Source organism: Marinomonas communis (genome assembly GCF_004363305.1).
GTDB lineage: Bacteria > Pseudomonadota > Gammaproteobacteria > Pseudomonadales > Marinomonadaceae > Marinomonas > Marinomonas communis.
In genome coordinates this window covers 108,838-156,463 of record NZ_SNZA01000007.1, presented here as the reverse complement: position 1 = coordinate 156,463, position 47,626 = coordinate 108,838, and the positions used below count along the sequence as shown (strand labels likewise).

Genomic DNA, 47,626 nt, shown 5'->3' with positions numbered 1-47,626 from the left:
AACCACCTGATCCCATCCCGAACTCAGAAGTGAAAAGCGCCATCGCCGATGGTAGTGTGGGAGATCCCATGTGAGAGTAGGTCGTCGTCAAGCTTTTAATTAAGAAGCCCTGATCGCTAACGCGGTCAGGGCTTTTTTACGTCTGTTGAAAATGAAACTAGCTTAGTAAAGGGGTCAGATCCCTAGGCCGACTGCAGTGATCGGAAACTGATGGACGAGCAGGGATCTGACCCCTGAGGTGATATTTAGTCTTTACTAGAGCACCTTTCAGAATCTCTCTTTATATTTTTAACTCCCCTTACTCTATGGTTGTGTTAATTAAACCGAAGTTCATATCACCTTATTAAAACCAAATAACTTTGATTGCATATCGCTCACCAGCTTATGTGGTTATTGATAGAAAGCTGGTTTCAGTTTTGAAGGGTTTTTGTATCTTTTGAAAATGTTTTGGCTGCGTTCTCACTAGTATGAGCTGTTTTGAGCTTTTAATTTGTACAGCAGTGAACTTTTTTAAATCAATATCACTGTCATTAATAGTCTTTATGAAATTTTATTTCAGAATTTAGTCGTTAATGAGTAGGAGACATGAATAAACGGGTATAAAATTCCAAAATCAAAATTTTGGGCTTTTAAATTAATCAATTGAGGTTGTTATCATGTCAGAGGTACTACAAATAGTACTGATAAGCTTGGCTGTATTAGCTTTGCTGGGAGTCGTGTTAGAGGATATTATCCATGTTAATAAAGCTAAGATAACGTTGTTTTTAGGAACGTTTTCTTGGTTTTTATTGTATGTTTTTCACTCTGGCTCTCCGGAGGAAGCCGAAGCTGTTGCGATCGGATTTGAGGAAAACGTTGCGGAGATTGCGTCACTTTGGTTGTTTCTTGTGGCTGCGATGACTTTTGTCGCGTATTTAAATAAAAAGGGGATGATTGAGAATGTTATCCACCTTTTCTTACCGCGGCAGATTAAAGAGCGGTCACTGCTGTTTCTAACAGCGATCTTTTGTTTTATTTTCTCTTCTTTAGCGGACAATATTACTGCGACACTTGTTTCAGTAACATTAATTCTGTCTTTGAATCTATCGACTAAGAAAACAATTCGTTTTGCGACATTAGTGGTATTTGCGGTTAACTCTGGTGGTGTATCGTTGATAACCGGTGATGTCACGACCTTGATGATTTTCCTCGATGGCAAGGTCAACATTTTAGATCTCTTGATGCTTTCTTTGCCTGCCTTCACGGCTGTAATGGTATTGGCTTTATTACTAAGCCGAGGACTAAACGATACCGTTGAGATTAACATTCGTCATAATGAAGTAAGACCTGTTGATCTTATGATTGCGGGGGCCTTTCTTTGTACGATCGTGACGACGATAGTTGCCAATGTATTATTTGGCATTCCACCTGTACTGATGTTCTTACTGGGTATGGCAACGATGTTTCTCATTGCACGTTTCTTTGACTCAGATGAAAAGGAAGAGCAACAGATTTTAGAATACATCCGAGTAATAGAGTTCGAGACATTACTGTTCTTCTTGGGCATTCTTTTGCTAGTCGGTATGTTGAAAGAGATTGAAGTGCTGGATGCGATTGTTCGCATGTATGAAATTCTTCCTCCAACCCTCGCTAACTTTTTAATGGGCGTATTATCGTCTGCGATTGATAACGTACCTTTAACAGCTGCTTTGTTAAAAGCTGGGATTGTTATGACTGAAGCGGAATGGTTAGGCCTGACTTATGCTGTTGGTGTGGGTGGTTCACTGCTTGTAATTGGTTCTGCCGCTGGGATTGTGGCGATGAGTAAGGTAGACGGTTTGACGTTTGGCTCTTACGCTCGATACTCATTTGTCCTGCTTCTGGTATATGCGATAGGCTATGCTGCCTCCATAGGGTTAGCTCAGTTGGTGCTAGGAAATTAACTAAGATCGAAAAACAGACGCTGAGGCGTCTGTTTTTATTTGTACTATTGCTTTTGATAGTTGGCCTAACAATTGTATGTTTATAAAACAAATCTAATGTGTACTGAATTTATAATCTAAGCACCTGAAAACGGCTAATTCGTGCTTAGTATTGGTGCGCTTTATAGGGATGATGGTAAGTGGAGTAGCTATGTTGGATGTTGTGTGGCTTTTGGTCTCGGCAAGCTTGGTATTTCTAATGCAAGCAGGTTTTCTATGTTTGGAAAGCGGTCGTATCAGGAGTAAGAACAGCATTAACGTGGCAGCGAAGAATATTTCTGATTTCATTATTTCTTCAGCGGTGTTCAATATTTTAGGGTTTGGCCTCATGTTTGGGGCTTCCTACCAAGGTTTTTTTGGCCTTTCTGATTTCATGTTTGGTGATGGAGCATCCTCTAAAGAAATCGCTTTTTTCCTTTTTCAAATGATGTTCTGTGGCACCGCAGCAACCCTTGTATCGGGAGCGGTTGCCGAGCGTATGTCATTCATTGGCTATGTCATTATTACCATCATTTTGAGTGCAGCGATTTATCCTATTGTCGGGCATTGGGCGTGGAATGGTATTTTTCAAAGTGAGTCTCAAGGTTGGTTAGAGTCTTTAGGGTTTGTTGATTTTGCAGGTTCGACTGTCGTGCACTCTGTGGGCGGCTGGGTTGCTTTGGTGGCGATCATATTGATCGGGCCAAGAATACGAAGGTTTGAACAAGGGATTCACTTGCCCCAGGGGAGTAACTTGCCCCTCTCTGGTCTTGGTGTATTACTGATTTGGCTAGGTTGGGTTGGCTTTAATGGCGGCAGTACACTCAGCTTAACCGAAGCGGTCCCTCATATATTGTTGAATACTTTCGTTTCTGCTGTCTGGGGAGGGATTGGTGCCAGTTTCCTATTCTTTATTCATAAGCGCTATGTTGACGTATCACAGCTATTAAATGGTGTGATTGCTGGTTTGGTTGGTATTACTGCTGGCTGTCATGTCGTATCCACGAGTGATGCAATCATAATTGGTTTTATCAGCGGCGTCATTACGGTGCTTGGTAGTTATATGATGGAGCGCTGCAAGCTAGACGATGCGTTAGATGTAGTGCCAGCGCACCTTTTTGCAGGTATTTGGGGAACCTTAGCGGTTGCCATTTTTGGAGATCTAGCGCTTATTGGAACGGGGTTAACACGCCTAGAGCAACTTCAAAGCCAAGTGATCGGTATTCTTTGTACTGGCTTATACTGTGTGGCGGTTTCATACCTACTGCTGAAAGTCGTTGGTCTATTTGTTTCGCTACGGGTATCTAAGGACTATGAAGAACAAGGTCTAAATATCGCAGAACACCGCGCCACGACAGAGCTTATCGACTTACTTAATTCCATGCAGTATCAGGAAAATAAAGCTGATTTCTCACAACACGTTCCTGAAGAGCCTTTTACAGAAGTGGGCCAAATAGCCAAACAATATAATCAAGTGATTGATCGAGTCACTCAAGAAATCACATCACGAGACGATGCCCTCAGTCGCTTCAAAGAAAGTGAGATGCGCAAATCGGCCATTCTTGATTCTTCAATGGATTGTATTGTTACGATTAATAGCGACGGGATAATCATGGAATATAATCCTGCTGCAGAGAGAACGTTTGGTGTCCTAAAACGTCAGGTTGAAGGTGAAAGCTTTATTGATTTATTCGTTCCAGAAAAAGATCAAGCGAGCATTTTGAATAGCCTAGACACAGGCTTTTCTACTTCTGGTGGTTGGCTCATTAATCGCCGTAACCACTTTCAGCTACAGCGAGGAGATCAACAGATTTTCCCTGTAGAAATAGCGATTACCAAAGCGGCTAATGAGCAGGGCGGCTTGCAAGAGTTTACGCTTCATATTCGAGATGTGACGAGGCACGTGAAGCTACAGCAAAAATTGCGCTTCCTTGCTTACAGTGATCCGCTGACCAGTTTGTTCAATCGTACCTATATGACAGAGCAGCTAGAGCGCGCTCTACATAATGCCAAAGAACGTCAAACGAGAGTTGCATTACTGTTTCTAGATTTGGACAAGTTCAAGATCATCAACGATACATTAGGGCATAAAGCTGGCGATGAATTGCTTTGTGAAGTGGCTGACCGTCTGACTCAGACAGTGCTGAAGAGTGACATTATTGCAAGGTGGGGCGGTGATGAGTTTCTGATTATGCTTACAGAGACAGTGACAGAAGCGCGAGTGAGTGCACTGTCAGAGGCCATCCTGGATATTATGCATGAGCCAGTTATGTTGTTGGAAAAACCAGTCAAAGTGGGTACGAGTATCGGTATTGCTTTGAGTAACGTGCATCATGACGCTGAAACACTGATTCAACAGGCTGATATGGCGATGTATTGGGCCAAGCAAAATGGTCGTGATAATGCAAAGTTCTTCCAGCCCCATATGGCGAAGGAAGTCACGAGCCACTTTCAGAAAGAGCAAGAGGTGCAAAAGGCATTAGACTGTGATCAGTTCTATTTAGTGTTCCAACCTCAAATAGACACTCGATCAGGGGCCGTGTTTGGTTTTGAAGCGCTAATCCGATGGCAGCACCCAGAAAAAGGTTTAATCGGCCCTATGGATTTTGTGCCTCTGGCGGAAGAGTCCAACTTGATTTGTCGAATTGGAGAGTGGGTCTTAGAGAAAACGCTGCAAACACAGGTGAATTGGCTGGAGTCTGGTATTACGGCGACGCCGATAGCAGTGAACATCTCAGGTAGACACTTTATTTCTGAAGGCTTTCTTGCGTTTATTACGGATCTGCTAAAACGTTATGAGGTGCCGGGTAATCTGATCAAGATTGAAATTACCGAGGGGGTTTTTATTCATGACATGGCGTTATGTATAGAAATCATGGCTGGCTTAAAAGCGCTGGGGGTTGAAATTTCAGTTGATGACTTTGGCACTGGTTATTCCTCATTGCACTATCTAAAACGACTGCCTTTAGATACGTTGAAGATTGATAAGTCGTTCGTGTGTGAAATTGGCGATCAGGCAGAAGGCGATAAAATCTGCGAAGCCGTAGTGCAATTGGCTCAAAACCTTGAGTTGAACGTTATTGCGGAAGGGGTGGAGACAAGTCAGCAGGCAGAGGTTTTAAACCAGCTAGGCTGCTACTTACATCAAGGGTATTACTACGACAGGCCCTTATCTGAGACTGCTGCGCGAGTGATTTTAAAAGCGCAGCAATCTCATACGGATATTAGGGTTAGTTAATCTTTATCTGTTGTCTCCAGTGCACTTTCGCGGTTACGGATCTTTGTTAGTAAAGATTGTCCTGAGGTGCGTGGGATAGCTGGATTTTCTCTGTGTAGCGCTGTCTTCGCAATCATATTGGCTGCCACTGGCGCTGTGATAAGTAAGAATAACGTGATCAAAAGCTCTGATACAGAGAAGGAGCCTTGGTTGATAGATTGATAGACCAGAGAAGCAAGCAGTACACCTGTAATACCAAGAGTTGTCGCTTTTGTTGGTCCGTGCAGACGCGTAAAAATATCCGGTAGTCGCGCAAGGCCGATGGATCCAATTAGGAGAAACACTCCTCCCACCACCAATAAAATGCTTATAACCAGTTCAACATAAAAAGACATGAAACTCTCCGTTTATTCGATGATATCGCCGCGTAGTAAGTACTTACACAAAGCGGAGGTGCTGACAAAACCAAGCATGGCAATCAACAAAGCTGCTTCAAAGTAAAGGCTCGTTTCCATATAAATGCCGTACAGCATAAGCAAAGCGATGGCATTAATGTACATAGTGTCCAGCGCCATAATACGGTCGGAAACATGAGGCCCTACTAACAAGCGCCATAAATTTAAAAATAGAGCCACACAGATACAGATGGTGACGAAAAATAAAGCCCAACTTAGCATCCTAGGATCTCCTTAATAGGTTGTTCGTAACGCTGTTTAACTTCGTCAATAAGGTCTTGCTCGTTATCCAGATGAAGAGCGTGAACATACAACCAGCATTTGTCCTCTGATACTTCTACACTCACGGTGCCAGGAGTTAAGGAAACCGTACTTGCCAAGACTGTGATACCAACATCTGATGTTAGATCAAGCGGGATTGCAACAAAACCAGGCTGCAACTTGCGAATCGGCCCAAGTACGAGTACTGCTACCTGCATATTCGCCACTAAGATGTCTTTTAGCACCATAAAGAAATAGCGTAGCGCGAGCCACGGCTTAAGTATCTTAGGTTGCTCATCTCGCATTGAGTTGACCAGCAACGGAATGCTGATCGCAAAGAAGGTTGCCAAGACAATGTGGCCCGGACTGATGGAGTTATTCATTAGTAACCAAACGCTAAACAGCAGTAAGCTGTGAAATGGCATTGGGAATAATTTCATGATTAAAAGCCTCCTTCAGCCAAAGGGCTGGTTAACAGGGCTTCTACTGATAGCCTAGGGTCATGCAAAAATGCTGCCGCATCATTTGCCAATTCGGATAGAGGCCCAGCAAATAGAGCTAACAATGGTGAAGCGGACAGTAGCAGTACGACACCTAGCCACTCACCAAGGTGAATAGGTTGAGCGGCTTCAGGCTGTTTGCCGGCCGAGTAGCGCCAAAAGAGCGTTGTCCCAGCGCGTGATAGTGCAATCAAGGCACCTAAGCTGCTAAGTAATAGAATCGGCCATACCCAGATTTGCTCAGCAGCGGACTGAACAGACTGTAGCACCATTACTTTGCCAATGAAGCCAGAAAAAGGTGGCATACCAATTACAGCAATCGCTGCAATAGCAAAGAATATTCCCAGGAAGACAGGGTTATCCATTTTCTTAGCAACCACAAAACGATCTTCTGCTTTACCCCGTTGTCGAGAGATCATATCCGCTAGAAGGAACATTCCCCCAGCAACTAAAGTACTGTGTACCATGTAGTAAAGAGCAGCGCTGGTTGCCGCTTCACTTTGAATGGCGGTACAAACCAATAACGTACCGGCTGATAGCACCACTAAATTAGCTGTTAATAGCTTTAAACTTGGACTTGCTAAAGCGCCAATGGTACCTACGGTGATCGTCAATAAAGCGAGTGGCCAAATCCAAGATTGGGCAATATTCGCTAACTCTCCCGCTTCATCTCCAAACACCACGCCATGGATGCGTAGAATGCTGTAAATACCCACTTTGGTCATCACCGCAAAAATAGCGGCTACGGGAGCACTGGCACTGGAGTAGGTTTTTGGCAGCCAAAAATGCAGAGGTAGCATGGCCGATTTAAGACCAAACACAGCTAATAGTAGCAAAGCACCGATCTTGGCCAGAATGGCAACACTGCCTTCGAGTTCAGAGACTTTCTGAGCCATATCAGCAATGTTCAATGTGCCTAACGTGCCATATAAAATTCCTAAGCCGAATAGGAATACACTTGAACCTGCTAAGTTTAAGACGACATAGTGAATCGTTGCCTGAGTTTTCTGCTTTCCGCCACCGTGAACCAGTAATGCGTAAGAAGCAATAAGCAGCACCTCAAAGAATACGAAGAGGTTAAATACATCGCCGGTTAGGAATGCACCATTGATACCCATTACTTGAAACATAAACAGCGGATAAAAGTAGCCGCCTGCTTTATCGTGAGAGCCTGTGGCATAACATAGAGCTGAGAACGCCAAGAAGTTGGTCACGGCGACCATGATGCTGGACATCGGATCAGCCACTAATACGATGCCAAAAGGTGGGCGCCAGTTACCAAGGATGTACTGTGTAATACCTTCTGTTTGAACCCATAAAACCAGAGCAAAACCAACAATTACCTGAAGTAGCATCGATACAATTGATAAAACTCGTTGGCGTTGCAATGTTTTAGAAAAAGGCGGTAGTAGCAATAACGCGCCAGTAAACAAAGGCAGTAAAATGGGAAGAATACTAAGGTGCTGCATTTAGCGCTGGCCTCCTGACTTCTGGCGAACTTCTTCTTTTGTCTGAGGTATGCGGCCATCAACATGGTCATTACCTAAATCCGCTCGTGCACGCATAGCCAAGATGACCGCAAATGCAGTCATTGCGAAGCCAATTACGATAGCAGTCAACACCAATGCTTGAGGAAGTGGATCACCGTAGTCTTCGGACATACCGAGTACCGCTGCTGCATCCAGTTTTAAACGGCCACTGGCAAATAGGAACAAGTTGACGGCATAGGAAAGCAACGTCAAACCAACGACGACGGAAAAGGTTCTTCCTCGTAGCGTCAGAAAAATTCCGCAGGCTGTCATTAGGCCCACACAAAAAGCGTAGATGCCTTCCATTACGACTCCTCCTCAAAAATAGCACGTTCACTGGTCGTTAACTGACCAAGGTTCGCTAGAATTAACATAGTGGCTCCGACAACCGTGAGGTAAACCCCTAGGTCAAAGAGCATGGCACTGGCAAGCTCAAACTTACCAATGACAGGTAGGTAGAAATAGTCAAACCATGACGTTAAGAACGGACGATCAAAGAACCAACTTCCTAAGCCTGTTAGTGCAGCAATACCGATGCCCGAGCCGATCATGATTTGATAATCCAGTTTTAAACGCTCTTTAATCCAGTCTACACCGTGAGCAACATATTGTTGGATGATTGCCACTGACGTAATAAGGCCTGCAATAAAGCCACCACCTGGCATGTTGTGTCCGCGCAAGAATATGTAAGCAGATACCAAAAGTGCTAGAGGTAGAAGGCTTTGCGAAACAACAGACAGCATCAGAGGGTGGCTATCAGTTGACCAAGGGCGTCCTTGTTCATTACTCGATGGCATGTAGAGACGCATACGAGCAATCAGCTTAAAGATACCCAGTGCCGCAATCCCCAATACAGTGATTTCACCCAGCGTATCGAAACCACGGAAGTCGACCAAGATCACGTTGACCACATTGGTACCACCGCCACCGGTTTTACTGTTTTCAGTAAAGAAGTCCGAAATGGTATCCAGCGGACGGGTCATTAAGGCGTAAATAACCGTACCGACGATACCACCGATCATGGCCGAAATACCTAAATCACGAACCACTCGTCGAGGACTAGACTCTTTCGGCGTCTTTTGCGGTAAAAAGAACAAGGCAAGCATCAGCAATATGATGGTGACCACTTCAACAGATAACTGAGTTAACGCCAAATCTGGTGCCGAGAATCGAGCAAACGCTAAGGTTACGATCAAACCGACCACTGATAAAGTCAGCAGAGCAACCATCCGGCGACGATGCCAAATAACGGTGGCTAGCGAAGCAATCGACAGTAGCGCTGCACCCGTAATGGATAGCGCGTCAACCGGGATCTCGGGGCGTCGCCCTGCGGTAGCGTTTAGGTCCAAAAGTGGGTAAGCACTCATGACAATCGTGAACATGAATAGGAAATACAAATAGCGCTGTAGTGAACCATTTTCAAAGAAGTTAATGAGCCACGTGGCCTTACCAACCAATTGTTGAATCGCACGCTCAAACAAGACCTTAGGGTCATTTGTCGGGAATTGTGCTTGGAACTTAAACAAATGCTGGCGGTTGTAATACACCAATAGACCACCTAAAAGAGCGATCACACTCATTAGCAGAGGTATATTAAAGCCGTGCCAAATCGCCAAGCTATACTCTGGCACAGGTCCATTCAAAGCCGATAGGGAAGCACTTTGCAATAAGTCGCCGACAATCCAGCTTGGGAATATACCGACCAAAAGACACAGGGCAACAAGAATTTCAACGGGGACACGCATGTAGCGTGGTGGCTCATGCGGTGTTTTAGGTAAGTTAATCGGCTCACCATTAAAGAACACATCGTGTACGAAGCGGGTAGAATACGCTACGGAAAACACGCCACCTAACGTTGCTAAAACTGGCACCATCCAAGAAAGAGAACCAAGAGAGTCTTGGTGCAATGCTTCGTTAAAGAACATCTCTTTCGACAAGAAACCGTTTAGTAGTGGAACACCTGCCATGGCAGAAGAGGCGACCATCGCGAGCGTTGCCGTATAAGGCATGTATTTCCATAAACCGTTTAATTGGCGCATGTCCCTTGAACCAGACTCATGATCAATGATGCCTGCCGCCATAAACAAAGACGCTTTAAACGTAGCATGGTTAATGATATGGAAAATGGCCGCCACCAGCGCCAAATCGGATCCCATGCCCAGAAGTAAAGTGATCAAACCTAAATGACTGATCGTAGAGTTAGCTAAAAGGCCTTTTAGATCATGTTGGAACAGCGCTAAATAACCACCTAACAGGAAGGTCGCAAGCCCCGTCATACTGACAATCAGGAACCATAAATCGGTTCCTGCAAGGGATGGGTAAAAGCGAGCCATTAGGAAAATACCAGCTTTTACCATGGTAGCAGAGTGTAGGTAAGAGCTGACAGGGGTTGGCGCAGCCATGGCATTAGGCAGCCAAAAATGGAACGGGAATTGAGCGGACTTAGTGAACGCACCGATTAAGATCAACACTGTAATGATCGGGTACGTACTGTGCGCGCGGATGATATCGCCACTGTCCAACACCGTTTGCAAGTCGAACGTACCGACCACATTACCAAGCATGAGCAAACCGGCTAAAAGGAATAATCCGCCTGCGCCAGTAATCGTAAGTGCCATACGTGCGCCTTTACGCGCTTCACTCTTATTGCCCCAGAAACTAATCAGTAAAAAGGAGCTAATACTAGTCAGCTCCCAGAAGACCCAAATTTGAATCAGATTATCCGACATCACCACACCAAGCATGGCGAACATGAAGAGAATCAGATAACAGTAAAACTTACCCATGTTGTCGTTACTCGATAAGTAATATCGAGCGTAGAGAATAACGAGTAGGCCGATCCCAAGAATGAGCAAACTAAATAAGAGAGTTAGGCCATCCAAGCGAAAAGCCAAAGAAAGCCCTAAGCTTGGTACCCAATCAATAGCGGTTTGAAAACGCTGTCCATCAAGGATCGCTGGGGCCATTTGCAAGATAAGAAACAGTGCGATAGCTGGTAGCGCAGCCGTTAAAAATGCACATGCGGTTCGGCTATAGCGGGTACTACAGAGTGGCACGAGCGTGCCCAGTAGTACTAATAGGGGAATGCATAGTAGGGTATTCAACGGATTTGCTCCTTCATAGCATGTTTACGAGGTCGCCTAGATAGTTAGGTTACCCATCGCCTCCATTTTTACTAGCAACTTATCATGACGCTAAGATTGCTCAATCAACTACAGTTTGTAAGGATAGCGTGATCAGCGCACATTTTCTTTAAAAAAACGTGTGAAAAAAGTAACAAAAATAATGTCTTGCGCGCCAGCTACAAAAAAGCGCTGATCTAGGTCAGCGCTTATATTAGAGACTCCTATTGAGGGATTAAGTTCATTCCGACTTAATTTCTTCCATCAAGGCTTCAATGTTGACGACCACTTGCAAGCTCGCTGTCTCCATTTTATCAAGATGTTTAAGCATATCACCATGATGAGCCTTGCTCAGCTGCGGCGACGGCTGCTCGCCCTGAGTCATGTACAGCTTTATGAGGTGTCTCTAAGGCTTTGAAGTTGTGGAAATTTTGGTAATCACAAAACCAGTGATACAAAAGTAATTTATTGTATGTAGAGCTATAGAAAGGCCTTAAACGAAAAAGGCCTGCTGTCGATCAATGAAATCAATCGAAGTAGGCCTATTTTCGCGCTTTAGGGGCGGTGCAATTAACCAAAGAATGCCCAAAGAGGACTGTGTTCAGAGCCCATGCTCCAGAGTAGAACGACGACGGCTAACAGGAATTCAAGTACTAGTACGCCGATACCCAGTGTACCAGTGGATAAGATGAAACCTTCTTTATGGCTGATACCTAAAAATCTTGGCGTGCCTTTGTAAAGTAAGAACGCTGAGTAAGCGACCCCCATACAAACCGCCAATACACACAACCAAGCGATAGGGTAGATTGCGAACAACCCGCTTAAAAACATTGGTGTGGCAATGTAACCTGCAAACACAATGCTTTCAGCTCGACTGGGGCGATGAGAGTACTGTCTTGAAAGAGCGTGAATAGCTGACCCAACACCCGCCACCGCTAACAAAATTAAGGCGTAAAACAAAACCCCCAGTCCAAGGGCGGTCATGATGCTTAGTTTTACACCTTCTTCGCCGTTCAGCGTCCATCCCACTTGCGTGGTCCCAATAAAGCTACTAACAACCGGAATGGCAGCCATAATCAACACATGATGAGCATACATATGACTGACTGATTCGTGTTCTTTATTGATTTCTCGCCATTCTCGATCAGGATGGTGTAATAATCCCCACACATGATTAATCATGCTGTCCTCCTCGTATTCGACTTAAATTAGTTAGATGTTTCTGAACGGTTTTTTGTGTTTAGAAATCACCCTTAACGTTCAGTATAGATGCATACGAGAAAGCGAGATGGCTGGATGATAACGTTTTCTTATAAAGGAAACGGCGGTTAGATGCTTGTTGAATATCAGACTGCTGTAATAACCTAAACTAAGGCGCTCTAGTTCCCATCTGAACACTGATAATCTTCAGGCATTTCAACATTAAAGGGCTTATCCATGGGGTGCTTGAAATCTAGCTGCGCGATGGAGTGCTGAACTAAGAACTCATAGAGCTTCCAACGAGAGCAAGTGGGATGAGTAACGAAGCTGGTGCTTTGAAGTAATAAGTGATTTTGAGTATCGATCAACTTCAGTGTCATTTTGGCCTCAAGCACAGACTGCTCAAGTGTTTCATAGCCAACTAGATGTGGCATGGTATAAACATTTGTATCACAGCGGTGCTTGTCCGCACCTGTGCTGTAGCATGAGGTTGTGTGACCTGTGACTCGTTCCCGGTAAATGGGTTGTTCAACTTTCTTAACTTGCTGTTGGTTAGTCAGTGAGAAGCGTGCAATGACATCTGGCTTGGTAAGATTTGCGCCAATATTATGATAACCACGGCTGTGGAAAGCTTGAATCACATTTTCAATGTAACGTTTGTTGGTAAGAGGGTCGCCCACCTCCATGTTTTCGACCTTGATGCGAGATTCAGGAGTGATGATAGCGTCAGGATCAATATTGCTGACTTGTCGTCCCGACATCACAACATTTGATGTGCACCCACTCAACCCTACGAGCAACATTAAACTTACTAATACGCGCATTCCTACACTCCAAAGAATACTTGCCACAGCATTTATAACCGATGTACTCCCTGTCGAACATAACATCAGCTGTACTGTGAAAGTTGGTTTTCAATGTATTTGGACATTTATTACGAAGTCTAAATTATATTTCTCATCAAATGGAATTTATTGTTATTTGCAATTGATTCTCTTTATCTTTAATGTCTTGTCAAATTTTTCCATTTCAGCGGAGATTGAGACATTGAACATAGAACAGAGTAATCGTGATTTTGCCTTCCTTGAACCAGAACGAATTATCGAACACGCTCTGCGTTACGCTAAAGCACCTGTTACTACCACGAACTTTGGGCCTTATGAAGCAGTGATTTTGCATATGGTGACCCAGATAAAGCCAGATATGAAGGTGGTATGGATTGACTCGGGTTATAACACACCGCATACCTACAAGGTTGCCCAACAGTTGATGGATAAACTGAGTTTGAATATCGAAGTTTACACTCCTAAAGTCTCAGCGGCTCGTTGTGATGCTTCAATGGGCGGGATTCCGAGTGTGGATGACCCTCGTCATGCTGAGTTTACCGAGCAGTTTAAACTAGAGCCATTTAGTCGTGCTATGCGTGAGCAAGCACCTGATGTTTGGTTTACAGCGGTAAGAAGCGAGCAAACTGAGTTTCGTAAAGAGATGGAAGTCTTCGGTGAAGGTCCAAATGGCATGTTAAAAGTGGCACCGCTTTTACATTGGACTGAAGCAGATATGCAGGCTTACCTTGATCGTTTTGATTTGCCAAATGTAGAGCGATACTTTGATCCAACTAAGGCATTAGCAAATCGTGAGTGTGGTCTGCACACCAAGCTTTAGGCATTGCGATGGTTCTCTATAAAATGACTGATGACACTGCCATACTGGATAAAAACGCTACATTGCCGACGCTTCTTGCTCGGTATCACGACCTAAATTTAAAGGCTCATAGCGCTTTTTGTTATGGAGAAGTGGTACTGGCCGATGCTTATTATCAGGACGCATTCCGCATCAGTTTAGAAATGCTTCGACGTTTTGGAGGCTTAAGCGACGTGCTCAAGTTTAGCGTTGAAGCCTGCTTAAACTGCTCTAAGTTTTGCCAATGGAAAGAGGACAGTCATCAGTCTAATTTTTTAGAGAACACCATCGTGCTCTTGCATGAAATTATAAATGGTGAATTTGACAACTCTCACAAACAGAAAGCTATGTCTGCCTACGTAGATCTTGCATACATAGCCTCGCGTTTGCACGGCGAGACGCATTCTAGAAAGGCTAAAAGCTTGGTCAACGAGTTTCGGATACTTTGGCCAACATATTCAAAGACGCTAGTCAGCTTTCAATGACGAATGAAGAGGTTAAGGTCTGTGCGAGTGGGGAAGAGAGAGCGGACGGAAAACTAAAACAGAGGATATTATTTTTATTCCCTCAGTTGTAGTGATGAGAGGCTTACTTTTCGATTGGGAATGTACGGTACCAATCGAGGTTATCAACTTCCATATCCGCTGGACGTTTCGCAGCTTTAGATTGGCGTTTAAACAAGCTTACCAACAGGTTTGAAACGCGGCTAAAACTAACAAGCTTAACATTGCTCAAAACTTGAGAAGTAAAAGACCCGTTGTTGAATGTATTCATAAAATAGACTCCAAAAGAGAGAAGAAAGCAGAAATCGTTATTACCAATCTATATGGTAATTAACGGCATTTAAGTGAACAAACGATGCTTTTTCACCCAAGTATTAAGTTTTTCTCAACAGTGGGTCTGTGCGAGGAGGGATCGTATGGAATCGTACTGGTTTGCTAAGTCGAAGACACAAAAAAGGCCGCTCATTGCTGAGCGGCCTTTTTCTTAGACGTCTGGTGGAGATGGGGGGAGGCTCTACCTTTCACACTTAACCTCTTGAAACTATTGAAATAGATGGTTTTTTTTGAAAAATGTTGGGGAAATGTGTGGGGTAAACCGTCCATTAAAGGTAGATCATGATGGCATACATTGAGAAGAAGCGACACGTATATTTTGCAACTCTAAAAATTCCAAGAGACGTCCAGTCTCACTTCGGAAAAACAAAATTTATCAAGAGCACAGGAGAGTCCCACAAAGCAAAAGCTGAGGCTAAAGCTATGGGGATTGTTTCTGAATGGAAGAAGCTTATCGAGATTGCTAGAAGGCATAGCAAAGATCCTGACTATGAGTTTGGACTTGAGATAAGGGCTGAGATAGAGAGTGCTGCGAAGCGGGGAGAATCTGATCCTGCAGTTTGGTACGCAGCGACAGACCTGATTGATAAGCTGATTGCAAAAGGGGAAAAGGAAAGAGCTGATAAGATCGCAACAGCGGCATTCAGTGACGAAGTTATTCTTGCTGCAGAAGTAGAGAAATGGGCTTTGACAATCAACTCAACCAACGTAAAGACACGCAACTCATATTTATCTATAGCTAAGGAGATTGTTCAGAGGTTCCCAACCGTTAGAGCAATGACCAAGGACAATATCCGCAAGTGGGTTGATCACTTGATGAAAGTTCAGGGACTGTCAAAAGCTAGTATTGAGAAGCGCTTCAAAGTTGCGAGAATGATTTGGAACTACTTGATTGATCAAGGGAAAATTGAAGAAGCAGATACACCTTTTTCATTGCCTAAAATCGTTACAGCTAATGATCAGTATAATCGTAGGCAGAGAATGAAGAAGACAGGCAATTCAAACTCATGGATTCCCTTTGAGCCAAAAGAGATTGTTCAAATCTGGAGGCGTGCCAAGAAGAACGATCATATACTTGCTGACCTGATTTATATTGGGATGTATACAGGTGCTCGGATAGATGAGATCTGTATGCTGCGATGCGATAGCTGCTCTGAAGAGGTTTTGGAGATCACATCTAGTAAAACTGAAGCAGGGTATAGAAAGATACCAGTGCATCCAGAGTTAAAGCCTTTGATTCGACGTTTACTACAAAGCTCTAAAGACGGGTTCCTGTTGTCTGGCTTAAAGTTCACCCCAAGTACAGGGCAGAGATCTAGCGCTATTGGTAAGCGATTTGGTAACTTGAAAACTGAAATGGGCTTTGATGAAAGTAAAGTATTCCATTCAATTCGAAAGACTTTCACTACACTTCTTGAGAATGCAAATGTCCCTGAGAACTTATCTATGGAGCTGCTTGGGCATGAGAAGAAGAATATAACCTATGGCCTTTACTCAGGTGGTTATACCTTAGAGGCTAAGATGGAAGCGATTTCAAGCATCTCATATCCGCTCAATGAGCGTTAAACGAAAATAGGGCTAGCCAATGGTTAATCGGTTAGCCTATTTCCTCAGATTTACTTCAAGCCGTACTTAAGTACCACCCTTTGAAAACGCGCTTTGTACTGCTCTTGATTCTTCGGGGGCAGCCACTCATCTGGGCCTCGGTCACTTTTTGAGCCGTTTAAAACGCCTTCTACAGCAATGATATTGATCGGGTCATTAGCGAACTCTACACGTTTAGCTCTAGTCCAAGAGTTAGCGCCATGAATCCATGCCCACTTTAGAGGTACTACATGATCAATCTGAAGCTTAGATGCATCAGTTATGATGTCTCCGGTAAACATTGAAATCCATCTGCCTCTAGCTACTTTGCATTTCTTGGAATCTTTGAAGGTCACAGGGATTGTAGATGAGCTGATCAATAGTTCATGTCTTGTGTTCTGGCAGTCTTTGTCATCGTCATTCCAGCCATATCCAAAATGATCACGGTCATAGACTGAAGGCAGTAACTCCTTCGATTTAGACGACACAGACGGGCTCTTAGAAGGGCTCAAAGACTGACCTTTAGGTAATCTCCCCCCGCTAGCAAGACAAGCCTCAATCGTTTCATATGCGGTGAAGTTCTTTGTTCGAGAGTAGAACTCTGTGTTTGGCCTATGACAGATGGATGACTTTGATTTCTTTACTGGCTGGTCTGCCCAAGCTGGTTGGAAGAGGCACAAAAGAATGACTGATGTTAGCAGTGTCTTCATGAGTTGCATTGAGTGGCGCTCACAGTTGTCCATAGGTGATGCCTGAGTGTAACTAATTGAGCTGCTATGAGTAAGGGAGAGAGTGCCTAAAGGTAAGACACTCTCGATACGCTTGGATGACTAATGGATGCTTGGGTGTGCTGGGGCTGATTGGCTTGTAGCGCTAAGAATGGCTTTAAGGCGATCCTGCAGGTCTTCAATATTGTCCACTAGCTGAGGCTGCTCTTCGTGTGGCGCTTGGGAGATGTCTTCGATAGTGATGTTACTAAGCATTGAGAATAGAGATTCTAGGTTGTTCATCTTGTTCCTCCTTGAACGTATGGACTATAAGTGAGTCTAGAGATGTTCTCTTAAATTGGCCTTGATGTGGATCATGTATCAACTGCTAGAAATGTGCTGAATTTTTTGTGACAAATTTTTGAGCCCATATACGTAGTAAGCAACTGCCTGTTTCCCCCCCTTAGCCCCCTCATCATTTGTACAAAAACTAGGGACACCCAATATCAAAAAAGGCCGACAGATTAAGCTGCCGACCCTTTTATCTACTCTATATGCAGTAAGCTTAGTTCTAGCGTTTACTTAGCCTTGAGCTTAGCTATTTCCATCTGAAGGCTTTCAACTTGCATTCTTAGAGCCATTACTTCAGCTCGTACAACTCTGTCGTTGAAAGAAATATACTCATCGATAGCATCAGCTTTGAAGAAGTCATCGTTTAGAACTTCTGGATTCTCAGTAAGAATCTTGAAGTAGTCTTCCATTATAGGCAGGTTGTTGTGTGTTCGCTGAAGGCAGTACTGGTGAATCAGTTGGTTCAATTTTGAGTAGGTGGATGTACTGAACAGTTGGGCGCTTTCTGGTACATCTTTGCTCTCATTAATGATGTGGTAAACGCTTAAATCAGCTAAGGATGCAAAGACTTCTTCAGTGATGTCCATAGTTGAGTCCATGTCATAGTTACCCATATAAAGGTCTACCCACTTATCGATAGTACCAGTGTACACAACTGCTGTTCTGAAGATCTCAAGGAAATGTTCATCGTCTTTCTTGTCTTCCAAAGTTTCATTTGGGGCGATGAACCCAGAATCTGTTAATGCCTTTAGTACTTGATAAACGTTTAGATGAACCCAGTCTTCATCTGGTGATCCGCCAAGCCAGCTCCATGTATCTACTTCTTGAGCAACTTGAGACCAGTACACAGCTGATTCCTCTGTGCCAAACATGCTAAAAACTTCGAAATCATCAGTGAATGCTCCACATAGCTTTTGAAGAGCTTCTCTTTTCTCAAATGAGATAGAGTCACCTGATTTCCATTTAGATACCTGTGCTCTAGATACTCCAACGGCTTCAGCTATTTGTGACTGGTTAAGGTTGTGATGCTTAACTAGAAATTCGATGATATTCATAATCCCCTCTGACTGTTTAGTTACCAAATGAGATTGTTAAGGTAACATCATTTCATTTGATGTCAAGTAAACATATCAAGTTGTTAAGTTACCATTGTTGCTGGCTGATCAAGTTATTCTGCTATAGCTCACAGGGTATACCTTATGAGCCACCCCAAAGATCCCACCTAATGCCTAGCTCAAAGCTGTTGACAAGTCATTGATCCAGTTTGTTATATTGACCCCACCTTTTGATCCACCTAATGGAGGGCTTATGGCTACAGTTGCATATGTTCGTATCAGCAGTGACGGTCAATCTAACGAGAGTCAGAAACATCAAATCGCTAAGAAGCATAACGTTGATAAGTGGTTTGCTGATGATGCTGTTTCTGGTGTTATCAAGTCATCAAAGCGGGAGGGCATGAAGGCGCTCCTTGAGTACGTTCGAGAGGGCGATACAGTGATTGTAAGCGCCATTGATCGCCTTGGGAGGCATACGATAGATGTTCTTGAGACTGTCGATCTGATGCAATCTCAGGGCGTCTCAGTGGTGTCTTTGCGTGAGGGCTTTGATCTATCAACACCTATCGGGAAAGCTATGTTGACGATGTTATCAGCTGTAGCTGAACTTGAGAGATCGAACATCAAGGCTAGGCAGATGGCTGGCATTGAGAGGGCTAGAGCTGAAGGTCGTAACTTAGGCAAGGAAAAAGTGATTGATGATGAGGCAGTCGCCTCTTGGAGAGCTTCGAACCAAGCATCGATCAAGACTACTGCGGATCACTTTGGGATCTCTACAACCTCCGTTAAGAGGGCTTGTCGAGCACATAAGGTAAACATCTGATAGTAAACGGTTTTTGAATTACGGGACAGTTCTGGGGGAGAAGCGCTCCCTCTTCTGTCAAATCATTCATTAACCGGAGAATTACTATGTCTTTGATGACAGCCACTTTTACTGAAGTGTTTGAGAAACTTGAACAAGAACAAGCCAACGGTAAAGCAGAACCCAAAGTTGACTCTTTACTACACCTAGAGCAAATCCATGAAGCTATCGAGGTCTTTCAACCTAGAGACCTAGCAAATGATACAGCCTCCAAAGAACAGCACATAAGAAACCTAATGGATGCCATCTTCAACGAGAGTGGAAACAGGCTTGATCCCATTGTTGTCTGGTGGTCAGGCTTTAAGTGGTATGTGTTAGATGGTCATCATCGTTTGATGGCTTATAAGAGAGTTCAAGGACTGAAGAAGATCAAGATCCTTGAGATTCCTGTGCGCGTGTTTAGTGGTTCTTTAGTTTTAGCTATGGCTGAGTCCACAAGGCTTAATTCTAAGGATAAGCTGGCGATGACTAGAGATGATAAGTTCAATCGTGCTTGGCTGTTCATAGCGATGGATAAAGGCTTATCTAAGCGTGAAGTCGCTACCATCTGTAAAGTCGGCAGTGCCACTGTGTCCCGCATGAGGAAGAAACTTAATGAGATCCGAGAGTTGCAGCCTCATGACTGGCAAAGTGTGGCTTTGGGAATGTCTTGGAAGGAAGCTATGGCCTTCAACCAAAATGGAAGAGTCATTGATGATGGATGGGAAGATAGGTTAGCCCTTGAGTGGTCTAAGAGGATTGCAAAAACCTTTGGCAATAAACCTCAGCAGCAACCGGAAGTCTTCGTAAGAGCACTAGAAATGTACTCTCCGCATATGCTCAAGGGGATCGCACAGCATCTTAAGGAGTTCATTGAGGATGATCCTTATGGCTTTGACGACGAAGACGAATATCTTGAGGAAGGCGTAGAGGGGGACTTCTAGTCTAGCTTAAGGTATATCTTCCCTATGGGTGTATCATGATACAGGTACGCCCTTTTCCTTTAGTATTTAATGAAAGAGTGATTAGGAAAACAATACTGGCGGGGCTCGGATTAAACTACTTTTCCATAGTAGCAACTGGTTTAATTGAGTCTTCTTGAGCTTGAGTTGCTTTTTACTTGTAGCCTTAAGCATAAGTAAAGACTTAGCAGTGATAAGAAGTATGAGTAGAGCCTGGGTTATGATTTCATTGTAAGTTTTTCCAGATGAAAAAGGGCTGTAACAAACGTGAGCTTTTCTGCAAGTTTTTGTTGCGGCATCTTCCGTTTTGCTGTTCTCTTCTGAGAATCGATTAAGACTATCAGTTGCTAAACAGATGATAATCTCTATAGGAGATATCACGTGTATTTTTTCATGTAATTCTGGCTTCATGTTACTTACTAAACGATCCCATTAGCGAACTATCAATTTCAGGTATTGCTACCTACCTTACTCTTAATTTTATGAGAGTATTAACAACTCTCGATATTGATAAGTTTATTTACTGTTCAGCGTATTTTTGCATTTAAAGTTGCTGCTTGATTGAGCCTCAGCTTGAGACTCAAATAAGAGTTTAATCTCTTCATGGCTACTGCCTTATATTTTTCATAGTTAAAGTTAGTCTGTATATGTAGTTGTATTTCTAGAATGATCCCCTTAGTTTTCTAAGGGATTGTTCATTGGCTTTACTATTCAGAAAGACATTGAAACAACTCACTAAGCTAGTGTTTACTCATAGTCACCTCCATCGCTTTGCCAATTGCATACAAATTTTAAGAATCTGAGTACTTCTCTTAGAGCCTTAACCCTTCGAATTGTCTTAGGGCTATGAGCGACTTCTAAGTAGAAGAAGTACATTAGTATGATTTCAGTTTTAGCTTTACGGCAAACATCCGCTAACCATTCTCGTAGGATCATGAGTCTCCATAAAACGAGAAGTGGCTAACACTTAATCAGTCAACACGTTCGCTTAATGTTGACACTTAGATGGTAGCATGGTGGTTGCTAAATGACCTAATTGGGCATTTGGGACTGACATCGGATTAAAAATTCAAAGTTTAAACGTTGGAAAACCAACAGTTAAAGCCTTTGGGAGCCAAGGCTGGGCGCAACGGTGGCACATTCGTGTGCAAAGAGATGGTCTATGACTACGCAATGGGATTAGCCCAGAGTCCTTGGTTTTGCCTATTACGCTTAGCAATTCGTCAAGATGCAGAAGGCCGTTACTGCCTTAATGATCTATACAAAGCTTCGGGCGGTGCAGAGAAAGATAAACCTTATCGTTGGTTACGCAACTACAAAACAAAAGAGTTAATAGATCGTTTAGAAGACCAAAAACGTAGTACTAAAAATTTAGAAGACCAAAATCGATGTAATAAACCGTTAGTAACTTTAAGAGGACGAGGTATTACAGGCACTTATGTTTGTGAAGAACTGGTCTATGACTACGCAATGTGGATTAGCCCTGAGTTCAAGCTAAAGGTTATCCGAGCGTTCGACACATTGCAGACTCAAGGTCGGTGTTAGTTGATGCTATTGGTTTAGTTGAATAGCTTTTGCATTCGGTTGAGTAGAGGTTTGTCTTCTAAAATTATATGGTGAATTTTTCTCGCGTAAAAACCATACCAGATCAAAATACTCGCCATATCTGAGTAGTTTGGCTCCTCTCCGGCTTCGTTCAACAACATCTCAGCTAATTTTCGTTTTAGATATAGCTCACGCGCTTCGACTCGACAATTTTTAATTGCTTCGCTTATACGTGGATCTTTAAAGCTTTTAGACAGTGAATCAAGCTCGTTTAGCGTGAGTTCAATCGAAGCTGATCTTTCTCGAATGACTGCTAGAAACTCTGAATGGCTATATGTGGAAGTGTCTTTAAGAAGGCACTCACCTTCAGAAAAGTCTCCGGCTGCAACTTTTAATGTGCTGGGCTCACCAGTTGTATTTATGCTCATAAACATTGACAAGCTGGAAACTTCAACAGCTAGCGCTTTGCTGGAATCTATAAGTAGCTTTATTTTTGTTTGAGATAGCCAGCTTCTACTTGCGAGCAAGCCTAATACAAAGAGTCCAAATGTGCTAAGACCTCCAATTAGGGTGCCAATGCTTGAGGTAACCCCCCATCCATCTTTAGTGGTCCCTAGATCGATGGAGATATCCCAGTCAATTGCGACTCCAAGTCCAATTAACAGACCTATGAGAAGACATATCAAAGGCTGTAAAGCTTTACTCGAAAATCTCATCATTATCTGCCTTAACTGTTCAATAGGTATTCCTCATGAGTATCTCATGTAGTTTCTCGTAGATTAAGTGGGTGTGAGCTTTAACTTAATCGCCTATTAAATAGGAGGGGGGAAAGTGTGGGGGTAAAACGTGGGGGAAATAAAAAAGCGGGAAGTCCGTAAGTCTTTGAAAACTATAGGAATCTTCCCGCTCTTAGCATTTGGTGGAGATGGGGGGAGTCGAACCCCCGTCCGCCAGTCCTCTGCCATCGGCTCTACATGTTTAGTCACTTCTATTTTTTGACCGTTTACCGCCCGAAGGACAGGGTGTAACCAGCGAGCCTGTTTGAGCTTAGATCCTTATCCCCAGGCAGGGCATCGGATAGCATCTTGTAATTTATGATACTGCGGAATCCCGGGCTACAAGCAACCTGGGGGCAGCACACTAGCAGGTTATTAAGCTGCTAGAGCGTAGTTTTCGTCGTTTGCGACTATTAAAGTGATACAAGTGGATTTACGAGATCTCGTATCGCTCTCGACATGCACCTCAGGTTTTGTAACCGGCGTCGAAACCATGTCATCCCCGAAGTTGCGGCCATCATAACGAATTTAATCCGATTTCGCTAGTCAGTGGCGCGCTTTCCACAGTGTGGAAATTAAAATTTTGCCTTCATTAGGCGTTCTTTATCACGTGCCCAATCACGCTCTTTGGCGGTATCGCGCTTATCGTGATCTTTTTTACCGGTTACCAATGCGACTTCACATTTGATCTTGTTACCTTTCCAGTACAAGGCCATGGCCGCACAGGTTTTACCTTTTTGTTCAGTGACTTGAATGATGCGGTCGATCTCTTTGCGATGCATCAACAGTTTGCGCTGGCGCAACGGTTCGCACACTACGTGTGTCGATGCGCTCAAAAGTGGCGTAATGCGTGCGTTGATTAGGTACGCTTCATTGCGGTGGATAATGACGTAACTATCCACTAGCTGTGCTTTCCCTTCACGAAGACTTTTGACTTCCCAGCCTGATAGCTCTAAACCTGCTTCAAACTTCTGGTCGATGAAGTATTCGTGGCGCGCGCGCTTGTTCAAGGCAATCGTGCCCGAGCTGTTTGGTTTTTTCTTTGCTTTACTCATAGGTAAAAATTATACGGTCGATAGCGCGAAAAGCCTATGCTTTTCTTGAGGTATGCGCCCTAATATAAGAAAATTTAGAAGTTTAAGAAAATTCGGTGCAGGCAGTTGTGCTGCCGTGTGTTTAAATTCGCTTAACGCATTATGAGAGCTTAATGTATGCCCGAGAGTCGCTGTTTACAAGGTATTTGGTCTAGCCCCTGGATATTTATTTTTGCAGCGGCTGGTTCTGCTATTGGTTTAGGAAATATTTGGAAGTTTCCCTACATGCTCGGTGAGCATGGCGGTGGCGCGTTCTTGTTGATCTACTGCCTGTGTTTGGTTGTGGTGGGGCTCCCTATGCTAATGGCTGAGGTGGCTTTGGGCAGAACGGTGCGCTCTAATCCTGTTGATACGGTGAATGATCTTGCGGAAAGAAGAGTCGTGTCAAAGTACTGGGTGGTCGTGCCTTATGTTGCTGGATTAACTGGGCTACTTATCCTTTCCTTTTACAGCGTGATTGCTGGGTGGGCATTTGCTTATTCTCGACGTGCTGTGACCGGTACGTTGGAGCAACTTAACACTGTACAGTCTGAGGCATTGTTTCAAAGTTTCTTGAATTCGCCTGTTGAAATGCTGCTCTGGCACAGTGTGTTTATGGGGCTAGTAGTGATCGTGGTTGGCCAGTCGGTCACCAGAGGGCTTTCTAATGTTGTGCGTATATTATTGCCAACGTTGATTTTCGTTTTATTGTTGTTAGCGGCTTACGCTTTAGTCGTTGGTGCTAGTGCTGACGCCATCGGTTTTATGTTTCGTTTAGACTGGGAGCAGGTCACTTTTGATGTGGCTTTGTCGGCCATTGGTCATGCCTTATTTAGTCTAGGGGTTGGGTTAGGGGCAATGTTCTCATATGGCGCTTACATGAGTAAGCGCATGTCCATTGCAAAGGCCTGTACCATAGTCGTTGGGTTGGATCTTCTTGTATCGATTCTGGCAGCGTTGATTATTTTTCCGCTGACGTTTGAGTTTGGTATTAGTGCGGATTCTGGCCCCAGCTTACCCTTTGTGACATTGCCGATTATTTTTGATTTGTTACCAGCAGGCCAAGCGATCGGCTTAGTGTTCTTTGCTCTGTTGGCTTTGGCCGCACTAACGTCCGCTATTTCAATGATGGAACTGTTTGTCTCTTGGATGCATGAACGCTTTTATATAGGACGGTTGAAGTCCGCGTTTTTAATTGGCATTGGAGTATGGTTCTGTGGCATCGCGATAGTGCTATCGTTCAACCATTGGGATACCAAGTTGCTGTTTGATCTAAATTTGTTTGAGCTGGTCGATAACCTTACGTCTTTGATTTTGCTGCCTATGGCGGCGGTGGCCTTGTCTGTTTTGGTTGCTTGGGTGATTCCTGAGCCAATGTTAAAAAACGAAATGATAGCGAAGAACCCCAAGCATTTTAGATGGTGGTACACTACGCTGAAATACGTCAGCATTCCGGCGGCAGTTCTTATAACGGTTGCTGGTTGGATAGGAGTTTAGTTTGAGTCACATTCAGAAGTTTGCTCATGTGAATTATAGCCAAAAGCAAATGTACGATTTAGTGAATGATTTTGAGCAATATCCGGCATTTTTGCCTGGTTGTATTGGTGCACGAACCTTATCTCGCACTGATCAAGAAATTATTGCGACGCTTGATGTCGGCAAAGGTCCTGTGCAGCAGTCCTTTACCACTCGTAATGTGCTTAGTGAACCGAGCAGAGTGGAAATGAATTTGGTGCAAGGCCCTTTTAAACGTTTACATGGTGTATGGACGTTTGAGCCTTTATCAGAAACAACGTGTAAAATTGCCTTAAGTATCGACTTTGAATTAAGCGGCATGTTGAAATTCGCATTTGGTGGCGTTTTTGGTCAAGTTGCCAATGCCATGGTAGAAGCTTTTAGTGAGCGAGCAAAAGTAGTATATGGCTAAGATTCGAGTTGAGGTGGCTTATGCGCTACCAGAAAAACAGAAAATAGTCGCGTTGGATGTAGAAGATGGCTGCACTGTGATGGAAGCCGTGCGCCTTTCTAATATCGATGCGTTTTTTCCAGAGTTGGACTTGTCTGCTCCGAAGCTAGGTATATTTGGGAAAGCTGTGCGTAAGCCTGAGGAACAGGTGTTAAAGCCAGGTGAGCGTGTAGAGATTTACCGAGAGCTGAAGGTTGACCCGAAACAAGCTCGGGCCAACCGCGCTGCAAAAACAGACAAATAGGAGGCTCCCTACTTTTCCTGAATGCTCTGCAGGGCACCATTTTGGAAAGTGAGGGTCAAATGTTTGACTTCACTTTGCTTGCTATTCTGGTCACTGTATAAGCTGGTAAACAGATAGTGCCATTGGTTTGAGTTAAACGTGCTGCGTACCATAGGTGTACCCATTACGTATAGAACCTGTGATTCGCTCATGCCAAGTTGGAGTTGTTGTACTTGTTCTGTTTTAATGACGTTGCCTTGTTCAACAGAAGGTTTGTAGGGTGAAGGCAGCAAGCTGCAACCGCTAAGAGTGAACAGTGTGGAAAGTAGGAGAATCGTTTTCTTCATTGGTCTTATCCTGTATTGGTTAGGTCAATGATAAAGTAATTATTAACGAGATCGAAATAGAGAATGACTCATGAGTAGTGAAAATCAAGAACTTAAAAAAGCTGGACTGAAAGTAACACTTCCGCGTGTGAAAATCCTACAAATCTTAGAAAATGCTGGTGATCATCACATGAGTGCGGACGACGTGTACCGTACTTTACTAGATCAGGGCGAAGATGTAGGCCTAGCGACGGTATACCGCGTACTGACTCAATTTGAAACGGCGGGTCTTGTTTCTCGTCACCATTTCGAAGCAGGTACTGCTGTATTCGAACTAGCGAAAGGCGAGCATCATGATCACATGATCTGTCTTGAGACTGGTAAGGTAATTGAGTTTGTGGACGATGTGATCGAGCAGCGCCAACATGAAATTGCCGAAGAGCATGGTTACGAAATCGAAGATCACAACCTGATCATCTACGTTCGTCCAAAGAAGAGCTAAAAAACTTCAGTAGCAATGCTACTGAAGTTGGACATTGCCGAGCATCTCCTGAGCATGAGCCAGAGTTTGCTCGGTAAGTTCTATTCCCCCAAGCAAGCGAGCTATCTCTTGGGTTCGTTTTGTCTCCACTAGCGGTTCTACTTTAGATACCGTTGCCTCATTCAATACTTCCTTACTGACGCGGAAATGCTGATGCCCTTGTGCTGCAACCTGTGCCAAGTGCGTGACACAGAACACTTGCCCGCGATTACCCACTGCACGAAGCATGCGCCCAACTACCTCAGCGGTACCACCACTGATACCTACATCTACTTCATCGAATACCAATGTCGGAATGACGGAAGTGTGTGCAGTGACGACTTGGATGCCTAGGCTGATACGGGAAAGCTCGCCACCGGATGCCACTTTGCGAAGAGGTTGTGCGGGTTGGCCTGGGTTTGAAGCAATCATGTATTCAATTTCTTCATAGCCATTAGCGCTGATTTGATCCAGTGGTTCGCAATGGATATGGAAGCGGGCATAGGGCATGCCTAAGCCGTGGATTTGCTCTTCAACTCGTTGTGCAAGCTCCTCTTTAGCTTGCATGCGCTTTTCTGTTAACAAGGTGGCGCTGGTTGTGAGTTGTTGATAAGCCTTTTCTTCTTTGAGCTTGAGGGCTTCTAAACTTTCTTCTCCGCCAGATAAACAGTCTAGTTCTGCTTCGACGTCTTCTCGCAAAGGAATTAAGCCTTCCGGCAATACTTTGTGTTTGCGGGCGGTGTCGTAGATATCGCTTAAGCGTTGTTCGACATCTTGTAGGCGACCAGGGTCTTGTTCCAGAGTATCTTGGTAATGATTCAAGCTGCTTGAAGCCTCTTCCACTTGGATGAGTGCTTGATTCATCATTTCTAAAGCGTTTTCAAGCTCTTTGGTGGCTGGGTGAATGGCGCTTGCCTGTTGGATGGCTTGATGTAGTAGCGAGCATATATTGCCTTCATCGTTATCTCTAAGAATGCCGCTCGCCGCGTAAGCTTTATATTGGGCGTCTGCAATATTAGAGAGAAAAGCCTGTTCTGTTTCCAATTCCTCTAGTTCGTGAGGCTTTAGGTCCAGCTGTGCTAACTCTTCCGCTTGATATGACAATAATTGGATTTTGGCTTCAAGTTCCGCTGAGCGATTTTGCTTTGCATGCAGTTCTTCTTTCAGCTTACGCCATGCGTTGTATTCGTCACGAACTTGACGAGAGAGCTCTGTCAGCTGGCCATATTCATCAAGCTGTTGACGTTGTGCGCTACGCTTTAATAGAGATTGATGTTCATGTTGACCATGAATGTCGACAAGAAAGCTGCCAGCTTCTTTTAAGTCGCTTAACGTACATGGGCGGCCGTTAATGTAAGCCTTAGAACGGCCTTCTTTGCTGATGACTCGGCGCAATATGCATAGAGGATCACTGCCGTTCTCTAAGTCCCGTTCTTCTAACCAGTGTTGTATCGCCGGATAAGCGCTGATCTCAAAGGTGGCGCTGATATCGGCCTTTTTTTCCCCGTGACGAACGACGCCTGCATCGGTGCGCCCGCCTAAACAAAGCGATAGGGCGTCCACCATGATGGATTTGCCAGCACCGGTTTCGCCAGAAATGGCGGTCATCCCAGGTTTTAGCTCTAAATCCAGAGTTTCTACAATGGCAAAATTTGAAATGGCGATACTGGTTAACATGGCATGCTCCCGATCAAGCAAAGTTTCATGGTTAAATATACAGTACTTTTATATGGTTCTTTATACAGTACTTGTACGTTTTTTGACAAGTACTGAGAAAAGATTTTATTTGCATACATTTAATAAGGATTAGGTGTTGAAAGGTTAAAAGGTGACCCCATATACCACGCACAGACAGGTTACTTTCTGTTATTTGGAGATGAAAATGAGTGATCAAACGAATAAAGCACAGCAAGAAGTCGAGCAAGAAGAATTGCTAAACGAAGCCGATGCTGCCATCGCAGAAGAAGTTCTAGAGGGGGTGGTGGAAGAAGAAGCGTCAGATGAACTGGTGAAAGCCCGTGAAGAAGCGGCCCAGTACAAAGAAGTGGCGCTTCGTGCTCAAGCTGAAACGCAAAATATTCGTCGTCGTGCTGAGCAAGATGTTGAAAAGGCGCATAAGTTTGCGTTGGAAAAATTCGCTAAATCCGTCATTACGGTTGCGGACAACCTAGAGCGTGCTTTGTCCTCTGCGGTAGAAGGTTCAGAAAATGATCCTATGCGCGAAGGTGTGGAGCTAACCTACAAAGACCTAGTAGAAACGCTAGCGCGTTTTGAAGTGGTTGCAGTTGATCCTCAGGGCGAACCATTCAACCCTGAATTACATCAAGCGATGACTATGGTGCCAAATCCAAACATGGAGCCAAACACCGTAATGGATGTGGTACAGAAAGGTTACACATTAAATGGCCGCTTGTTGCGCCCAGCAATGGTAGTGGTTTCAAGCGCAGTCTAAAAAAACTGTCATTTTTTTGACAGTGAGTGCTTGAAATAAAAATTGCCGTACCCAAATACAGAATTATCGAAACGAACAAAGAATTTTACTGGAGATACAACCATGGGCAAAATCATTGGTATTGACTTAGGTACAACTAACTCTTGTGTTTCCGTGCTAGACGGAGACAAGGCCCGCGTTATCGAGAACGCGGAAGGCGATCGCACCACCCCATCTATCGTAGCATTTACTGAAGATGGCGAGACATTGGTAGGTCAGTCAGCTAAGCGTCAAGCGGTTACAAACCCAACGAACACTCTGTTCGCAGTTAAGCGTTTGATCGGTCGTCGTTTCCAAGACGACGTAGTACAAAAAGACATCTCTATGGTGCCTTACAAAATCGTATCTGCTGACAACGGCGATGCTTGGGTAGAAGTGAAAGGCGAGAAGAAAGCGCCACCACAAATCTCTGCAGAAGTTCTTAAGAAAATGAAGAAAACTGCAGAAGACTTCCTAGGCGAGAAAGTAACAGAAGCAGTTATTACTGTACCTGCTTACTTCAACGACTCTCAGCGTCAAGCAACGAAAGACGCTGGTAAAATCGCAGGTCTTGAAGTTAAACGTATTATCAACGAGCCAACAGCGGCTGCACTAGCATACGGTCTAGATAAAGCTTCTGGTGATTCAACAGTAGCAGTATACGACCTTGGTGGTGGTACATTCGATATCTCTATCATCGAAATTGCTGACGTTGATGGCGAGAAACAATTCGAAGTACTGTCTACGAACGGTGATACGTTCCTAGGTGGTGAAGACTTCGATATGCGCGTGATCGAATTCTTGGCTGCAGAGTTCAAGAAAGAAACTGGTATCGATCTACACAACGATCCACTAGCGCTACAACGTCTAAAAGAAGCCGGTGAAAAAGCGAAGGTTGAGCTATCTTCTTCTTCTCAAACAGAAGTTAACCTACCTTACATCACGGCAGATGCAACAGGTCCTAAACACCTTAACGTTAAGCTAACTCGTTCTAAGCTTGAGTCTTTGGTTGAAGATCTAGTGACTAAGTCTCTAGAGCCTTGCCGTCAAGCGCTGAAAGATGCAGATCTATCTGCTTCTGACATCGACGAAGTTATCCTAGTAGGTGGTCAGACTCGTATGCCACTTGTACAGTCGAAAGTAACTGAGTTCTTCGGTAAAGCACCTCGTAAAGACGTGAACCCAGACGAAGCAGTTGCAATCGGTGCATCGATCCAAGGTGCGGTACTAGCAGGTGATGTGAAAGACGTTCTTCTACTAGACGTTACGCCGTTGTCTCTAGGTATCGAGACTATGGGTGGTGTGATGACGACTCTAATCGAGAAAAACACGACTATCCCAACTAAGAAGTCGCAAGTATTCTCAACAGCTGAAGACAACCAGAACGCTGTAACGATCCACGCCCTACAAGGTGAGCGTAAGCAAGCGTCTCAGAACAAGTCTCTAGGCCGTTTTGACTTGGCTGACATCCCACCAGCGCCACGCGGTGTGCCTCAAATCGAAGTTAGCTTCGATATCGATGCCAACGGTATCTTGAGTGTCTCTGCGAAAGACAAAGCGACTGGTAAAGAGCAGTCTATCGTGATCAAAGCCTCTTCTGGTCTAAGCGATGAAGAAGTAGAGCAAATGGTTCAGGATGCGGAAGCGAATGCTGAAGAAGACCGTAAGTTCGAAGAGCTTGTGCAAGCTCGTAACACTGCGGACGGCATGATTCACGCGACTCGCAAGACTTTGACTGATGCGGGCGATAAAGCGACTGCAGAAGAAAAAGAAGCAATCGAGAAAGCAATCACTGATCTAGAAGCTGCTCTAGAGTCTAACGATAAAAATCAGATCGAAGAGAAAACCAATGCGTTGACTCAAGCGTCTGGTTCTCTAGCGCAGAAACTGTACGAGCAAGCAGATGCTGCTGAAGCTCAAGCAGGTGAACAAGCTTCTGGTCAAAAACAAGACGACGCAGTTGATGCTGAGTTTGAAGAAGTTAAAGACGACAAAAAATAAGCCAACCGCTTAGTTAAGTCGTCGTCCCAACGGGACTTATGCAAAACACGGGACGCTACCGTGTTTTGCTGTCTCTAGGGATTTGAACTCACTCTACATATTCAGGAACACCTGCAATGAGTAAACGTGATTATTATGAAGTACTTGGTGTTGCCAAGGATGCGGACAAAAAGGACATTAAAAAGGCCTACCGCTCGTTAGCGAACAAGTACCATCCGGATAAGAACCCGGATAATCCAGAAGCGCTGGATAAATTCAAAGAGATTGCCGAGGCGTACGAAATTCTTTCTTCAGAAGATAAGCGTGCAGCCTACGACCGTTTCGGTCATGAAGGCGTAAGTGGTCAAGGCGGTCATGGTGGCTTTGGCGGCGGTGCTGGCGGTTTCAGCGATATCTTTGGTGATGTGTTTGGCGATATTTTTGGCGGCGGTGGTGGCGGTGGTCAAAGCCGTACTCGTCGTGGATCAGACCTACGCTACACCCTGGAACTGGATCTTGAGCAGGCAGTTTGGGGTTGTGAAGAGAAAATTCGCATTCCAACTGCGGTAGAGTGTGATAAGTGTGAAGGTTCTGGTGCCAAGCCTGGTACTAAGCCAACGACTTGTCCAACTTGTAACGGTGCTGGACAAGTTCGTATGTCGCAGGGCTTTTTCTCTGTGCAGCAGACGTGTCCTCAGTGTCATGGTCAAGGTCAGATCATTTCTGACCCATGTAATTCTTGTCATGGCCAAGGCCGTAAGCAAGAGTACAAGACGCTTAATGTTAAGATCCCTGCGGGTGTTGATACCGGCGACCGTATTCGTCTGTCAGGCGAGGGTGAAGCAGGAACGTTTGGTGGTCCTTCGGGCGATCTGTTTGTTCAGGTGTCGGTGAAACCTCACGCGATATTTGAGCGTGATGGTGCGAACCTTTATTGTGAAGTGCCAATTAGCTTTGCAACGGCGGCGTTGGGTGGCGAAATCGATGTGCCAACACTTGATGGTCGTGTGCGTCTAAAAGTCACGCCTGAATGTCAGACAGGTAAACTGTTCCGTTTACGCAACAAAGGTGTGAAGCCTGTTCGTGGTGGTCCAGTGGGTGATCTGATTTGTAAGGTGGTGGTGGAAACGCCTGTAAACCTAACCGATCGTCAAAAAGAACTGTTAGAAGAGTTTGCGGAAACTATGGGTGAGAACTCAGAGCATTCACCTAAGCAGAAAAGCTGGTTTGACGGCGTGAAGCGATTCTTCGAAGACATTAAAAAGTGATGCAAATCGCTATTTAAAACAAAGGAGCCAATTGGCTCCTTTGTTATTTTAGTAGATGTTCAATATATTGACGCAGCAGATTGGCGGCGTTGGTAAAGCTATTATTGTTAGGGATGATGAAATCTGCTTTATTGCGAATCTCAATGGTTTTAAGAGAGGCTTGGCGTACGTGTCGCATGTAGCGGCTAGTTACCTCATTAACATTACGCCCACGTTCCGCAATATCGCGCTTTAGGCGACGTACAATGGCTATGTCCATATCTGTATCCACATAAAGCAAGTAGTCCACAGCATCGCGGATGCCAGGGTCTTGGAACATCATATGGCCTTCAACCAATACCACTTTGGAAGGCTCCAGATTACGATAGCCGACTCGTTTGTGTTGCGAATGATCGTAAACGGGGATCTCATTTGGCTGTTGTTGGTTTTTACAGTTATGGATGGCTAGGGTGATGCTTTCTAAATCTAGCGAGTTTAAATCATCGAAATTGTAGACGTCCGGGTCGATGTTGCCGCAGCCTTTGTAGAAACTATCCTGACAAATAACGGTCAACTTATCTCCTAAGCCTTCTGCTAACAGTGAGCATAGGCGGCTTTTACCGCTACCTGAAATACCGGTGATGCCGATTACGAGTGCCATGGGCTACCTCAAAATAGAAAAATGAATTTGCATTGCTGAGTGGAAGAATTAGGCTTTAGTTTAACAGAGAAGTGTTAAAATCGCTTCCTGACTTATTGGTTAACATAATGAAGATTGAGATTTTCATGTGGAATAAATGCTTAAACACATTCTCTTTGATTTTACTGACCTTGTTGCTATCTGCTCCTGCTTCGGCAAATGATGAGCCAGAGGCATCTGAGCCAATAGATGAGCCAGTGGTCTACTCTTCAGGGGCGGAACTATTTGGTATACCGTTTAACGATTTATCGAAAGAAAAGTTTGAAGAGCATTTGGCAAAAATTGGTTTAGAGCCTTACCCTTCCTACCGAGAAGGCATTGCCAACTATAGTCTCGGTGCGTCTGGTATTTTAGGTATCAAAGAGCTAACAGTTATTTATAACCGTTACCAATATGTTGAGCGAGCCACGATGTCTGGTGTTGTTGAGAGTGCAGAGCTACGCGCTAAACTTGGTCACTTGTTGGAAGGAAAATACGGTCCTCCATCAATTGGTTTTGTGCGTGATGGTTATGGGCGTGCTCGATGGATGCTGTCAGATGGTACTGAGATTGAGTTGCGTAATACTACCTTTGATGTATCAGTGAGCTACATTGACCGCGTTCCAAGACGTGCTTCGGCTTCAGGTCGTATAGACGTCGAGGCTTTGCTACGTAGGAGCCAATAACTCTATGGGTATTCTACAAGACATTAACATGGTGTTTGTTCGCCTGATGCAGCCTTACCTTTCTGATATTGCATTGGCTCTTATGGCCACCAGTTTGGTGATCTTGGGTGATTGGCTTAATCGGACCTTAAAGCGCTCTGTGGCGAGCTGGTGGTTTGTGGCGCGTATTGCTGCCTTTGTTCTGATGTGTACTTTTGGTTATGGCCTGCTTACGCTCTGGGGACAGCCCTTTATTTACCGAGTGTTAAGTATGACGGATCCTGTGTGGCGACCGGCTTTAGTTTTGGTTTGTTTCAGCTTGCTGGGGATTATCGCCGAGAGAAAACGTTATTTATAAAAAAAAATTAAGAAAGTTTCCTTCTTTTTCTGTAGTGAAATTACGTAACTTTATTAGAAAAAGTGCCGTGATTTTACTGCAATCATCATAATGTCGTTATTTATTTACGCACCTCTTATTCTTACGTTGTTTTCATAAAATAATGCTCTAAAGTACCGTTTTTAAAGGTTTTTTGTTGCCTTGTTACAATTTGTTTTTGCCTCGATGAATGGGTAGACTGCGCCCAAATTGTCGCAAAACGTTTGTATTTCTCGGGGGCAGATAAATGACAAACACTTGGTTTGAAACGGTTTCCAAAGTTGAATCAATGATTCCGCTATTGGGTAAGCTAGGTCGTGAGCAGTCAGTTAAAGTTCAGCTTGCTGGACAAACTTTGATGTCAGATTCTGTTACTGGACTGGTAGCACTGTTTGATCAATATCCAGCAGTAGACCTAGCTCGTGTGTATCAAGTGTTAGAACAATTGATCGCAAACAAAACATCTAATGCAGTTGTTGAGCTTGAAGAAGCATTGGCTGATGCGGACATCGCATCGCTAGCAAGCTTTGCTCAAGCGGGTTCTACAACACCGGTTGTTTTATACGGTTTCGGTCGTATTGGTCGCTTGCTTGCACGTCGCATGTGTACGCTTGGTCATACCACTCCAGGTATGAATTTGGCTGCTATCGTTGTTCGAAAAGCTGGTGATAATGACTTGGCTAAACGCGCTAGTCTGCTTAAGTTCGATTCTGTTCACGGTACTTACGAAGGTGTTGTTAAAGCAGATGCTGAGAATGAGCAACTGATTATCAACGGCCAGCCAGTCAAGATTATTTACTCATCTGACCCAAGTGAAGTGGATTACACTGTCTACGGCATCAACAATGCTTTGCTAGTAGATAACACTGGTCGCTGGCGTGATCATGATGGACTGAGTGTCCATCTAGCTCGTCCAGGTATTGACCGTGTTGTTTTGACAGCGCCAGGTAAGCAAATGAAGAATATTGTGTTTGGCGTTAACGATTCGGATATTGAGTCAAGCGATCAAATCCTTTCGGCAGCGTCTTGTACAACGAATGCGATCACTCCGATTCTTTCTGTTCTTGAAGAGAAATACGGTATCGAATCTGGTCACGTTGAAACAGTACACGCATACACGAATGATCAGAACCTAATCGATAATGTTCATAAAGGCGATCGTCGTGGTCGTGCTGCAGCCATGAACATGGTAATGACAGAAACGGGCGCAGCGAAAGCGGTTTCTAAAGCGATTCCTTCTCTTGAAGGCAAGCTAAGTGGCAGTGCGATTCGTGTTCCTGTTATCAACGTCTCTATCGCGGTTCTAAGTTTGAACTTGAAAGCGGAAACGTCAGTTGAAGAAATTAACGAAGTACTGAAGAAAGCCTCTGCAAGCGCTGCGTTAGCTGGCCAAATTGGCTTCAGCGCAGAAGCTGATGCGGTAAGCTCTGACTTCATCGGTAGTGAGCAAGCAGGTATTTTGGACTCCCTATCAACAAAAGTACGTGGTAACCAAGCGACTCTTTACGTTTGGTACGACAACGAATATGGCTACAGCTGCCAAGTCGTGCGTCTAATGGAAAAATTAGCGCAGATGGCACTGGCTGATAGCAACGCTGTAGAGACTGCAGCGGCGTAATGACCGGACACATTTAAGCATGTGTGTTAGTTCGGCGACCTTCGGGTCGCCGTTTTTTTTGCCTAAAAATAATGCGTTTTTGTTTGTCTTGAGTGTCTAGCTAAGTTTAGACAAAAAAATCGGGCACAAGGCCCGATAAATGTAACTAGCAGTTGATGTGATGTGGCGCTCACCAACATCACGACTAATGCATGGCTGTGGGGGCATGCATTAGAGGTTGGCATCCAATCATGATTGATGCCAGGTTAAGGAAGCAGTACTACCAAAACATGGTGCTTATTCTAGCTATTGAGCGTTGCACGACAAACGATATAAACTTGTGTTTTGGATTAAATTATCTAATGCTAAAAACCTATGAATAAAGCCTCTCTTCCTTTTCTGCATACGTTTGTTGTGGCTGCTAAGCATTTAAGCTTTACCAAAGCTGCACAAGAGCTATTTTTAACCCAAGGAGCGGTTAGCCAGCAGATTCGCTTACTCGAGCAGCGGCTAGGTTTTACTTTGTTTGTACGTTTTCATCGACGCTTGGAACTGACGCCTATGGGGGCTCGTCTGGCCATGCATCTTAGACATATGTTTTCAGATCTAGATGGTCTGATTGAAGAGTTAAGAGAGGAGCGAGATTCAAATATTATAACCTTGTCTGTGATGCCGTCTTTTGCAACACGCTGGTTAATGCCACGCTTGGGTCGATTACAGGAGCGCCATCCTAGCCTTCAGCTGCGTATTCAAGCAAATGATCGTGAGGTGAATTTCACTCGAGATAGAATTGATGCAGCCATTGTCCACAGTCATTTACATTCTGGAAGTGCTTACAGTGTGCCGCTGCTTACGGATCGGGTGTTTCCTGTCTGTAGTCCGCTTTTTGCAGAACAGAATGCCCTAACGTCTCCTCAAGATTTGGTTCGAGTACCACTTATTAATGATGATTCAGAGTGGCGCTTCTTTAGCCCTTATGCAGAGTGGGAGGCATGGTTGGCCATGGCGAAAGTCAAAGGTGCACGTCCGAGTCGTGCAATGAGCTTTAACCGTGGAGATTTGGCCGTTCAAGCGGCATTGTCTGGGCAAGGGGTTGCTCTAGGGCGGACGCCTCTTGTGATGGATGATATTAGAGAAGGGCGTTTATTGAAGCCATTCGATCAGGTTTACGATAATGGTCATGTGTATTTATTTGCGTGTCCTAATGAGTTTCGAGACAGAGAGCCTATTCAACAAGTGCTGAGCTGGTTGATTGATGAGTGTCGCTTGTACTCTATAGAAGAGTCTTTGTCATGACAGCAGTAGCTTGATGGACAATGCAATACACATAACAATCACCAGCGGCCTAATTAACGTGTTGCCTCTGGTGATCACTAATCGTGACCCTATCTGAGCGCCAAACCATTGGCCGGCTCCCATTGCGATCCCTACTCCCCAAAGCACATGCCCACTGAAGCTAAAAACAATCAGTGATGCGACATTGCTGGTAGCGTTTAGCACTTTGGTGTGGGCGGTTGCCGCAATTAAGGAGTAGCCCATGAGGCAGATGAAGGCGGTCGAAAAGAATGCCCCTGTCCCTGGGCCAATGAGACCATCGTAAAAACCAATACTAAAACCAGCAAATACAGCAAAATAAAGCATATCGATGCGTACAAGCTTGGCGATCCAAGGTTGAAGTTTGGGTAATGCAAAAAAGAATGCCGCAACAAAAATCAGCACAGCTGGAATGATTTTAATGAGTGCGCTGCCATCGATATAAGAGACCAATAATGTACCTGACAAACTGCCTAGTGCTGTCATGAGAATAGCGAGGCGCATATCGTGCAGGGATACCTGCCTTGTTTTAATGAAATGATATGAGGCGGAAAGTGTGCCGGCGCAGCCTTGAAGCTTATTAGTGGCAAGAGCTTCAACGGGGGGTATGCCAACTGCAATTAAGACTGGAACGGTGATGAGGCCTCCGCCACCTGCCAAAGCATCAATGATCCCAGCGATAAAAGCAGTAAGTATCAATGCAAAGAGTGCCCACAGTGGCAAATCTGAAAACCATTCCAATGTCTGCTCCTTGCAAATAGTCATAGCCTTAAAGTGCAATCTTACAGTATGTTATGAAATGGAGGCGAGCAAAGTGGTGTTCAAAACGTTAAGTTACGTTTTTAAACGCATATTTGCTTGAGCTTGTGGTCGTAACTGGCTAACTTTTAATACTGATACGAGCAAATATTGAAGGATTTTATTGATGGCTAAACAATACGCAGAAGTGCATCAAGATGATTTTATGAAGTTTGGTGGCGAGCGCCCAAGTTACTTGGATATTGAAGATGAGCTGTTAGCGCTAGGTGGCCATGGGGTATCTGGTAATGCTTTTAAAAAAGAAGCGCTAAAAATGGCGGGTTGGACGGGCGGAGCCCTAACAACTTATGCTCAGCGCCCAGTTGTGGCAGCGAGTGCATTCAATAAAATTCGTGAAGGTCTGGCGAAAGTAAAAAGTGCTGATGAGCTAAAGGCTTTCTTGAAGGGGTAATGATTAAGGTTTTGGTTGGTGTATTGCGCAGTGACAATACACCAACTTTATGAGCTTATTTGCGCTCAGCATCAGCGACTTCGCGAATACCGTATTCTTCGTCTAAGATTTTTCCGATCACATTCTCACCAGCCAGGTGATGCGCATATTGCATGTGCAAGCAGCGGATCTGATCCCAGTTTTTGATTCCGCCGATACCGAGTGTTTCAAACAAGTGTGTGAAACCCTTTTCTTCAATGATGTTTTTATGCTCATCGCTCATAGCGTCCCAGCGGCGGCGAACATAATCTTCATGGGACTTATGGTAGGCAGCACGTAGTTCTTCATCATCACGGATACGTTGTTCCAGTTCTTTCACAACGCCTTGGCTTTCGATGCGCGCAAGCGCTTTGTCTATGGCACTGCTTGATAGCCAATAAAGTGTTGGGAAAGGTTGGTCAAACACCCAAGTTTCCATTTCAAGCACCTGAGGAACGCCATCTGGAGAATAGTGTGCGACGCGTCGAATACCACTTGGGGTACGACCAAGTTGCTGTGTAATGATGTCTACATCAGCTTGAGAAAGAGGTTTTGTCATGAGGGATAAAATTACAGAGTAAATGCTGGGAAGTTAGCAGCAAATTGCTGAATCCATTCGGCTGCGGCTTCGTTATAGTTAAGGCGTCGACCTTGGTTTTTCGCCTGTCGACGATAATGTTCTATCTGAGATAACTGCTCGACCATTCTCACACAGTAACAATCATCATTGTTCGGGAACTCAATAGCGATACGATATTCGTCCTGTTCCTTATCACACCAAGCGATACGCCCTGTGACACAGAAGTGCGGATCTATCTCTTGCAGAGTTATCCGGACGCAAGATCCCGCTTGATAAGCAAGGGGTGCTAAATAGGTAATACCTACAAAGCCCAGTCTGTCTGCTTCTACAAGAGGAAAGCACTGGTCCTCAACGACTGTTATGTCGAGAGGTAGGTCTTTCGGATGTGCAACAAATTCCATCGCAACAAGCCAATTATCGTTCAGTTAGTCAGTTTATCGGCTGGAAAGCCAGATGGTTTAAAATAGAAGCGAATTGTACGCTTTTTACTCTGACTGTACAGACGAAATTTAGGATAAATTTCTTGCAACACATAATTTTTCGCTATCGTAATGTTGAGAGTCTGCAAATTGCTGTCCTATCTTTAAACATCGTTATGAAAGCACTTTTTACATCGGAAACAAAGTGTGAGTGAGCTCTTTGTTTTTATGCATAAATCAAACCAAAAAGCTCAAATCCTAAGGGAGTGATGTTCTAAGCTGGAACAAAGCTTGCAACTTCATTGGAAAGCAGGCACCTTTTTATTAAAAGGTTGTTTAATAAACGAGTCGGTCGCGAAAAGGCTAAAACGGGAGGCGTTTATGTCGCTATCAGTCGTACAAAGAGTATTGCTAGGTTTTGTGTTGTTGCTGTTGTTGCTCTTTGTAGTGGCGGGAGCTGGGGTTGGCGGCCTAAATTCGGTGCAAACTCGCATTGATACCGTCACAGGGGAAATTGCGAATATCTCAGATCAAAGTGCTGAAGTTAGTGGTGCCTTGGCTCAGAGTAGCAGTGCGGTACTGCAATACCTTGTGGCTTCAAGTGATAGCGGTTTAGAAAGCGCTAACGCTCAGTATCAACAAGAGCAAGCGCATTTCGGCCGAGTTGCGCAATTGCTTAAGCAAAATGTGGTGGATTACCCTGATATCTTCGCAACGGTTCAAACGATTGAAGAGCAGTCAATTGCTTTCTTTGAACTCGCTGAGCAAGCCATCGGCGATCATAACCGGATGGTTGAACTCAACCAGATTATGCCGGATAAAAAACTAGACCTAAAAGATGCTTTGACGTTTGCTATCGATGATTTGGATGCCATCACTAATTATCCAGACTCAGATGAGCAAGCGTTCGCCGCTGGTTTGGCGAAAACACAGATGGAGAGCTTGCTGTTATTGGTGGGTGACTATTTTGACTCAACGGGCTTGAAGTCTTTATCCGGCATTCGAAAAGAAATGGGGAAAGCATTTGCCCCTGTCGATAAGGTAATAGGCAAACTAGGAGATGAAAGCATGTCTGAGGCGATCGCTGAGATACGTGCTGCGGTTGAGGCTGATGATGGCGTGATTTCAAATTATTATGAATTCCGAACCATTCAGTTGGATTCTGAAGTGGCTGCGGCGGCTCTTTCAGAAGGTCTTGCCGCGATGCAAACTCAGCAGAATGAATTGATTACTCGTGTTCGTGAATTACGTGAGCAGGCGAAAAATAATGCTTTGGATGCATCCAATAGCGCTAAGTACATTTCTTATCTGGTGGTTGCCGTCTCTGTGCTTTTGGCGGTAATTATTGCCTACTGGGTTAGCTTGAGTATTCGTAAGCCGCTAGCGAACATCATGTCTGTCCTGAATAAAATTGCCGAAAAAGATTTCAGCCAGAAGGTGTCCGTGTCGAGTAAAGATGAGTTCGGACAACTTTCACAATGGGTGAACGCCTTAGTAGAGCAGCTAAATGCTGTTATTAAGCAAATAGACAGCGCCTCAACTCAGGTTGTGTCATCTGCGGAGCAAGTCTACCAGTCAACATCAAACACTCAGTCGGTAATGCAATCGCAGAATGATAAGACCACTGAGGTGGCTGCAGCCATGGATCAAATGTCGGCAACAGTGCGAGAAGTTTCGCACCATGCTGAGGTGACACTTGAGAAGGTGCAACAGGTTGATCAAAGCGCAGCCAGCAGTTCTGAGCGTATGTCGGCGAATATCACGCAGGTCGAGCAGTTGGTTGCCCAATTGGAGTCCTCCGCTCAAGTTGTGCAGCAGGTGGATCAGTACTCGCAGAATATTGGAACTATCTTAGAAGTGATTCAGGATATTGCTGAGCAAACAAATTTACTGGCTCTGAATGCGGCAATCGAAGCTGCGAGAGCGGGGGAGCAGGGAAGAGGTTTTGCGGTAGTGGCTGATGAAGTTCGAACGCTGGCTAACAGAACCCATACCTCAACTGAAGAAATTCAACGTGTTATTAGTGAGCTTCAAAGCGGCGTTAAAGCAACGGTTTCCTCCATGGATCAAAGTTGTCAGTTTGCTCAAAACAGCATGCATGAGGCGCAAAGTGTGGGGGCGGTACTGCAAGATTTAAGGCAGTTTGTGGTCGAAATTCGAGAGTTAAGCGTGCAGATTGCTACGTCAGCGGAGCAGCAGGCTGGCGTGGCACAGGATATCAATCAGAGTATTCATGAAATATCGAATCGTTCTCAAGAGGCGATGGAGGATGCTCATGCCAGTCAAGAAAGCTGTCAGCAAATGAATGAATTGGCGCAGCGACAGCGTAAGTTGGTGGGGCAATTTCGAACGGCCTAAGTCGCAGAGTTTTAAAAATCACGCTATGATGCTTATCCGAGAATCAATTGGAGTACGAGCATGAGTGTGCAAATTGGTGATATGTTGCCATATGGTTCCTTCTTGGTAATGGGGGAAAATGGTCCACAAGAAGTGAATGTCACTGAATTCTTTGCAGATAAAACGGTCATTTTATTTGCTGTGCCAGGTGCTTTTACGCCGACCTGCAGTGCGAGGCACTTACCAGGCTACGTCGAACACTATCAAGCATTCAAAGAGCAGGGTGTTGATGACATTGTCTGCTTGTCTGTAAACGATGTGTTCGTTATGAATGCGTGGGGGCAAGCTCATGGTGCGGGTAACATCGTTATGGCTGCGGACAATTCGGCCGAGCTAACCACGGCTTTAGGCTTAGAATTGGAAATAGCCACGGCACAAATGGGACTTAGAAGTCGCCGTTATGCTATGTTGGTGATCAACGGCGTGATTCAGCAGCTCTGGTTAGAAGAGCCTGGAGAGTTTGGAATCAGCTCAGCTGAACATGTGTTAGAGCAAGTTTCATAGCTAAGAAAGAATAAGAGAAGGTCGCCATTATGGCGGCCTTTTTTGTGCTTGTGACGGCTGATTTGTTTGGGGATTTAAGAATTTTGCAAATTAGACGCGATCTAGGAAACACATAAATCTACTTGCTTTTTTATTGTCTAGGCGCAATATACTTATAAGACAAGCACATAGAAAAAGGAGGGCGATCCATGACATATAGCGATCGCGTTGATGCGCTGGTATCACCAAAAGGCGCATTAGAAATGTTGTCACAGGAAGAAATTACTCGCATGTCGGAAGACAGTGGTGATTTACATGAGTTGTTTCGTCGCTGTGCCTTGGCCATCTTAAATTGTGGCAGTGATTCTGATGATCCATCAGAAATTATGTCAGTGTTTAAAGACTTTGAAATTCGCATCATTCAACAAGAGCGTGGTGTAAAGCTTCAGTTGAGCAATGCACCAAGTAGCGCTTTTGTTGACGGCAAAATGATCAGTAGCGTACGAGAGATGCTATTCAGTGTGCTGCGAGACATTATTTTTACTTATCACGAATACAACGTTGCTCGTGGCCTCAATGACGCAAGCTCAGACAAAATAACCAATGTGGTGTTTGAGCTGCTTCGTAATGCTAATGTGTTTCGCCGTATCCAAACACCCGATATGGTGGTGTGCTGGGGTGGACACTCTATTGCCCGCTATGAATACGACTACACTAAACAAGTAGGGCATGAGTTAGGGCTGCGTGAACTGAACATTTGTACGGGCTGTGGTCCTGGTGCTATGAAAGGGCCTATGAAGGGAGCCGCTATTGCTCACGCTAAACAGCGTATCCAAAATGGCGTATACCTAGGTTTAACTGAGCCGGGAATCATTGCCGCCGAATCACCTAACCCTATTGTGAATCAGCTGGTTATCATGCCAGATATCGAAAAGCGACTTGAGGCGTTTGTTCGAACTGGGCATGGCATCGTTGTCTTCCCTGGTGGCGCTGGAACCGCTGAAGAAATTCTCTATATTTTAGGTATCTTATTGCACCCTAAAAATGCAGAGATGCCATTCCCATTAGTCTTTACTGGGCCCAAGGAAAGTGCACCTTACTTTGAGCAGATTAATGAATTCATTGGTTCTGTTTTAGGCGAGAAGGCGCAAGCGAAATATCAAATTATTATTGATGATGCCGTTGAAGTGGCGCGAGTAATGAAGGAAGGGATGGAGTCTGTACGCCTATATCGTAAGGCGCATCAAGATGCCTTCTATTACAACTGGAAGTTGCATATCCCCGACGAATTTCAACGTACATTTGAGCCGACACATGAAAATGTGAAGGGATTGAATTTGTTTTATGGTCAAGATACGCACTTGCTCGCTGCGGACCTGCGTCGTGCCTTTTCAGCTATTGTTGCTGGGAATGTGAAACCACAGGGTGTTGCCAGCATTAAAGAATTTGGGCCATTTGAAATACACGGTGACAAGGAGCTGATGAAGAAGCTCGATGCTTTGCTAGAAGCGTTTGTCACTCAGCAGCGTATGAAGTTACCAGGCACGGCTTATGAGCCTTGTTATAAGGTGATTACTGATTAAATATGTCTGAAAGGATTGGCAAAAAGCCGTGCTAGTGATTGCTAGCACGGCTTTTTAGTTTTGAGACAGTCTCTGTGTTGCTACTGGGGTGTGTTTGCTTGAATTTGACGGAGTAGCTGATGGATAAAGCCAAGCTTTTCTCTTACCTTCGGCACTAATACAAACGGATAGAGATCTGGTTGTCCCATGCTTCGGTTTAAACAGTTGGCTGCGAAAGTCAATGGAAGGTACTCGTTAAGGAGGTCTTCAAAGTTATCGTGTATATAAGGGTCTAAAGAAGCGCTTGCTGTTAGTTGGCTATGTTGAGGCAAGGGTGGGCGAGTGCTAAGGCCAAAGTAATAAGCGGTTTCCAGAGTATCTAATATATGTAAATAGTGCGCCCAAGTTTCCGCCCAATCTTCCCAAGGGTGGGATGAGGCATAGGAGCTGATGAATTCATTTTGCCATTCAAGGTTAGGGGTGGCGTAATGGCTTGAAAGTGCTTCAGCGTAATTGCGTTGCTCGTCGCCAAACAGTGCTCTAAATGAGGTCAAATAAGTAGGTTGATCGGCAATCAGCTGATCCCAATAGTAATGGCCAATTTCGTGTCGAAAGTGCCCAATGACAGTGCGGTACGATTCATTCATGTCCTTGCGCATCTGTTCTCTATCAACGCTATCGGCTTCGACTGCATTAATTGTCACCTGGCCTTGTGCGTGACCAGTTGAAGTCTGAGCACCTTCAGGGATCACGTTTTCTTCAGAAATAAAATCAAAAGATAAGCCATCATCTGGGTCTTGTTTCTTGTTCACAATAGGTAGATTGAGGCGGCGCAAAGCATACACCAGCTGATGTTTTGCCTGCTCCAGCGTTTGCCAAGCTTGTTGCTCCTCGATGCCTGAAAGGTTAGGGATGTGTCGATTCAGATCGCACGCATCACACAGTGTGTCTGGGGTAGAGACTAGCCAGTTACAGACGTTATGAGCATGATTGGAGCAGTGAAACCAAACCGTGTTGTCTGGTGAAGGTTGTTGATTCGAGTAGACGTTGAAACCTTGTTCCAATGGTGTCAGCGCTGTTAGCTCTAATGTATCGGAGTGGAACCCTAAAGGGGATTGGCAACTCTCGCATTGAGTGTTTTCAAAAAGTAGTGCTTGTCCACATTGTTGGCAACTGAATAGCTTCATGATCCTATGTGCCTCTCTATGCTTTGAAATCCATCTGGCTTATAAACTCAACGTGCTCAAGTATCAGTTGGCCTGAAATACTGGTGGCGTTGGGGGTTGTTGGTAATGCATCTATTGGGTACCAGCCTGCTTCCGCGATCTCATCAGGTGCTGGTACGATATCTCCATGATCATATTCGGCGAAAAAGCCCACCATAAGTTGATGGGGGAATGACCAAGGTTGGCTGCCTCGATATTGAATGTTCTTAATATGAATTCCCACTTCCTCAAGCACTTCTCGATGCACGGCTTCCTCTAATGTTTCACCCGCTTCAACAAACCCTGCAATGTTGCTCATTCGGCCTGATGGCATGTTAAATGAGCGTGCGAGCAATATAGAATTTTCCTTTCTTACAGAGACAATGATGCAGGGGGAGATGCGTGGATAGTGCCTAATGTGGCACTTGTTGCAGAGCTTTGCGTGTTCTTTCTCATGCTTTTTGGTAAGCGTTGAGCCGCAGCGGCCACAGAATTGGTGGTCCAAATCCCATGTTGCCAGTTGGTGAGCTCTGCTTAAAAGCCCAAAGTAGTAGGCATCTGATTCATAAAGAACATCACGTAACCCTTTCTCTGTATAGCCTTTAGGGGGAGAGGGGAAATGGCATACGAATACATCTTCCCCTTCAAATTGGCCAATATAAACGCTGCGCATTTCTGGTGTCGGGTGAAAGTCTTTCAGGGAAAAAAGAAAGCCCGAGTCATGTGTTAGTACGCTGTGCTTGGTGACTAGTATGTATCGTGCCATAGCATGTGGGGATGGGTGAGTGCTTGTGCCAATTTCAACCATGAAAAAACTCATCATTCTTTAGTGTATATGTGATTAAGCTACTCTCTCCAATGGTTGTATGCAATTGTCCAGCAGAGCCTTTTTGCATGTTTATCTGCTCCCTTTCCCGTACAATGTGATGACATGTAAAGAATGATGAAAGGGTTTTTATGAAATTGCTGCCTGCTGCGCTTTTAAGTGCTTGCTGTGTAACTGGGGCTGCTCATGCACAAGAGTATTTACCGATTTTGCAGTATCACCATGTAGATGCTTCAACACCTCGCTCAACATCCGTGTCACCTGAAGAATTTAAGCAGCACATGGACTATTTGAAGGAGGCCGGTTATCAGGTGCTTGATTTGGCAACCGCTTTACAGAGTATTCGTTCTGATCAGCCTCTACCTGATAAAGCTGTTGCCATAACGTTTGATGATGCCTATTTAAATATTTACGAAAATGGCTTCCCGATCCTTAAAGAGCATGGCTTTCCGTTTACCGTATTCATTAATACCGGCCCAATTGAACGAGGTCATCGTAGCTTTCTGACCTGGTCTCAAATGGAGGAAATGCAAAAGTCTGGTGGTGTGTTCGCGAATCACACGGTGAGCCATCCTTACATGCTTCGTTTGGAAGAGGGTGAGACAGTAGATCAGTGGGAGCAGCGGATTCAACAAGAGGTATCTGATGTTGAATCTTTGCTATCGTCAAAGCTTGGTTCTACTCCGAAGATGATTGCTTATCCTTATGGCGAATCCAATGAGGTGGTGCGTAACCTTATTAGGGATCAAGATATGGTTGGTTTTGGTCAACAGTCAGGGGTGGTTAGCAAGGATTCGGATTTTGCCAATTTACCTCGCTTTCCGGCTGCAGGGCCTTATGCAGAGCTTTCTTCTTTGAAAGTGAAATTGCGCGCTAAGCCAATGCCGCTTAATGCAATAGAGAATGGCGGTGATTTTGCTAATGAGCAGCCAGTTAAAATGACGCTTACTTTAAAAGAAGGACGCTATCGTAAGTATGACTTAAATTGTTATGTAGCAGGACAAGGCAAAGCATCGCTTAATTGGGTGGATGATAATGTGGTCGTTGTTGAAGCTGAGCGAGCATTTCCTGTAGGAAGAGGGCGCATCAATTGTACGATGCCTGATCAGTCCGGAAGGCATTATTACTGGTTCTCAAACGTTTGGATTCGAACGGCCTCCGAACAGCGGTATGTAACGGATTAATTTAAAAAAAGTTAAAAAAATAGTTGCACTGAAATTTAGAATCCGTAATATACACCTCGCTCGCAACGGAGGGGTGGCAGAGCGGTTGAATGCACCGGTCTTGAAAACCGGCGAAGGTTAATAGCCTTCCGAGAGTTCGAATCTCTCCTCCTCCGCCATTTCTTTTAAAGATTTGGTTTTAAGTGAGTTGAAAATTAGTTGTTCCCTGATAGCTCAGTTGGTAGAGCAAACGACTGTTAATCGTTAGGTCACTGGTTCGAGTCCAGTTCAGGGAGCCATTCGGAGTATAGCGCAGTCTGGTAGCGCGCCTGCTTTGGGAGCAGGATGTCGGGGGTTCGAATCCCTCTACTCCGACCACTAATTTTAAATCAATGGTAATGGTGGGCGTAGCTCAGTTGGTAGAGCTATGGATTGTGATTCCATCGGTCGTGGGTTCGAGCCCCATCGTCCACCCCATTGCCTCATAGTTGGGTCGTTAGCTCAGTTGGTAGAGCAGTTGACTTTTAATCAATTGGTCACTGGTTCGAATCCAGTACGACCCACCAACTATGTATTTTACAGAATTTATATTTCTGTTTTCTGACATTCCCTGATAGCTCAGTTGGTAGAGCAAACGACTGTTAATCGTTAGGTCACTGGTTCGAGTCCAGTTCAGGGAGCCATTCGGAGTATAGCGCAGTCTGGTAGCGCGCCTGCTTTGGGAGCAGGATGTCGGGGGTTCGAATCCCTCTACTCCGACCAA

General features: G+C 44.6%; 47 protein-coding genes, 7 tRNA genes, 1 rRNA gene and 1 other RNA gene. 32 read left to right on the top strand and 24 right to left on the bottom strand.

What is annotated here, in order from left to right:
• The 3 genes from rrf to amt form a co-directional block, all read left to right on the top strand.
• A 5S ribosomal RNA gene (gene rrf, locus C8D85_RS17425) occupies positions 1–93 on the top strand; the annotation flags it as partial.
• 563 nt (positions 94–656) lie between these two features.
• Positions 657–1,922 (top strand): sodium:proton antiporter NhaD, encoded by a 1,266-nt coding sequence (gene nhaD, locus C8D85_RS17420; protein ID WP_133565144.1) that lies wholly within the window; start codon positions 657–659, stop codon positions 1,920–1,922.
• 190 nt (positions 1,923–2,112) lie between these two features.
• Positions 2,113–5,178, top strand: a complete 3,066-nt coding sequence (amt, locus tag C8D85_RS17415) for an ammonium transporter (protein WP_133565142.1) — start codon at positions 2,113–2,115, stop codon at positions 5,176–5,178.
• On the opposite strand, the gene C8D85_RS17410 is transcribed toward amt, so the two are convergent.
• From C8D85_RS17410 to C8D85_RS17375, 8 genes are all read right to left on the bottom strand, one after another.
• Positions 5,175–5,552, bottom strand: a complete 378-nt coding sequence (locus tag C8D85_RS17410; RefSeq protein WP_133565140.1) for a Na+/H+ antiporter subunit G — start codon at positions 5,550–5,552, stop codon at positions 5,175–5,177. The two genes, amt and C8D85_RS17410, sit on opposite strands and share 4 nt — an antisense overlap.
• 12 nt (positions 5,553–5,564) lie before the next feature.
• Positions 5,565–5,834, bottom strand: coding sequence for a K+/H+ antiporter subunit F (locus C8D85_RS17405; RefSeq protein WP_133565137.1), 270 nt, complete (start codon positions 5,832–5,834; stop codon positions 5,565–5,567).
• Complete coding sequence (locus C8D85_RS17400; protein ID WP_133565135.1) at positions 5,828–6,313, bottom strand: Na+/H+ antiporter subunit E; 486 nt, start codon at positions 6,311–6,313, stop codon at positions 5,828–5,830. The genes C8D85_RS17405 and C8D85_RS17400 overlap by 7 nt, the downstream gene beginning before the upstream one ends.
• Before the next feature lie 2 nt (positions 6,314–6,315).
• A complete protein-coding gene (locus tag C8D85_RS17395) occupies positions 6,316–7,842 on the bottom strand; it encodes a monovalent cation/H+ antiporter subunit D (protein WP_133565133.1) in 1,527 nt (508 codons plus the stop codon).
• Positions 7,843–8,208, bottom strand: coding sequence for a Na+/H+ antiporter subunit C (locus tag C8D85_RS17390; RefSeq protein WP_133565130.1), 366 nt, complete (start codon positions 8,206–8,208; stop codon positions 7,843–7,845).
• Complete coding sequence (locus tag C8D85_RS17385) at positions 8,208–11,006, bottom strand: monovalent cation/H+ antiporter subunit A (protein WP_133565128.1); 2,799 nt, start codon at positions 11,004–11,006, stop codon at positions 8,208–8,210. Before C8D85_RS17385 ends, C8D85_RS17390 begins: the two co-directional genes overlap by 1 nt.
• A 588-nt stretch (positions 11,007–11,594) precedes the next feature.
• Positions 11,595–12,206 carry a Yip1 family protein gene (locus C8D85_RS17380; protein ID WP_133565125.1) on the bottom strand — a complete coding sequence of 204 codons (612 nt, stop codon included), beginning with the start codon at positions 12,204–12,206 and terminating at the stop codon, positions 11,595–11,597.
• A 197-nt stretch (positions 12,207–12,403) separates the two neighbouring features.
• Positions 12,404–13,048 carry a hypothetical protein gene (locus C8D85_RS17375; protein WP_162847616.1) on the bottom strand — a complete coding sequence of 215 codons (645 nt, stop codon included), beginning with the start codon at positions 13,046–13,048 and terminating at the stop codon, positions 12,404–12,406.
• Between the two features lie 223 nt (positions 13,049–13,271).
• Here C8D85_RS17375 and C8D85_RS17370 point away from each other — a divergent pair, with 223 nt between their 5' ends.
• Both C8D85_RS17370 and C8D85_RS17365 read left to right on the top strand, forming a co-directional pair.
• On the top strand, positions 13,272–13,889 hold the full coding sequence (locus tag C8D85_RS17370) for a phosphoadenosine phosphosulfate reductase domain-containing protein (protein ID WP_228191795.1): 618 nt from the start codon (positions 13,272–13,274) through the stop codon (positions 13,887–13,889).
• A gap of 23 nt (positions 13,890–13,912) precedes the next feature.
• A complete protein-coding gene (locus tag C8D85_RS17365) occupies positions 13,913–14,392 on the top strand; it encodes a hypothetical protein (RefSeq protein ID WP_133565120.1) in 480 nt (159 codons plus the stop codon).
• Positions 14,393–14,495: 103 nt separating this feature from the next.
• On the opposite strand, the gene C8D85_RS17360 is transcribed toward C8D85_RS17365, so the two are convergent.
• Positions 14,496–14,681, bottom strand: a complete 186-nt coding sequence (locus tag C8D85_RS17360) for a hypothetical protein (RefSeq protein ID WP_133565117.1) — start codon at positions 14,679–14,681, stop codon at positions 14,496–14,498.
• A gap of 344 nt (positions 14,682–15,025) precedes the next feature.
• Here C8D85_RS17360 and C8D85_RS17355 point away from each other — a divergent pair, with 344 nt between their 5' ends.
• Positions 15,026–16,309, top strand: coding sequence for a tyrosine-type recombinase/integrase (locus C8D85_RS17355; RefSeq protein WP_133565114.1), 1,284 nt, complete (start codon positions 15,026–15,028; stop codon positions 16,307–16,309).
• Positions 16,310–16,359: 50 nt separating this feature from the next.
• On the opposite strand, the gene C8D85_RS17350 is transcribed toward C8D85_RS17355, so the two are convergent.
• From C8D85_RS17350 to C8D85_RS17340, 3 genes are all read right to left on the bottom strand, one after another.
• On the bottom strand, positions 16,360–16,815 hold the full coding sequence (locus tag C8D85_RS17350; protein ID WP_211342230.1) for an HNH endonuclease family protein: 456 nt from the start codon (positions 16,813–16,815) through the stop codon (positions 16,360–16,362).
• A 342-nt stretch (positions 16,816–17,157) separates the two neighbouring features.
• Positions 17,158–17,337 carry a hypothetical protein gene (locus tag C8D85_RS17345; protein WP_133565112.1) on the bottom strand — a complete coding sequence of 60 codons (180 nt, stop codon included), beginning with the start codon at positions 17,335–17,337 and terminating at the stop codon, positions 17,158–17,160.
• Positions 17,338–17,612: 275 nt separating this feature from the next.
• Positions 17,613–18,440 carry a helix-turn-helix domain-containing protein gene (locus tag C8D85_RS17340; protein WP_133565110.1) on the bottom strand — a complete coding sequence of 276 codons (828 nt, stop codon included), beginning with the start codon at positions 18,438–18,440 and terminating at the stop codon, positions 17,613–17,615.
• Between the two features lie 253 nt (positions 18,441–18,693).
• Here C8D85_RS17340 and C8D85_RS17335 point away from each other — a divergent pair, with 253 nt between their 5' ends.
• Complete coding sequence (locus tag C8D85_RS17335) at positions 18,694–19,263, top strand: recombinase family protein (RefSeq protein ID WP_133565108.1); 570 nt, start codon at positions 18,694–18,696, stop codon at positions 19,261–19,263.
• Positions 19,264–19,349: 86 nt separating this feature from the next.
• Positions 19,350–20,225, top strand: a complete 876-nt coding sequence (locus C8D85_RS17330) for a ParB N-terminal domain-containing protein (RefSeq protein WP_133565106.1) — start codon at positions 19,350–19,352, stop codon at positions 20,223–20,225.
• Between the two features lie 81 nt (positions 20,226–20,306).
• Here C8D85_RS17330 and C8D85_RS18115 read toward each other — a convergent pair whose 3' ends face one another.
• Complete coding sequence (locus C8D85_RS18115; protein ID WP_162847621.1) at positions 20,307–20,654, bottom strand: hypothetical protein; 348 nt, start codon at positions 20,652–20,654, stop codon at positions 20,307–20,309.
• Between the two features lie 672 nt (positions 20,655–21,326).
• Here C8D85_RS18115 and C8D85_RS17325 point away from each other — a divergent pair.
• The gene (locus C8D85_RS17325) at positions 21,327–21,788 is read left to right on the top strand and encodes a KilA-N domain-containing protein (protein WP_211342229.1); all 462 of its coding nucleotides are present in this window, start codon (positions 21,327–21,329) and stop codon (positions 21,786–21,788) included.
• A 14-nt stretch (positions 21,789–21,802) separates the two neighbouring features.
• Here C8D85_RS17325 and C8D85_RS17320 read toward each other — a convergent pair whose 3' ends face one another.
• The 3 genes from C8D85_RS17320 to smpB all read right to left on the bottom strand — a co-directional run bounded on the left by C8D85_RS17320 (position 21,803) and on the right by smpB (position 23,619).
• A complete protein-coding gene (locus tag C8D85_RS17320; RefSeq protein WP_133565104.1) occupies positions 21,803–22,507 on the bottom strand; it encodes a hypothetical protein in 705 nt (234 codons plus the stop codon).
• Positions 22,508–22,705: 198 nt separating this feature from the next.
• Positions 22,706–23,068: a transfer-messenger RNA gene (ssrA, locus tag C8D85_RS17315) on the bottom strand.
• A 71-nt stretch (positions 23,069–23,139) separates the two neighbouring features.
• Positions 23,140–23,619: an SsrA-binding protein SmpB gene (gene smpB, locus C8D85_RS17310; RefSeq protein WP_133565103.1), complete on the bottom strand. Its 480-nt coding sequence runs from the start codon at positions 23,617–23,619 to the stop codon at positions 23,140–23,142.
• A gap of 156 nt (positions 23,620–23,775) precedes the next feature.
• Between smpB and C8D85_RS17305 the strand changes: the two genes are divergently transcribed.
• The 3 genes from C8D85_RS17305 to C8D85_RS17295 are packed head-to-tail and all read left to right on the top strand — an operon-like array spanning position 23,776 to position 25,847.
• Positions 23,776–25,134 (top strand): sodium-dependent transporter, encoded by a 1,359-nt coding sequence (locus C8D85_RS17305; RefSeq protein ID WP_133565101.1) that lies wholly within the window; start codon positions 23,776–23,778, stop codon positions 25,132–25,134.
• A 1-nt stretch (position 25,135) separates the two neighbouring features.
• Positions 25,136–25,564, top strand: coding sequence for a type II toxin-antitoxin system RatA family toxin (locus tag C8D85_RS17300; RefSeq protein ID WP_133565100.1), 429 nt, complete (start codon positions 25,136–25,138; stop codon positions 25,562–25,564).
• On the top strand, positions 25,557–25,847 hold the full coding sequence (locus C8D85_RS17295; protein WP_133565099.1) for an RnfH family protein: 291 nt from the start codon (positions 25,557–25,559) through the stop codon (positions 25,845–25,847). The genes C8D85_RS17300 and C8D85_RS17295 overlap by 8 nt, the downstream gene beginning before the upstream one ends.
• An 8-nt stretch (positions 25,848–25,855) precedes the next feature.
• Here the strand turns inward: C8D85_RS17295 and C8D85_RS17290 are convergent, their stop codons facing one another.
• Positions 25,856–26,173 (bottom strand): outer membrane protein assembly factor BamE, encoded by a 318-nt coding sequence (locus C8D85_RS17290; RefSeq protein WP_133565097.1) that lies wholly within the window; start codon positions 26,171–26,173, stop codon positions 25,856–25,858.
• Between the two features lie 70 nt (positions 26,174–26,243).
• Between C8D85_RS17290 and fur the strand changes: the two genes are divergently transcribed.
• Positions 26,244–26,654, top strand: a complete 411-nt coding sequence (gene fur / locus C8D85_RS17285; RefSeq protein ID WP_055464123.1) for a ferric iron uptake transcriptional regulator — start codon at positions 26,244–26,246, stop codon at positions 26,652–26,654.
• An 18-nt stretch (positions 26,655–26,672) separates the two neighbouring features.
• Here the strand turns inward: fur and recN are convergent, their stop codons facing one another.
• On the bottom strand, positions 26,673–28,349 hold the full coding sequence (recN, locus tag C8D85_RS17280; protein WP_133565095.1) for a DNA repair protein RecN: 1,677 nt from the start codon (positions 28,347–28,349) through the stop codon (positions 26,673–26,675).
• A 205-nt stretch (positions 28,350–28,554) separates the two neighbouring features.
• Here recN and grpE point away from each other — a divergent pair, with 205 nt between their 5' ends.
• The 3 genes from grpE (at position 28,555) to dnaJ (ending at position 32,390) form a co-directional block, all read left to right on the top strand.
• Positions 28,555–29,124, top strand: coding sequence for a nucleotide exchange factor GrpE (gene grpE / locus C8D85_RS17275; protein WP_133565093.1), 570 nt, complete (start codon positions 28,555–28,557; stop codon positions 29,122–29,124).
• 102 nt (positions 29,125–29,226) lie between these two features.
• Positions 29,227–31,143, top strand: a complete 1,917-nt coding sequence (gene dnaK, locus C8D85_RS17270) for a molecular chaperone DnaK (protein ID WP_133565091.1) — start codon at positions 29,227–29,229, stop codon at positions 31,141–31,143.
• Between the two features lie 116 nt (positions 31,144–31,259).
• Positions 31,260–32,390, top strand: coding sequence for a molecular chaperone DnaJ (dnaJ, locus tag C8D85_RS17265; protein ID WP_133565090.1), 1,131 nt, complete (start codon positions 31,260–31,262; stop codon positions 32,388–32,390).
• A gap of 43 nt (positions 32,391–32,433) precedes the next feature.
• Here the strand turns inward: dnaJ and C8D85_RS17260 are convergent, their stop codons facing one another.
• Complete coding sequence (locus C8D85_RS17260; protein WP_133565088.1) at positions 32,434–33,030, bottom strand: uridine kinase family protein; 597 nt, start codon at positions 33,028–33,030, stop codon at positions 32,434–32,436.
• A 125-nt stretch (positions 33,031–33,155) separates the two neighbouring features.
• Between C8D85_RS17260 and C8D85_RS17255 the strand changes: the two genes are divergently transcribed.
• The 4 genes from C8D85_RS17255 (at position 33,156) to C8D85_RS17240 (ending at position 36,982) form a co-directional block, all read left to right on the top strand.
• Entirely contained in the window at positions 33,156–33,734 is a 579-nt protein-coding gene (locus C8D85_RS17255; RefSeq protein WP_133565087.1) for a uridine kinase, read from the top strand.
• Positions 33,735–33,738: 4 nt separating this feature from the next.
• Positions 33,739–34,071 carry a DUF3392 family protein gene (locus C8D85_RS17250; protein ID WP_133565086.1) on the top strand — a complete coding sequence of 111 codons (333 nt, stop codon included), beginning with the start codon at positions 33,739–33,741 and terminating at the stop codon, positions 34,069–34,071.
• A gap of 265 nt (positions 34,072–34,336) precedes the next feature.
• Entirely contained in the window at positions 34,337–35,707 is a 1,371-nt protein-coding gene (locus tag C8D85_RS17245) for a glyceraldehyde-3-phosphate dehydrogenase (RefSeq protein ID WP_133565084.1), read from the top strand.
• Between the two features lie 354 nt (positions 35,708–36,061).
• Complete coding sequence (locus tag C8D85_RS17240) at positions 36,062–36,982, top strand: LysR substrate-binding domain-containing protein (protein WP_133565083.1); 921 nt, start codon at positions 36,062–36,064, stop codon at positions 36,980–36,982.
• Here C8D85_RS17240 and C8D85_RS17235 read toward each other — a convergent pair.
• Positions 36,977–37,741 carry a TSUP family transporter gene (locus C8D85_RS17235; protein WP_162847620.1) on the bottom strand — a complete coding sequence of 255 codons (765 nt, stop codon included), beginning with the start codon at positions 37,739–37,741 and terminating at the stop codon, positions 36,977–36,979. The two genes, C8D85_RS17240 and C8D85_RS17235, sit on opposite strands and share 6 nt — an antisense overlap.
• Before the next feature lie 184 nt (positions 37,742–37,925).
• Between C8D85_RS17235 and C8D85_RS17230 the strand changes: the two genes are divergently transcribed.
• Positions 37,926–38,210: a hypothetical protein gene (locus C8D85_RS17230; RefSeq protein ID WP_133565080.1), complete on the top strand. Its 285-nt coding sequence runs from the start codon at positions 37,926–37,928 to the stop codon at positions 38,208–38,210.
• Positions 38,211–38,265: 55 nt separating this feature from the next.
• Here C8D85_RS17230 and C8D85_RS17225 read toward each other — a convergent pair whose 3' ends face one another.
• Entirely contained in the window at positions 38,266–38,787 is a 522-nt protein-coding gene (locus C8D85_RS17225; protein ID WP_133565079.1) for a DUF501 domain-containing protein, read from the bottom strand.
• An 11-nt stretch (positions 38,788–38,798) separates the two neighbouring features.
• Positions 38,799–39,209, bottom strand: a complete 411-nt coding sequence (locus tag C8D85_RS17220) for a PilZ domain-containing protein (RefSeq protein WP_133565077.1) — start codon at positions 39,207–39,209, stop codon at positions 38,799–38,801.
• A 399-nt stretch (positions 39,210–39,608) separates the two neighbouring features.
• Here C8D85_RS17220 and C8D85_RS17215 point away from each other — a divergent pair, with 399 nt between their 5' ends.
• The 3 genes from C8D85_RS17215 to ppnN all read left to right on the top strand — a co-directional run bounded on the left by C8D85_RS17215 (position 39,609) and on the right by ppnN (position 43,690).
• A complete protein-coding gene (locus C8D85_RS17215) occupies positions 39,609–41,585 on the top strand; it encodes a methyl-accepting chemotaxis protein (protein WP_133565076.1) in 1,977 nt (658 codons plus the stop codon).
• A 60-nt stretch (positions 41,586–41,645) separates the two neighbouring features.
• Positions 41,646–42,128, top strand: a complete 483-nt coding sequence (locus tag C8D85_RS17210) for a peroxiredoxin (protein ID WP_133565074.1) — start codon at positions 41,646–41,648, stop codon at positions 42,126–42,128.
• Between the two features lie 188 nt (positions 42,129–42,316).
• Positions 42,317–43,690 carry a nucleotide 5'-monophosphate nucleosidase PpnN gene (gene ppnN / locus C8D85_RS17205; protein ID WP_133565073.1) on the top strand — a complete coding sequence of 458 codons (1,374 nt, stop codon included), beginning with the start codon at positions 42,317–42,319 and terminating at the stop codon, positions 43,688–43,690.
• A gap of 80 nt (positions 43,691–43,770) precedes the next feature.
• Here ppnN and C8D85_RS17200 read toward each other — a convergent pair whose 3' ends face one another.
• On the bottom strand, positions 43,771–44,856 hold the full coding sequence (locus C8D85_RS17200; RefSeq protein ID WP_133565071.1) for a zinc-binding metallopeptidase family protein: 1,086 nt from the start codon (positions 44,854–44,856) through the stop codon (positions 43,771–43,773).
• A 16-nt stretch (positions 44,857–44,872) separates the two neighbouring features.
• Complete coding sequence (nudC, locus tag C8D85_RS17195) at positions 44,873–45,682, bottom strand: NAD(+) diphosphatase (protein WP_133565070.1); 810 nt, start codon at positions 45,680–45,682, stop codon at positions 44,873–44,875.
• 149 nt (positions 45,683–45,831) lie between these two features.
• On the opposite strand from nudC, the gene C8D85_RS17190 reads away from it, so the two are divergent.
• The 8 genes from C8D85_RS17190 to C8D85_RS17155 all read left to right on the top strand — a co-directional run bounded on the left by C8D85_RS17190 (position 45,832) and on the right by C8D85_RS17155 (position 47,625).
• Positions 45,832–46,884 (top strand): polysaccharide deacetylase family protein, encoded by a 1,053-nt coding sequence (locus C8D85_RS17190; protein ID WP_133565069.1) that lies wholly within the window; start codon positions 45,832–45,834, stop codon positions 46,882–46,884.
• Positions 46,885–46,951: 67 nt separating this feature from the next.
• Positions 46,952–47,042 (top strand) — tRNA-Ser (locus C8D85_RS17185).
• A 44-nt stretch (positions 47,043–47,086) separates the two neighbouring features.
• Positions 47,087–47,162, top strand: a tRNA-Asn gene (locus tag C8D85_RS17180).
• A gap of 2 nt (positions 47,163–47,164) precedes the next feature.
• Positions 47,165–47,241: transfer RNA gene (locus tag C8D85_RS17175), tRNA-Pro, on the top strand.
• Positions 47,242–47,264: 23 nt separating this feature from the next.
• Positions 47,265–47,340: transfer RNA gene (locus C8D85_RS17170), tRNA-His, on the top strand.
• Between the two features lie 13 nt (positions 47,341–47,353).
• Positions 47,354–47,429, top strand: a tRNA-Lys gene (locus C8D85_RS17165).
• Between the two features lie 41 nt (positions 47,430–47,470).
• Positions 47,471–47,546, top strand: a tRNA-Asn gene (locus tag C8D85_RS17160).
• Between the two features lie 2 nt (positions 47,547–47,548).
• A tRNA-Pro gene (locus C8D85_RS17155) sits at positions 47,549–47,625 on the top strand.
• Position 47,626: the final 1 nt, after the last annotated feature.

Bases quoted from the DNA above. Each gene is read 5' to 3' on its own strand.
- nhaD (WP_133565144.1), top strand. From the start codon at position 657: ATGTCAGAGGTACTACAAATAGTACTGATAAGCTTGGCTGTATTAGCT.
- amt (WP_133565142.1), top strand. From the start codon at position 2,113: ATGTTGGATGTTGTGTGGCTTTTGGTCTCGGCAAGCTTGGTATTTCTA.
- C8D85_RS17410 (WP_133565140.1), bottom strand. From the start codon at position 5,552: ATGTCTTTTTATGTTGAACTGGTTATAAGCATTTTATTGGTGGTGGGA.
- C8D85_RS17405 (WP_133565137.1), bottom strand. From the start codon at position 5,834: ATGCTAAGTTGGGCTTTATTTTTCGTCACCATCTGTATCTGTGTGGCT.
- C8D85_RS17400 (WP_133565135.1), bottom strand. From the start codon at position 6,313: ATGAAATTATTCCCAATGCCATTTCACAGCTTACTGCTGTTTAGCGTT.
- C8D85_RS17395 (WP_133565133.1), bottom strand. From the start codon at position 7,842: ATGCAGCACCTTAGTATTCTTCCCATTTTACTGCCTTTGTTTACTGGC.
- C8D85_RS17390 (WP_133565130.1), bottom strand. From the start codon at position 8,208: ATGGAAGGCATCTACGCTTTTTGTGTGGGCCTAATGACAGCCTGCGGA.
- C8D85_RS17380 (WP_133565125.1), bottom strand. From the start codon at position 12,206: ATGATTAATCATGTGTGGGGATTATTACACCATCCTGATCGAGAATGG.
- C8D85_RS17375 (WP_162847616.1), bottom strand. From the start codon at position 13,048: ATGCGCGTATTAGTAAGTTTAATGTTGCTCGTAGGGTTGAGTGGGTGC.
- C8D85_RS17365 (WP_133565120.1), top strand. From the start codon at position 13,913: ATGACTGATGACACTGCCATACTGGATAAAAACGCTACATTGCCGACG.
- C8D85_RS17360 (WP_133565117.1), bottom strand. From the start codon at position 14,681: ATGAATACATTCAACAACGGGTCTTTTACTTCTCAAGTTTTGAGCAAT.
- C8D85_RS17355 (WP_133565114.1), top strand. From the start codon at position 15,026: ATGATGGCATACATTGAGAAGAAGCGACACGTATATTTTGCAACTCTA.
- C8D85_RS17345 (WP_133565112.1), bottom strand. From the start codon at position 17,337: ATGAACAACCTAGAATCTCTATTCTCAATGCTTAGTAACATCACTATC.
- C8D85_RS17340 (WP_133565110.1), bottom strand. From the start codon at position 18,440: ATGAATATCATCGAATTTCTAGTTAAGCATCACAACCTTAACCAGTCA.
- C8D85_RS17335 (WP_133565108.1), top strand. From the start codon at position 18,694: ATGGCTACAGTTGCATATGTTCGTATCAGCAGTGACGGTCAATCTAAC.
- C8D85_RS17330 (WP_133565106.1), top strand. From the start codon at position 19,350: ATGTCTTTGATGACAGCCACTTTTACTGAAGTGTTTGAGAAACTTGAA.
- C8D85_RS18115 (WP_162847621.1), bottom strand. From the start codon at position 20,654: ATGAAGCCAGAATTACATGAAAAAATACACGTGATATCTCCTATAGAG.
- C8D85_RS17320 (WP_133565104.1), bottom strand. From the start codon at position 22,507: ATGATGAGATTTTCGAGTAAAGCTTTACAGCCTTTGATATGTCTTCTC.
- smpB (WP_133565103.1), bottom strand. From the start codon at position 23,619: ATGAGTAAAGCAAAGAAAAAACCAAACAGCTCGGGCACGATTGCCTTG.
- C8D85_RS17305 (WP_133565101.1), top strand. From the start codon at position 23,776: ATGCCCGAGAGTCGCTGTTTACAAGGTATTTGGTCTAGCCCCTGGATA.
- C8D85_RS17295 (WP_133565099.1), top strand. From the start codon at position 25,557: ATGGCTAAGATTCGAGTTGAGGTGGCTTATGCGCTACCAGAAAAACAG.
- C8D85_RS17290 (WP_133565097.1), bottom strand. From the start codon at position 26,173: ATGAAGAAAACGATTCTCCTACTTTCCACACTGTTCACTCTTAGCGGT.
- fur (WP_055464123.1), top strand. From the start codon at position 26,244: ATGAGTAGTGAAAATCAAGAACTTAAAAAAGCTGGACTGAAAGTAACA.
- recN (WP_133565095.1), bottom strand. From the start codon at position 28,349: ATGTTAACCAGTATCGCCATTTCAAATTTTGCCATTGTAGAAACTCTG.
- grpE (WP_133565093.1), top strand. From the start codon at position 28,555: ATGAGTGATCAAACGAATAAAGCACAGCAAGAAGTCGAGCAAGAAGAA.
- dnaK (WP_133565091.1), top strand. From the start codon at position 29,227: ATGGGCAAAATCATTGGTATTGACTTAGGTACAACTAACTCTTGTGTT.
- dnaJ (WP_133565090.1), top strand. From the start codon at position 31,260: ATGAGTAAACGTGATTATTATGAAGTACTTGGTGTTGCCAAGGATGCG.
- C8D85_RS17260 (WP_133565088.1), bottom strand. From the start codon at position 33,030: ATGGCACTCGTAATCGGCATCACCGGTATTTCAGGTAGCGGTAAAAGC.
- C8D85_RS17255 (WP_133565087.1), top strand. From the start codon at position 33,156: ATGTGGAATAAATGCTTAAACACATTCTCTTTGATTTTACTGACCTTG.
- C8D85_RS17250 (WP_133565086.1), top strand. From the start codon at position 33,739: ATGGGTATTCTACAAGACATTAACATGGTGTTTGTTCGCCTGATGCAG.
- C8D85_RS17245 (WP_133565084.1), top strand. From the start codon at position 34,337: ATGACAAACACTTGGTTTGAAACGGTTTCCAAAGTTGAATCAATGATT.
- C8D85_RS17240 (WP_133565083.1), top strand. From the start codon at position 36,062: ATGAATAAAGCCTCTCTTCCTTTTCTGCATACGTTTGTTGTGGCTGCT.
- C8D85_RS17230 (WP_133565080.1), top strand. From the start codon at position 37,926: ATGGCTAAACAATACGCAGAAGTGCATCAAGATGATTTTATGAAGTTT.
- C8D85_RS17225 (WP_133565079.1), bottom strand. From the start codon at position 38,787: ATGACAAAACCTCTTTCTCAAGCTGATGTAGACATCATTACACAGCAA.
- C8D85_RS17220 (WP_133565077.1), bottom strand. From the start codon at position 39,209: ATGGAATTTGTTGCACATCCGAAAGACCTACCTCTCGACATAACAGTC.
- C8D85_RS17215 (WP_133565076.1), top strand. From the start codon at position 39,609: ATGTCGCTATCAGTCGTACAAAGAGTATTGCTAGGTTTTGTGTTGTTG.
- C8D85_RS17210 (WP_133565074.1), top strand. From the start codon at position 41,646: ATGAGTGTGCAAATTGGTGATATGTTGCCATATGGTTCCTTCTTGGTA.
- ppnN (WP_133565073.1), top strand. From the start codon at position 42,317: ATGACATATAGCGATCGCGTTGATGCGCTGGTATCACCAAAAGGCGCA.
- C8D85_RS17200 (WP_133565071.1), bottom strand. From the start codon at position 44,856: ATGAAGCTATTCAGTTGCCAACAATGTGGACAAGCACTACTTTTTGAA.
- nudC (WP_133565070.1), bottom strand. From the start codon at position 45,682: ATGGTTGAAATTGGCACAAGCACTCACCCATCCCCACATGCTATGGCA.
- C8D85_RS17190 (WP_133565069.1), top strand. From the start codon at position 45,832: ATGAAATTGCTGCCTGCTGCGCTTTTAAGTGCTTGCTGTGTAACTGGG.